Consider the following 56310-nt stretch of genomic DNA (forward strand, 5'->3'; position numbering starts at 1 on the left):
AAGGATTCGAGCCGCTGGATCGTCCTGGGCATCCTCGCCGCGGGCATCGCGGGCGGCATGCTGTGGGCCGCGATCACCGCGTTCCTGCGCGACAAGTTCAGCGCGAACGAAATCCTCGTGAGCCTCATGCTCGTCTACGTGGCGGTGCAGGTATTGAACTACATGGTATTCGGCCCGTGGAAGGACCCGCAGGGCTACAACTTTCCGCAGACCAAGACGTTCGAGGCCGTCACGCAGATTCCGCGTCTCATGCAGGGCTCGCGCGTGAGCATCGGGCTCGTGCTGGCGCTCGCGGGCGTGGCGGGGCTGTGGGTGTTTCTCTTTCGCACGCGCGCCGGCTTCGCGCAGCAGGTGGGCGGGCTCGCGCCGCACGCCGCGCGCTACGCGGGCTTCTCGGCGCGGCGGGCGCTCTGGACCGCGATGCTGATTTCCGGTGGCGCGGCCGGTCTTGCGGGTGCGCTCGAAGTCGCGGGCCCGATCGGCCAGCTCACGCCGTACGTGCCCGCGGGCTATGGCTTCGCGGCCATCATCGTGGCCTTCGTGGGGCGGCTGCATCCGGTGGGAATGGTCTTCTCCGCGATTCTCATGAGCATGTTCTACATCGGCGGCGAGCTCGCCCAGTCGCGCCTGGGCCTGCCGAAGTCGCTCACGGGCGTGTTCCAGGGGCTGCTGCTTTTCACGCTGCTGGCTTGCGACACGTTGATCGCGTATCGCCTGCGGGTCATGCCGCTCGCGGCGAAGGCGGTGTGAGTCGTGAAACCCCTGTTCACCGCAGAGGCGCAGAGGTCGCGGAGGGCCGTAGAGAAATTTCAGAATGGTCTCTGCGGCCCTCTGCGTTTCTCTGCGCCTCTGCGGTGAACCCCCCAAACGCAATCGACCGACACATGGAATCCTACGCACTCCTCCTCGCCGCCACCCTGAATGCCGGCACCGTACTCGCCATCGCGGCGCTCGGGCTCCTCATCAACGAGAAGTCCGGCATCGTCAACCTCGGCGCCGAGGGCATGATGCTCTGCGCGGCCATCGCGGGATTCTCCGCGGTGGTGCACACCGGCAGCGACTGGGCCGGCTTCGCGGCCGGCATGGGCGCGGGCGCGCTGCTCGCGGCGATCTTCGGCGTGCTCGTGATCTGGCTGAACACCAACCAGTACGCCACGGGCCTCGCGCTGAGTCTCTTCGGCACGGGGTTTTCGGCGTTCGCGGGCATCGGCTACGTGCAGGAGAAGCTGCCCGAGCGGCCGCACTTCTCGGTGCCGCTCCTGGGCGACGTCCCCGTGCTCGGCCCGGCACTCTTTCGCCAGCACCCGATGGTGTACCTCGCGATCGCGCTCGTGGCGTGGCTCATGTGGTTCCTCTACCGCTCGCGCACGGGGCTCGTGCTGCGCTCGGTCGGCGAATCGCCCGAATCGGCGCACGCGCTCGGCTATCCCGTGCGCGGCATCCGCCTCGCGGCCGTGGTCGCGGGCGGGGCGCTCTGCGGGCTCGCGGGCGCGTACATGTCGGTCATCTACACGCCGCTGTGGGTCGAGGGCATGGTCGCGGGCAAGGGCTGGATCGCGCTTGCGCTCACCACGTTCGCCACCTGGCGGCCCACGCGGGTGCTGCTGGGGGCCTATCTCTTCGGCGGCGTGACGATGATGCAGTACTCCATGCAGGGCGCCGGCGTCGAGGTGCCCAGCGAGTTCCTGAACATGCTGCCGTACCTCGCCACCATCGTGGTGCTGGCACTCATCTCGCGCAATCCCGCGTGGATCCGGATCAACATGCCGGCCTCGCTTGGAAAGCCCTTCTATCCGGGCACATAATCCGCCACTTGGCAATCACCCGCACTCCTCGACCAGACGAAGGAAAGAAGATGACCGACCTCAAGAAACGCTCGATGCTGAAGCTCTCCGCGCTCGCGGCACTCACCGCTTCCGCGGCATTGGTGGGTTGCAGCAAGGAAGAGGCGCCCGCGCCTGCTCCCGCGCCCGCGCCCACGGCTGCCGCGCCCGCCCCGGCGCCCAAGCCCGCGCCGCTGAAGATCGCCTTCGCCTACGTCGGCCCGGTGGGCGACGGCGGCTGGACCTTCGCGCACGACAACGGCCGCAAGGCGATCGAAAAGGAATTCGGCGACAAGGTGCAGACGAGCTTCGTCGAGAAGGTGCCCGAGTCGGCCGACGCCGAACGCGTGCTGCGCGACATGGTCGCCCAGGGCAACAAGCTCATCTTCGGCACGACGTTCGGCTACATGGAGCCGATGCTCAAGGTCGCGGCCGATTCGCCCGACGTGAAGTTCGAGCACGCGACCGGCTACAAGACCGCCCCCAACCTGCGCATCTACGACAGCCGCACCTACGAGGGCGCGTACATGGCGGGCGTGGTCGCAGGCAAGATGACCAAGACGAACCAGCTGGGCGTGGTCGGCTCGATCCCGATTCCCGAGGTGATCCGCAACATCGACAGCTTCACGATGGGCGCGCAGTCGGTCAATCCGAAGGTGAAGACCAAGGTCGTGTGGGTGGGCGACTGGTTCAATCCGCCGAAGGAAACGGAAGCCGCCACGGCCCTCATCAACGGCGGTGCCGACGTGCTGATGCAGAACACCGACTCGTCGGCGGTGCTGCAGACGGCTGAAAAGCTCGGCAAGCGCGCGTTCGGATGGGACAGCGACATGTCCAGCTACGGCCCGAAGGCGCATCTGGGTTCGGCCGTCATCAACTGGGCGCCGTACTACATCAAGACCACGAAGGACGTGCTGGACGGCACCTGGAAGAGCCAGCCGGACAAGATCTGGTGGGGCGTGAAGGAAGGCGCGATCGATTTCGTTTCGGTCGCGGCGGACGTTCCGGACGACGCGAAGCAGGCTCTGGACAAGGTGAAGGCCGGTCTCAAGGACGGCAGCCTCGTGATCTGGAAGGGCCCGATCCACGACAACGCGGGCAAGGAAGTACTCGCCAAGGACGCGGTGGCCGACGACAAGTTCCTGGTCGGCATCAGCTTCTACGTGAAGGGCGTGGAAGGCAAGGTGCCGGGAGGCGACAAGAAGTAGGGCGTCGCCGGCTTTCTATTCGCGCCCCGAGGGGCGCGAAGGTCCCTTCGGTGCCACGGCGGGGCTCTCGTAGCGCGCGACGAGCGCCTCGCCTTTCCACACATCCACGACGAAGCGCGTGCGCTGGCGCGCACCGACCAGGAGGAAGCTCACGATCGAGAGCCCGCCCTCCTCGCGCACCGACAGGTCGCGCACCACGCCACTTGCGCGTCGCAGCGAAGACCGCAGCCAATGCTCCCGATCCGTGGTCTGCGCCGACGCGGGCACCCGGAGCTCGAAATCGTTCGCGACGCGCTCGCGCACGGAGGCCGCGTCGCCCGATGCCATGGCCTGCTGCAAGCCGCGCTCCAGCACGAGAAAGCGGGACACATCGCGCGTCGCGGCCGCGGCCCCGCCAGACATGGCGCCAGGTCCCGCCCCGCGAGCCGGCTGCGCGCACGCGCTGTCCGCCGCGGCGAGCGAAAGGGCGGCAAGAGCGAGCAGCGCGCCGCTCAATGTCCGTCCAGGCATCCCTTTTGGCCGGAAAGGTTGGCGTAGCCCGTCTTGTTGTTGTAAGCCGCGTTCGACCATTCGCCCTGGATGCGCCACTTGCCGCCATCGGAGAAAGTCACGTAGGGCGTGTTGAAGGTCCATGCGCACTTGTCGCCGTTCTCGGCGCCTTGCGGGTCGTACCACGCGCCGGGATTCGCGGGGTCGCTGCGGGCTTCGGCGATTTCGTGACCGGTGACGTTGGCGAGCGCCGCGAGCCCCTGCGAGTGGCCCGTGATGGCGGGGTTGTCGCCGGGGTCGCAGCCGCTGTCGCCCTCGAGATCGAAGAAGAAGCCGAACTGCACCGGGATGCCGTGGCACGTGCCGTAGCTGTGCCACGCGCAATAGCCCGCGCGGCCGCGGCGCACGTCCGTGTACACGGGGTAGTAGCCGTTGCCCTGCGGGTCGGGCGTGGGGATCATCCTGCAGACCTCGCCCAGGATGGCGGACGTGATCGCGCCGTTGCTGGCCTTCGTCGTGTCGATCACGTGGCCCAGGTGCAGCAAGCCCGTGGAGCCGACTTTGCCGTTGCTGCCGGTGTATTCGTTCGACGCCGCGGCGTAGTTCGAGCCGCTGTGGTACGTGTACCAGTTGTCCAGGCCCGTGATCTTGTCCTTGGCAAAGGCCGGGTCTGCCCACTTGGGGCCCCAGAAGATCGCTTTCGACACCACGGTGGTCATGATCTTGCCGCCGTGGTAAGTCATGTTCGGGCTGGGCGGTGTCCTGGCCGGGCGCTTCGCATCGCGCCTCGCCTCGCGCTCAGCGTCCTCCAGGGTTTCGCGTTCACGGCGGTGTTCGAGGTCTTCGCGCCGGCGCTCGTGCTCTTCGCGCGTGAAGTGCGAGCCGAGCCGCGGCGGGTCGTCCGCCTGGTCCTGCGATTCGCGCATCGCGCGGGCGTCCGGCTTGTCCGATGCGTCGAAGGCGGCGGCGCCCGTGCAAGCCAGCACGCCGAGCGCGAGGAGGGCGGTGTTCTTCAAGTTGTGGTCTCCTGGATGAGCCTGACGATTCGCCAATGCTAGTGCACCCCCGGCCGGGGTCAACGGAAAAAGTGCCTGGAATCAGACCTTCTTACGTATCGTGAGGTGCGTGGCCCGTTCGCCGGCGACGGCTTGCGTGCATTCATAGCCGAGCGCGCGCAGGTCGAGCCCGTGCCAGAGCGCCTCTCCTTCGCCCAGGAACACCGGCCGCATCGCGATGTGGAGATCGTCGATGAGGCGAGCCTCGAGATACTGCCGCACCGTGGACACGCCGCCGCCGATTCGCACGTCCTTGCCGGACGCCGCGGCTTTCGCCTGCTCGAGCGCCGAATGGATGCCGTCGGTGACGAAGCGGAATTCGGTGCCGCCTTGCATGACGAGCGGCGCGCGCGGATGGTGCGTGAGGACGAACACGGGCACGCGGTAGGGGGGCTCCTCCCCCCACCAGCCCCGCCAGCTCTCGTCGGGCCAGGGTCCGCGCACCGGGCCGAACATGTTGCGCCCGAGAATCCACGCGCCGATGTTGTCGAAGCCGCGCTCGGCCATCGTGTTGTCGATGCCGGTCTCGCCCTCGCCTTGCCCATGCATGCGCTGGAACACGCGCGTCGGGAAGAACCATTCGAAGATCGCGGGCCCGCCGACTCCGAGCGGATGGGCAAGGTCCTGCCGCGGGCCCGCGCCGAATCCGTCCAGCGAAACGCCGAACGAGAGAACCCGGACCCTCATGGTGCGGGCCTCGTCATTCGAGGAACACGATCGTGGGCGGCGGCATGCCGCTCGCGCCGCCGTAGACCACCGATCCCAGGTACCTCACGCCGGATTGCAGCGTGCAGCCGTGGCCCGCCGGGTTGACCTTCTTCGCGGTCCGCGGGCACGCCTGCAGCGTGACGCCGGCCGTCGTCTCGACCGTCGCCGTGGACGTGGCGGCGACTTTCAGGTTGCCCGCATCGGCCGAGCCGAGCAGCCAGCTGGAGAGCGTGAACTTCGCCGTCTTGCCGCGCGTGTCGTAGCCGATCACGCGCACCACGTAGGTTCCCGGCGTCGGATCGCGCAGGCTCACCCGTTCGGTCGCGGTGGCCGTGCCGCTCAGGCCGACCAGCGCGCCGTTCCTGTAGACCTCGAGGTCCAGGTCGGCATTCTTCACCGACACGTCGGCGTCGAAGAGCGCGAAGCGCGCATAGGTCGTCCCCGCGGGCACGGTGATCGGGATGTCGACGTGCTTGTCGGTTGCGACCGACCCCTTGGACGGCGCGGCCGCGACGAGTCCACGCGGCGTGACGGTGAACGAACCCGAGTAGCCGAACTTGACGCTGTAGGAGCCCGTCACCTCCACGGGCGCCTTCAGCGCGACGGGCCGGGCGACCATCGGCAGGCGCACGGTGTGCGTGCCGTCGCTCCAGGTGAGCTGGCCGCCCGCGTAGGCGTTGAGCGTGGCGCCGTTGCGCGTGAGGGTGACGGTGAACGATTTCGTCTGGCCGGCCGCGAGGTAGAGCGAGGGCGGCTGCACGTCCACCGTGAAGCCGCTCATGCCGTCCACGTGCGGCGTGTAAGTGCCCGAGGCGCCCACGTTCGTCACGTAGCGCGTGAGCGACTGGGAGCCCGCGATGCTGGCGGCAGCGAGCGACGCCACGTTCACGTCGACCGGCTGCACGATCGGGATGCCGTAGTAGTCGCAGTAGTCGGTGCCGAGGTCGGTCGCGCAGAGATAGCCCAGCCAGTCGAGGAAGCTGGAATCGAACACGAGCCCGGGGTCGAGCGCCTTCTTCGGCTGCACGTGGCCCGCGCCCTGGCCGAAGATGTACGTGGCGTCCGTGTTGGAGCCGCCCAGCACGTCGGACGCGGTGGTCATGAGCGCCGACTTGATCATCATGGGCGTCCACGAGGGCTTCGCCTGCTTGAAGAGCGCCGCGATGCCGGCGATGTGCGGGCTCGCCATCGAGGTGCCGCTGTAGATGTCGAAGCTGCGGCCCGAATTGCCGGGCGGCGCGACGGCGGCGAGCACGTCCACGCCGGGCGCCGTGATGTCGGGCTTCAGCAGGTTGCCGCCGGCCGCGAGCGTCGGCCCGCGCGAGGAGAAGTCGGCCTGGAAGGGCGCATCGACGTTGGTGAGCACGGTTGCGACCGGAATGGCGCCGGTCGGGCTGTCGGCCGTGTCCGCGTAATTCTTCACGGCCGTGTAGTCGGTCGCCTGCAGGTGCACCGTGGGCACCGAGTGGAAGTCGTTGTTGAGCGAATTGGTCGTGGGATTGATGAGGATCATGCCCACGCCGCCGGCTGCGAGCACCGCGGCGCTCTTGTTGACGCGCGCATTCGAGCCGCGGTCGCACACGACGATCTTGCCCGTGATCTTCGCCGGATCGAGCACCGGCCCGGTCGCGGTGGGCAGGCCGAGCGACGCATCGGCGTTGTCCGCGGCGGTGAAGCACAGGGCGACTTTCGTCGGGTTCGCCCCCGGCAGACCCGCGTTCTTCGCGTCGATGAGCGCCGTCGCGGGGACGTTGGTGAAGTTGAGCGAAGCGCCGGTGTACTGATTGCTGTTGCCAAGCGTCACGGTCGCCTGCGTCATGCGGTTGTGCGTGCCCGCGGCCACCGTCGTGAGCCAGGGGCTCGGGTGTTCGACCGTGCTGGGGGTGGGACCGTCGTTGCCGGCCGAGACCGCCACGAACACGCCGGCATCCGCGGCGTACATGAACGAGAGTTCCACCGGGTCGAGCGACGAGTCGTTGGAGCCGCCCACCGACATGTTGATCACGTCGACGCCGTCGGCCACGGCCTGGTCGATCGCCGCCATGGAGTCGCTTTCGAAGCAGGTGCCGCCGCTGCCGTCGTCCCAGCACGTCTTGTACATCGCGATGCGCGCGCGCGGGGCCATGCCGTTCACGCTGCCGAAGAGGGCCGCCGGACCCGTGATCGGAACGCTGCGGTTGCCCCCGGCGGTGCTCGACGTGTGCGTGCCGTGGCCGCCCCAGTCGCGCGGCGAGTTGTATTCGTGCGGCATCCTCGCGTCGATGCCCGCGTCGCCGCCCCAGGCCGCGTTGTAGTGGCGAGCGCCGATCAGCTTGCCGTTGCACATGCTCGGGCGGAACTCCTCGCCCTTTTCGCACAGGCCGTGCCAGCGCGCGAGCCGCGGGTAGGTGGAGCCGCTGCCGGGCGTATAGACGCCGTTGGCGTCCGCCTCGTCGCTGAAGCTCGGCGACTCGGGCCAGACGCCGCCGTCCACGAGGCCGATGATCACGCCGTCGCCCGTGGCGCCGGTCTGGTTCCAGAAGCCCGTATCGCCCGAGAGCCCGAGGAATGCGGGGGTCGAAGCGGTCGTCACGTGGCGGGCGCGGTCCTTGGTGACCGAGAGCACGCCCTTGGTCGCGCGAAGTTGCTGCGCCTGCTCGTCGGAGAGCTCCGCGCTGAAGCCGTTGAAGACGTGCGCATAGCTGTAGAGCTTGCGCCCGCCCACCGCGCGCACCAGCTTGTCGTGCCGCGACTGGAGATAGGACCGGTAGGCGCTCACCGCCGGATCGGCCGAATCGATCTTGTGGCCGCGGGCCGGTCGCGTCGCGGCCAGGCCGCGGATCGTGCCGCGGTAGCCTGCCACCGGCTCCTCGGCGAGCTGCACGATGTACACCTTGTTGGTGTAGCGGCTGTCCGCGCGCGAGGCCTTGCCGTCCGTTCGGACGCTCGAGACGCCATTGTCGATGTCGTGGGGCGCGGCTGCCGCGCGGGGCTGGGTCTGCGGGACGGCCGCAAGCGGCGCGGCGTCGCCGGCAGCCACGGGGTCCGAGCCGCCACCGCAGGCCGCGAGCAGGACGGCCGCGCACGACGACGCCAGGGTGAGACGGCAGAGTGGGCGCCAGAGGGCGCGCCAGGGATGATTCGAAGCGAACATGGTGCGGGGACTCCTCTTTCCAGTGTGCGTTCGGTGCGGGTCGCACCGCGCGTCCTTGCGCGCCGGTTGGGCGCGTGCCGGCCCATTCGGTCATAGCCGGACTGCACTCGTCAAGGGAGCAAACGCCACCTTGACGGGATATCCTCGGCATCCATGCAAGCACCGCACCCGGCCGAACGCTCCATCGAGCCCGCCCTCCTGCCCGCGCTCCTGAAGCGCATGCCCAAGGCCGAGCTCCACATCCACATCGAAGGCTCCCTGGAGCCCGAACTGATCTTCCGGCTCGCCGAGCGCAACGGCGTGACCCTCCCCTATTCGGGGGTGGAGTCGCTCAGGCGCGCCTACGCGTTCACGAACCTGCAGACCTTTCTGGACATCTACTACGCCGGCGCGAGCGTGCTGCTTCGCGAGGAGGACTTTCACGACATGGCGTGGGCGTACCTGCAGCGCGCGGCGGCGGACAACGTGGTGCATGCCGAGATCTTCTTCGACCCGCAGACGCACACCGCGCGCGGCGTGGCGATGGACGCCGTCATGAACGGCCTGCATCGCGCCTGCGAGGAAGCGCGCGCGCAGCTGGGCGTGGATGCCTCGCTCATCCTGTGCTTCCTGCGGCACCTGAGCGAGCAGGACGCTTTCGAGACGCTGGAGCAGGCGCTGCCGCATCGCGACCGGTTCATCGGCGTCGGCCTCGATTCGAGCGAGGTCGGCCATCCGCCGGAAAAATTCGCGCGCGTCTTCGCGCGCTGCGGCGAGCTCGGGCTGCACCGCGTCGCGCATGCGGGCGAGGAGGGGCCGCCGGAATACATCCGGTCCGCGCTCGACGTGCTGCACGTGGAGCGCATCGACCACGGCGTGCGGGCGAGCCGCGACGAGGCGCTCATGCGGCGCCTCGCGAAGGAACGCATTCCGCTCACGGTGTGCCCGCTTTCCAATCTGAAGCTGCGCGTGTTCCCGCGCCTGGAAGACCACAACCTGAAGCAACTGCTGGAAGGGGGCCTGTGCGTCACCGTCAATTCGGACGACCCCGCGTACTTCGGCGGCTACGTGAACGACAACTTCGAGCGCACCTTCGCCGCCACGGGCATGCGGGGGGACCACGCGTGGCGGCTCGCCCGAAACAGCTTCGAGGCGAGCTTCATCGACGAGTCCGCGCGCAAGCGCTACATTGACCGGCTCGAGGAGACATTCGCCGCCTTCGGCTGACCGACATGAGAACGATGAAGATCGCGCTGCGCGGGCTCGCCGCGCTGCTTGCCGCGCTCGGCCTGGCCGCCGCGGTCTACGTCTGGCGCGCGTTTCCCGCACTCGACGGCGAACTGAAGGCGCCCGGCCTCGCCGCTTCGGTGCAGGTGCGGCGCGATGCATCGGATGTCACGCACATCGAGGCGAAGAGCGTCGCCGACGCGTACTTCGCCCTCGGCTACGTGCACGCTCAGGAACGCGGCTGGCAGCTCGAATTCAATCGCCGGGTGATGCACGGCGAGCTGAGCGAAGTGTTCGGCCCCGCCACGCTCGAGACGGACCGCACGCTGCGCAAGCTCGGCGTGATGCGTGCCGCGCAGGCGCAGTACGAGCGCTTGCCGCTCGACGCGCAGGCGCTGCTGCAGGCTTACGCGCGCGGGATCGATGCCTTTCACGCCACGAGTTCGCAGGCACTTCCGCCCGAGTTCCACATCCTCGGCGTGAGGCCCGGCGCGTGGACACCGCAGGACAGCGTCGCCTGGGTGATCATGATGGGGCTCGATCTGAGCGGCAACTGGGGCACGGAATTCACGCGCCTTTCACTGCTGCAGCGGCTCGACACGGCGCAGCTGTGGGAGCTGATGCCGCCGTATCCCGGGGAAGCGCCCGCGACCGCGGTCGATCTTGCGAAGCTCTATCGCTCGCTCGGCGTGTATCGCGCGCATGGCGCCGACGGCAAGACGGCGCAGGCCGCGCCGCTGCCGGAAGCGGTCGCGGCGCTGCCGCAGCTCGATGCGTGGACGCGCGGGCTCGGCGACTTGCAAGGCGTCGGCTCCAACGACTGGGTGATCGCGGGTTCGCACACCGCCAGCGGCAAGCCCATCGTCGCGAACGATCCGCACCTCGGTCTGAGCGCGCCCGCGATCTGGTACTTCGCGCGGCTGAAGGCGCCCGCGGCCGACGGCCGGATGATGGACGTGATCGGCGCCACCTTTCCGGGGCTGCCTTCGGTGGTGCTGGGCCGCACCGCGGACGTGGCGTGGGGCTTCACGAACACCGGCCCGGACGTGCAGGACCTGTACCTCGAACAGATCAATCCGGACAACCCTCGCCAGTACCGCACCCCCACGGGCTGGGCCGATTTCGAGACGCGCGAAGAGATCATTCACGTGAAAGGGCACCCCGACGAGAAACTCGTGGTGCGCAGCACGCGCCACGGGCCCGTGATGAGCGACGCCAATGCGGCGTACGAAACGGTGGTCGACACGAAGAAGTTCGTTCTTGCGCTGCGCTGGACCGCGCTCGATGCCGACAACCAGACGGTGCTGGGCGGCCTGCGGGCGAACCTCGCGCGCAACGTCGACGAGCTGCTCGCGGGCTTCGCGCTCTATCACACGCCCACGCAGAACATGGTGGCCGCCGACACGCAGGGCCGCACCGTGTACCGGGCCATCGGCCGCATTCCGCTGCGCGCGGCCGGCAACGACATCCGCGGCATCGCGCCGGCGCCCGGATGGGAGGCGAAGTACGACTGGTCGGGCTGGGTGCCCGCGAGCGAAGTGCCGGGCGCGACGCATGCCGACATTGCCGCCAAGGGCTGGTATGCGACGGCCAATCAGCGCGTGGCCGCACCGGACTATCCTTACTTCATCGGGCAGGACTGGGTGACGCCGGAGCGGTTCGATCGCATCGAGGCCTTGCTCGCCGCGACGCCGAAGCACGATTTCGAGACGGTGCGCGCCATCCAGGCGGACACGCTGTCGCTCGCGACGATGCGGCTCTTGCCGGTGCTGCGGCAGACGGCGAGCAGTCACCCGCTCGCGGCGGCCGCGCAGGCCGAGCTGAAAACCTTCGACGGCAACATGCGCTCGGACAGCGCGGCGGCGGCGATCTTCGCGTACTGGGCGGATGAAATCACGCGCGGCCTCGTCATGCCGAAGATCGGCGAGGCGAGGTTCAATGCGATGTACGGCAAGCGGACCTTCCGCGCCGGCATCGAGCGGATGCTGCTCGATCCGAAAGTCGGCGCGTGGTGGTGCGGCCCCACCGGCTGCGCCGGACAGTCCTCGCGCGCGCTCGGCGCCGCGCTCGACCGGCTGTCGGCGCAGCAAGGCGGCGACGTTGCCGTGTGGCGCTGGGGCCGCTCGCATCCGGCGCTTTCGGCGCATCGGCCGTTCGACAACGTGGCAGCGCTCGCGCGCTTCTTCGACGTGAGCGTGCCTTCGGCCGGCGACCCGTGGACCGTGAACGTGGGCCAGTACTGGGCCGGCGAGGCGCGCCTGCCGTTCGCGACCCGTCATGGCCCGAGCCTGCGCGCGATCTACGACCTCGCGGACCCGGAGAAGTCGCGGTTCATCTACCAGACCGGGCAGAGCGGACTCGTGTTCAGTTCGCGGTACGACGACATGAGCGAGGAATGGGCGCAAGCGCGGTACCGGCCGCTGCGGATGAAGCCGCAGGCGTGGGTGCACGAGGCGACGCTGGTGCCTTGAGCGTGGCGCGCGATGGCCATCGTGTCTTCGACCAGGCAACCCGCCACCTCGCAGCCGATGGAACGCGGACGCTCGAGCTGCGAAGCTCGATGATCAACTCCCCTCGCGCAGCAGCTGGTCGAAGTAGTCGATGGTGCGCGCGAGGCCTTCGCGCAGTTGCACCCTGGGCTCCCACTGCAGCGTTTCGCGCGCGCGTGCGATGTCGGGCTGGCGCTGCATCGGGTCGTCCGAGGGCAGAGGGCGCTTCACGAGGGACGAGCGCGAGTTCGTGAGCTCGATCACGAGTTGCGCGAGCGAGGCGATCGTGAATTCGTTCGGGTTGCCGAGGTTGATCGGCCCCGGCACAGGGCCCTCCAGCCGCATGTAGCGCACGAAGCCGTCGATCAGGTCGTCCACGTAGCAGAAGCTGCGCGTCTGCTCGCCTTCGCCGTAGATCGTGATCGGCTCGCCGCGCAGCGCCTGCACGATGAAGTTGGACACGACGCGGCCGTCGTTGGGGTGCATGCGCGGACCGTACGTGTTGAAGATGCGCGCGACGCGGATGTCGAGCCCGTACTGGCGGTGGTAGTCGAAAAAGAGCGTCTCCGCGCAGCGCTTGCCTTCGTCGTAGCAGCTTCGCACGCCGATCGGGTTCACGCGGCCCCAGTAGCTTTCGGTCTGCGGATGCACGTCGGGGTCGCCGTAGACCTCGCTCGTGGACGCCTGGAAGATGCGCGCGCCCGTGCGCTTGGCAAGCCCCAGCATGTTGATCGCGCCGTGCACGCTCGTCTTCACCGTCTGCACGGGGTCGTGCTGGTAGTGCACGGGCGAGGCGGGGCAGGCGAGGTTGTAGATCTCGTCGACCTCCACGTACAGCGGAAAGGTCACGTCGTGGCGCATCAGCTCGAACCTCGGGTGGGCAAGCAGATGCTCGATGTTGCGCTTGCTGCCGGTGAAGAGGTTGTCGGCGCAGATGACATCGTGGCCTTCGCCGAGGAGACGGTCGCAGAGGTGGCTGCCGAGAAAGCCCGCGCCGCCGGTGACGAGAACCTGGCTGCGGCCGTTGTATTTGCGCATGGATCGAAGGGCCCTGGAGTCGAGATGTTGGATTGCGGGTTCCTTTATACGCAATCGGCGGGCCGGCGTGCGCGGGACCTTAGAATTCACGGTTTCGCCCATCCGCGCTCCGGCGGCCTCCGGAGCCATGTAGAGGAACACCATGTACAAAAACCTCGCTGCCGCGTTCGCGGCCGCCTGTCTGTTTTCGATTTCCCCCTCGTCGCTCGCCCAGGACAAGGAGCCCCTCAGGATCGGCTTCGTCTACGTCGCCCCCGTCACCGACGCCGGCTGGATTCATCAGCATGAGGAAGGACGCATCGCCGTGCAGGCCGCGCTCGGCCCCCGCGTGAAGACCGACTACGTGGAGAACGTGGCCGAAGGCGCCGATGCCGAACGCGTCATCCGCGACCTCGCGGCCACCGGGCACAAGCTCATCTTCACCCCCAGCTTCGGCTACATGGAGCCGACGATGAAGGTCGCGAAGGACTTTCCCGGCGTGAAGTTCGAATCCATCACCGGCTACAAGACCGCACCGAACGTGGCCGCGGCGAACGCGCGCTACTACGAAGGCCGCTATCTCGCGGGCATCGTCGCCGGCCGCATGACGAAGTCGAACGTCGCGGGCTACGTCGCGGGCTTTCCGATTCCCGAAGTCCTGCAGGGCATCAACGCCTTCACGCTCGGCATGCGCTCGGTGAACCCGAAGGCGCAGGTGAAGGTGATCTGGCTGAACGAATGGTTCGATCCGCCGAAGGAGCGCGACGCCGCGATGGCGCTCTTCGACACCGGCGCCGATGTGATCGCCTTCCACACCGGCTCCACCGCGGTGATGGCGGCGGCCGAGGAACGCGGGAAGATGGCCGTGGCCTATCACTCCGACATGCGCCGCGTGGCACCGGATGCGCAGATCGTCGCCGTCACGCACCATTGGGGCGACTACTACACGAAACGCGCGAAGGCCGTGCTCGACGGGACCTGGAAGAGCGGCAGCTTCTGGGGCGGCGTGAAGGACGGCATGGTCCGCGTGGAGGGCTTCGGCCCGAAGGTGCCCGCGGCCGTGCGCAACGAAGCGCTCGCGCGCCAGAAGGACATCGCGAGCGGGAAGCTGCACCCCTTCACCGGCCCCATCGTGGACAACGAAGGCCACGAGGTGCTCGCGCGCGGCCGGGTCATGACGGACTCGCAGATACTCGCTATGAACTTTCTCGTATCGGGCGTCGTGGGCAATGTCCCAAAATGACGGGGCCATGCGAGGTTACAGAGCTCACCTGCTGCGCTTCGGCGAAGGCCGAAGCGCGATCTACGAAGAAGACGGACTCCTGATCGTCGGCCCCGGCGCCGGCGGGCGCCCGGTCGTGCGCGCCGCGGGCGCGTATTCCACGCTCGCGCCGCGCTTCGAGGGCGTGGCCATCGAGCATCTGCCGGGCCGCATCCTCGCGCCGGGCTTCATCGACCTGCACGTCCACTTCCCGCAGACCGACGTGATCGGCTCGCCGGCGGAGGGGCTGCTGCCCTGGCTCGAGAACTACACGTTTCCGCACGAAGCGCGCTTTGCCGATCACTCGTACGCCGCAGCCGTCGCGAAGGTCTTCCTCGACGAGCTGCTGCGTCATGGCGTGACGACGGCGCTTGCATTCGCCACGTCGCATCCGCATTCGGTCGATGCGCTGATGGAGGAAGCGCGTACGCGCGGCATGCGCCTCATCGCGGGCAAGGTGCTGCAGGACCGTCATTCGCCCGAGGGCGTGCGCGACGACACCGAGCAGTCGCTCGTGGACACGGAGGCGCTCATTCGGCGCTGGCATGGGCGGGACCGGCTCGGCTATGCGATCACCCCGCGCTTCGCGCCGACTTGCAGCGAGGCGCAACTGCGCGGCGCGGGCGAACTCGCGGCGCAGTACCGCGACGTCTGGATCCAGTCGCACGTCGCGGAAAACCGCGACGAGGTGCGCTGGGTGCGCGAGCTCTTTCCACGGTCGCGCAGCTACCTGTCGGTGTATGGCGACTTCGGCTTGCTGCGCGAGCGCGCCGTGTACGCGCACTGCATCCACCTGGACGACGAGGACCGCGCTTTGATGCGCGACACCGGCGCGGCCGCGGCCGTGAGCCCCACCAGCAACCTCTTTCTCGGCAGCGGCTTCTTCGACTACGACGCCGCGGATCGCGCGGGCTTTCGCTACGGACTCGCGAGCGACGTGGGCGGCGGCACGAGCTTCAGTCCGTTCGCGACGATGATGGCGGCGTACTACGTCGGGCGCGAAGGCCAGACGAAGCGCGGCGTGAGTCTTTCGCCGCAGCACCTGTGGTGGCAGCACACGCAAGGCGCGGCCGAGGCGCTGGGGCTGGACGGCGCGATCGGCAACCTGCAGCCCGGCTGCGAAGCGGACTTCGTCGTGATCGATCCGAAGGCGACGCCGCTGCTGGCGCGCCGGACATCGCAGGCGAAGGATCTGGCGGAACTGCTCTTTTCGCTGATCGTGCTCGCGGACGACCGTGCGATCGAGCGGGTGGTGATCGATGGGGCGGATGCTGCTTCTTCTTCGGCCTGAGGCGTCGACGTTCGAGGGCGTGAACGGCCGGAGGTCCTAGAATCTCGCGAAGGAGAGAAAGCGAGATGACCATCAAGAGCGACAGGTGGATCCGGCGGATGGCCGAGGAGAGGGGTCTCATCGAGCCGTTCGAGCCCAATCAGGTTCGCCAGGCCGACGGCCACCGGGTGATCAGCTACGGGACCTCCAGCTACGGCTACGACATCCGCTGCGCGCCCGAGTTCAAGGTCTTCACCAACATCCACAGCACGGTGGTCGATCCGAAGAATTTCGACGAGAAGAGCTTCGTCGATTTCCACGACGATGTCTGCATCATTCCGCCCAACAGTTTCGCGCTGGCGCGGACTCTGGAATACTTCCGCATCCCGCGCAACGTGCTGACCATCTGCCTCGGAAAATCAACGTATGCGCGTTGCGGTGTCATCGTGAATGTAACGCCCTTCGAACCCGAGTGGGAGGGCTACGTCACCCTCGAATTCTCCAACACCACCCCGCTGCCCGCCAAGATCTACGCGGGCGAAGGCTGCGCGCAAGTGCTCTTCTTCGAGAGTGACGAGGAATGCGAAACCAGCTATAAGGATCGGGGCGGGAAGTACCAGGGACAGACCGGCGTCACCCTGCCGAAGGCATGACACCAGGCCATGAGAAGGAGCCGACACGAATGAGCCAGCAGCAATTCACTCGCATCGCAGCGTTCACGGCGGCCACGGCCGCCATCGTTCTCGCCGGGTGCGCCGCCCAGCCGATCGGCCTGGGCGCCGTCGCGCGGCCGGGCACCGTGGCGGCGCTCAATCCGCGCCTGAAGGCCGCCGTCACGCTGCGCGAAGTGACGGGCCCGGCAACGCCGGAGACATCCACCTGGTCGATGTTCCGCGGCGGCCCGGGCAACGCCGACGCATTCCGCCGTGCGCTGCTCGACAGCCTGGCAATGAACGGCTACTACACGAGCAACCCGGCGGCGGCACGCCTTGCCGTGTCGGCCAACATCGAGGAGCTCACCCAGCCCGCAGGCGGCGTGAGCATGCAGGTGCGAACGAACGTCACGTACACGGTCACGGGCCCGGGCGGGGCGCGCTCCTTCCCCATCGAAGCCTCTGGCACCGCCTACCCGAGCGACAGCCTCGACGCCGCGGAGCGCCTGCGCATCGCCAACGAACGCGCGTTCGCCGAGAACATCCGAAAGTTTCTGGCGCAGCTGTCGGCGTTGAGCTGAGGCGCGGCAAGTTCGCGCAAGTCGATCTGACTTCCTCGTCGATCAGAAGCTCCATCCGACAGCAGACGCCCGTCGTCGTCCTCTCCATTCGCCATTAGCGCGAATCCGGCTACCGCGCCGACTGAATCGCCACGCGAGCCGCCGCCGGATCCCACCCCGCCCAGCCGCAGCTCCAGGCTCGGCAGTGGCGATCCTGTCCTACAGCGGCTCGCGCGAAAGCTTGCTGCGACGGCTCGCGTGCGGCGATCACAATGATTTGCATGAAGCAAGGAGCGCACGCCATGTTGTCCGACCTGCTCGATCCCGCCGCCCACAACCCCCGCAGGACAATGTTCTGGTGGGTATTCGGCGCGGTGATCCTCGCGCAGCTCGCGGCCATCTGGTTGCTGTGCAGCCGGCAGGTGAGCCTCGCGCAGGCGCGCGACAGCGACCACCAGGTGCTGCAGGTCGCGCTCTCCGATTGCCTGCAGTCCACCCCCGGCGCGTCGATCGCCACCTGCGCGAGCCGGCTCATGCCCGCGGTGGCCGGGGCGCCTACTCTCCCTCCCCCCGCGAATTAGAGCTCCGCGCCTTCCAGGAGGAACCGCACGCGACGCGTTCCCTGCCACTCGTCCGCCTCCAGCCGGAACGCGATCTTCACGCGCGCGGGCAGGGGCTGCGTGTGGCCGAACCAGATGCCGTCCACCGGCTGCCCCTGGTGCTTCAGGCGCAGCGCGAGGTGCTTCTCGCCCACGAGACGCTGCGAGATCACCTCGACTTCCTCGCTGAACACCGGCGGCGCGAAGCCCTGGCCCCAGACGGCTTCCTGCAGCGTATCGACGAGGTCGGGGCGGCGGTACTCGGGCGCGAGCGGCCCGTCGGTGGGAAGACTCCTGAGCAGCGCTTCGGCATCGAGCCATTCCTGAGCCACCTGCGCGAGGGCCTGCTCGAAGACGTCGAAATGCTCCTCGCCGATCGAGCAGCCCGCGGCCATCGCGTGGCCGCCGAATCTGAGCAGCACGCCGGGGTGCCGCTTGGCGACGAGGTCCAGCGCGTCGCGCAGATGAAAGCCGGGAATCGAGCGCCCCGAGCCTTTCAGCTCGTGACCCTTGCCCGGCGCCGCGCTCGCCGCGAAGACGAAGGTCGGGCGATGCAGCTTGTCCTTGATGCGCGCAGCGACGATGCCGACCACGCCTTCGTGGAAATCGGGGTCGAAGACGCAGATCGCGCTCGGCGGCTCCGCGCCTTCCTCGAACATCGCTTCGGCTTCGGCGAGCGCCTGCTCGCGCATGCCGCCTTCGATCTCGCGCCGCTCGCGGTTGATCGTATCGAGCGTGCGCGCGAGTTCCTCGCCGCGCGCCGCGTCGTCGGTGAGGAGGCATTCGATGCCGAGCGTCATGTCGGCGAGGCGGCCCGCGGCGTTGATGCGCGGCCCGAGCGCGAAGGCGAGGTCGAACGTGCTCGCCGAGGCTTCCTCGCGCCCGGCGACACCGAAGAGACTCGCGAGCCCGCAGGGCAACGCGCCCGAGCGGATGCGCTTCATGCCCTGCGCCACGAGCCGCCGATTGTTCGCGTCGAGCTTCACGACGTCGGCGACGGTGCCGAGCGCCACGAGCGGCAGCAGCGAATCGAGCTTGGGCTGCGTGTCGCCGGTGAAGGTGCCGCGCGCGCGCAATTCCGCCCGCAGCGCGAGCAGCACGTAGAACATCACGCCGACGCCGGCCATCGATTTGCTCTCGAAGCCGCAGCCCGGCTGGTTCGGATTGACGATCACCGCCGCGTCGGGTAACCGCGCGCCCGGGAGGTGATGGTCGGTCACGAGCACTTTCAGGCCGAGGGCATTCGCCGCCGCGACGCCTTCGACGCTCGCGATGCCGTTGTCGACCGTGATGAGGATGTCCGCGCCTTGCGCCTTCACGCGCTCGGCGATCGCCGGCGTGAGGCCGTAGCCGTCCACCACGCGGTCGGGCACGAGGTAGCACACGTTTGCCGCACCGAGCAGTCGCAGGCCTCGCATCGCCACCGCGCACGCGGTCGCGCCGTCGCAGTCGTAGTCGGCGACGATGCACAGCTTCCGGTTCGCCGCGAGCGCATCGGCAAGCAGCACGGCGGCTTCCTGCGCGCCTTTGAGCGATGCGGGCGGCAGCAGCCGGGCGAGCCCGTCGTCGAGTTCGTCCTTCCCGAGGACGCCGCGCGCGGCATAGAGCCGCGCGAGGAGGGGATGCACGCCCGCCTGCTCGAGCGCCCAGGCGGCGCGCGGCGGCACGTCGCGGGTGAGGATCTTCATAGCGGCTCCAGCAGATCGGGTGCGCGTTCGCGGCGGACGAGGGACGCGAGCCGCCGCGCCCAGCCGGCGCCTTCAGAGGTCCAAGTTCGCGCGCGGCGTTCGCCGCAAAGCGTGATGGCGATGGGCCCGGCCTGGTCCACGAGGGAAGCAAGGCGTGGGACTTCGACAGTGTCCAGCTCGCGCCAGGCGGCGGACCACGCGGTCCAGTCCTCGTGCAAAGCGGGGGCGCGCAAGGCATTCGCGAGCTGTACGCGCACGGCGTGCGGCGCAAACGCGCCCGCGTTCCGCCGAGAGCGGTCGCCGAGCGAAGCGCGGGACACGCCGCCTCCTGCATCGATCGCTCCGGCCCCGCTCACCCAGAACGAATTCACCGGGGCCAGGCCGCGCTGCGTGCGCTCTTCGTTCAGCGGGTGCGTGTACAGGAGCATCTGCATTTCCTGCTGGAGTCTACGCAAGACCCGGGCTTCGTCCGCGCGCGGCATCCAGGTGTCGATCGCGCGGCCCGAGACGCGGTCCAGCGACGCCGTCGGGATCGCGCGAAACGGCTCGCCGCGCGCGAGCCAGCGCGCGGGTGCATCGAATTCGAGCACGATGCCGTCTTGCTCGAAGTAAGGCTGCATGGCCGCCAGCATCTGCCGCGACTCCTCGGCCGAGAGCCCCAGGTCTTCGGGAACGTCCATGGTCACATGATCCACGTGCACGTCCCAATGGCAGGGCGTGAGCCAGGCCCATGCGTCGCTGCCCGGCTCGCGGCCCGACCGCGCGAGCTGCCATGCGGCCCAGGGAATGCGGCCATCCAGCGGATCGACGCCGTGCGCGCGCGCCAGCACGCGTTCGTGCGGCATCGAGAAGGTGTGCTCGTCACCCGAGTCGATCCCGGCGGGCGCCATGCGCGCCAGGAGCTTTTCCAGGTGGGGGAGGCAAAGCGTCTTCGCCGCGGCCTGCGCGGCTTGCGTGAGCCCGGCGGCAAAAGGCACGAGCCAATGGACTCCGTCTGACATGGCGCCTATTGTCGGGGATGCCACAATGCGCGCCTGATGCGAATTCCGTATGAACTGGTGCTCGGCTGGCGCTACACGCGAGCGGGCCGCGCCACGCGCCGCAACGGCTTCATCTCGTTCATCTCCGCGGTGTCGATGCTCGGCATCGCGCTCGGCGTCGCGGCCCTCATCATCGTGCTGTCGGTCATGAACGGCTTTCAGAAGGAAGTGCGCGACCGCATGCTCGGCATCGTGTCGCACATCGAGATCTACGGGCCCGGGGGCGGTCCGCTCGCGGATATCGACCGCACGATGGCCGAAGCGAAGCGCAATCCCGAGGTGATCGGCGCGGCGCCCTTCGTCGCGGCGCAGTCGCTCGTCGCGCGCGGCGACGACATGCGCGGTGCGATCGTGCGCGGCGTGGACCCGGCGCTCGAGCCGCAGGTGACGGACGTCGCGGCGGGGTTTCGCGAAACGCTCGCGAAGCTGAAGCCCGGCGAATTCGGCATCGTGCCGGGCATCGAACTCGCACGCAACCTTGGCGTGCAGCCGGGCGATCCGCTCACGCTCATCGCGCCGGGCGGACAGGTCACCCCCGCGGGCGTCGTGCCGCGCCTGAAGCAGATGACGGTGGTCGGCACTTTCGATTCGGGCCATTACGAATACGATTCGGGGCTCGTGATGGTGCATATCCAGGATGCGCAGCGCATCTTCCGGCTGGAAGGCCCGACGGGCGTGCGCCTGAAGCTGAAGGACCTGAATCGCGCGCGCGAGGTGGCGGCCGAACTGCAGCACACCCTCTCGGGCGAGTTCCTGATCCGCGACTGGACGCAGCAGAACCGTACGTGGTTTTCCGCCGTGCAGCTCGAAAAACGCATGATGTTCATCATCCTCACGCTGATCGTCGCGGTGGCCGCGTTCAACCTCGTGAGCACGCTCGTGATGACGGTGACCGACAAGCGCGCCGACATCGCGATCCTGCGCACGCTCGGCGCTTCGCCGCGCAGCATCATGGGCATCTTCGTCGTGCAGGGTGCGGCGGTGGGCGTGATCGGCACGCTCGCGGGGCTTTTCCTCGGCCTCGTCGTCGCGTTCAACATCGACGTGATCGTGCCCTTCATCGAACATGTGCTGCACGCGAGCTTCCTGCCGCGCGACATCTACCTCATCAACCGGATGCCGAGCGATCCGCAAAGCGCGGACATCATGCCGATCGCGCTCATCTCGCTCGTGCTCGCGTTTGTCGCGACGCTTTATCCGAGCTGGCGCGCGAGCCGCGTGAATCCGGCGGAGGCGCTGCGGTATGAGTGAAGTGGCGAGCGATGCGGTCCTCGCCTGCCAGGGCCTCACCAAGCGCTTCCAGGAGGGCGATCTCGACGTGGAGGTGCTGCACGGCGTCGAGCTGCGCGTGAACGCCGGCGAGACGCTCGCGATCGTGGGGGCGTCCGGCTCGGGCAAGAGCACGCTCCTGCACCTGCTCGGCGGGCTCGACGCGCCCACGAGCGGGTCGGTGCAGCTGATGGGGCGGCAGCTGGCGGCGCTGTCGCCCTCCGCGCAGGGGGACTTGCGCAACAAGTACCTCGGCTTCGTCTATCAGTTCCATCATCTGCTGCCCGAATTCAGCGCGCTCGACAACGTGGCGATGCCGCTGCGCATCCGGCGCATGCCGCTCGAGGCGTGTCATGCACAGGCCGCGGAGATGCTCGCCGCGGTCGGGCTCGGCGAGCGGGTGAAGCATCGCCCCGCGGAGCTTTCGGGGGGCGAGCGCCAGCGCGTGGCGATCGCGCGGGCGCTGGTCACGCATCCGGCCTGCGTGCTCGCCGACGAGCCGACGGGCAATCTCGACCGCGTGACGGCGGACGTCGTCTTCCAGCTGATGCTCAAGCTCGCGCAGGACCGTGGCACCGCGTTCGTCGTGGTGACGCACGACGATCAGCTGGCCGAGCGGTGCGGGCATCGGCGGCGGCTCACTTCGGGGCGGCTGGACTCCGTTGGCTGAATGCCGCCGAGCGCGCAGTGGACGTCATTGCAAATGCAGTGCACGCGCCGGTGGGGCGCTGTCGACGCCCGCTCAGAGTATCCGGTTGAACCACGCAAGCGAGAGCCCCGCCGACAGCACCACCAGCGCTGCTGCCGCCATCGCGAAGAGCGCCGAGATCTCGGTCTCCTTCTTCTCCACCGTCAGCTTGGACGAGAGCGACTCGTACACCTTGCGCAGATCGTGGGCCGTGCCGGCGTAGAAGTATTCCGCACTCGTCTTCTGCGCAATCTGCTTGAGCGTTTCCTCATCGAGCCGCACGCGCATCGACCAGCCTTCGAAGCCGATCGTCTCGCCGTCCACCGTGCCGATGCCTACCGTGTACACGCGAATGCCGCGGTCCGCGGCGAGCTTCGCCGCATCGAGCGGGTCCACGCCCGTCGTGCGCTGGCCGTCGGTGAGCATGATGATCGCCGCCGACGTGAAGGAGCCCGGCGCGACCGGCTGGCGTTCCTTCTTCGGCTTGCGGTCGTCGTCGATGGCGAAACCCTGCTGCCGGTCCCGCCCGGTCTGCAGCGACTGCAGGTCGATGCCGTCGTCGGGGAACAGCGCCGCCAGCGAGATCACGATCGCGTTGCCCGTGGCCGTCGCCCGCTGCAGCTGGAAGCGGTCGATCGCGGTCACGAGGTCTTCGCGATTCGTGGTCGGCAGTTGCGCCACCTGCGCCGAGCCCGCGAAGGCGACGATGCCCACTTTCACGTGGCGCGGCAGCTCGCCGATGAATGCCTTGGCCGCGTTCTGCGCGGCGACGAGGCGGTTGGGCTGCACGTCCGTCGCGCGCATGCTGCCCGAAACGTCGATCGCGAGAATGATGGTCTGCTGGTTCGAAGGCAGCGTGACGACGGCGACGGGCCGCGAAGCGGCGACGAGCATGCACGCGAGCGCAAGGAGAAAGAGCGCGGGCGGTACGTGCCGGCGCCACTGCGGCCCGCGCCCCATCGCTTCCTTCACGATCGAGAGCGACGCGTAGCGCACCGCGAGCTTCTTCTTGCGCCGCAGAAGCCACAGGTAAAGCAGCACGAGAAGCGGCAGGGCAAGGAGGGACCAGAGGTTCTGCGGCCAGAGGAAGTTCATCGGCATCTCCTAACGCCCCCCGAAAAATCTCGGCTCGCCTCCCCCGGGGCCGTGCGAGCCGGCACGCCGCAGGTGCGTCGGCAGGCCGCCGCCTGCCGCGAGCCGGATGCGGCGCTTGCGCATCTCGACGAAGCGCACCACCGCCTCGACGAGGTCGGAATCGGTGGCGAGTTCCAGCGCATCCACGCCCGCGGCGACCAGCGCCTGGCGCAGCTCGGCCTCGCGCTGCGCGGCGATGCTCGCGAAGCGCCGGCGAAACGCCTTGTCGTGTGTGTCGACCACGATCTGCTCGCCCGTCTCGGCGTCGCGCATCGTGAGAAGACCCAGGTCGGGCAGCTCGAGCTCGAGCGGATCGAGCACGCGAACCGCGATCACCTCATGGCGCTCGGCCAGGAGGGCGAGCGCGCGTTCCCAGCCGGGCTCGCTGATAAAGTCCGAGACGATGTAGACGGTCGAGCGCCGCCGGATCACGCTCGCGGCCGAGCGGATCAGCTCGGCGAGGTTCGTGCCGCCCGTTTCTTCGTGTTCACGGTGCGTCTGCATCGCATGCAGGAGGTGCAGTACGTGGCGGCGGCCGCTGCGCGTGGGGATCACCGATTCCACGCCCGCGCCGTAGAGCATCGCGCCGACCCGATTGCCCCGCCGTGTGAGCAGGCGCGCGAGCACCGCCACGAATTCGGCGGAGATGTTGCGCTTGCGGAATTCGCCCGAGCCGAAGTCGACGGACGGACTCAGGTCGAGCAGGAACCACGCCGACATCTCGCGGTCTTCGGTGTACACGCGCACGTGGGGAACGGTGGTGCGCGCCGTCACGTTCCAGTCGATGTGGCGCACGTCGTCGTGATGCTGGTATTCGCGCAGGTCGGTGAGGTCCAGCCCCGTGCCGCGCAGCAGCGTGCGGTAGTCGCCCTGCAGCAGGCCGTCGAGCCGCTTGATCACGGTCCATTCCAGCCGGCGCAGCACGCGCTCGGCATGGCCGTGGCGGCCGACGAGGCCGAAGGACACGGCGCCTGGCGCCGCGTCCGGCGCTTTCGTGCTGCTCTCAGGCGGCGAGCTTCTCATGTTCCAGCGGTTTCGGCGGCGCCGGGATGCGCGCCATGATCTTGCCGATCAGCGCATCGGACGTGAGTCCTTCGGAAAGCGCTTCGTACGAGAGCACGAGGCGATGGCGCAGGACGTCGGGCACCAGGTCGGTCATGTCTTCCGGCAGGGCGTAGCTGCGCCCGCGCAGCATGGCGAGCGCGCGCGCGCCTTCCGTGAGATTGATGGTGGCCCGAGGGCTCGCGCCGTAGGTGATGTAGCCGACGACGTCCTTCAGGCCGTGGCGCGCCGGCTCGCGCGTGGCCGAGACCAGCTTCACCGCGTACTGCACGAGCGAAGGGTCCACGTAAATGCGGCGGCATTCCTTCTGCAGCTCGGCGAGCTGCTCGGTCGTGGCGACCGGCACGACGTCCACCGAGGGGCCGGTCACGCGCTGCACGATCACGAATTCCTCTTCGTCGCTCGGATAGTCCACGAGCACTTTCATCATGAAGCGGTCGACCTGCGCTTCGGGCAGCGGGTACGTCCCCTCGGTCTCGATCGGGTTTTGCGTCGCCATCACGAGAAAGGGGTTGGGCACCTTGTGGGATTCGCCCGCGATCGTCACCTGCCGCTCCTGCATCACCTCCAGCAAGGCGCTTTGCACCTTGGCCGGCGCGCGGTTGATTTCGTCGGCCAGCAGCAGGTTGGCGAACACGGGCCCGAGCGAGGTCGTGAATTCGCTCGTCTTCTGGTTGTAGACGCGCGTGCCGACGAGGTCCGCGGGCACGAGGTCGGGCGTGAACTGGATGCGCTTGAAGACGCCGCGCATGGTGTTGGCGAGCGTTTTCACCGTGAGCGTCTTCGCAAGACCCGGCACGCCTTCCACGAGCAGGTGGCCCTGCGCGAGCATCGCGACCATCACGCGTTCGAGGAAGCGGTCCTGCCCCACCACCACGCGCTTGACTTCGTAGAGGATCTGCTCCATCAGCTGGGCGGTGGCGGCTTCGGATCGGTTCTGTTCCATGGAGAATGGCTTCGGGTGGGTGGGATGAAGGGAAGGGACCGCGCGTTTCGTCGGGCGTGGCCCCGTCAGAAGGGCGGCAGGCCGACTGCGGAGGCCGCGTTCTCGATCGGCACGGCAAAGCCGATGCCGAGGAACGTGCGCGCGGGCGTGGGGTTCAGGATGGCGGTCACGATGCCCACCACCTCGCCGTCCATCGTGACGAGCGGCCCGCCGGAATTGCCGGGATTGGCGGCCGCGTCGAACTGGATCAGGTTCTTCATTTCCTGCTTGCCCTCGGGCGAGCGGAAGACGCGGCCGAGCCCCGAGATGATCCCGCCCGAAGCGGAGGGGCCGATGCCGAAGGGGAAGCCGACCGCGAGCACCTTGTCGCCGGGCTGCAGGTCGTGGGTGGAGCGCAGCGTGGCGGGGATGAGGTCGTCCGGGAGCTTGGAGGCCTGCAGCACCGCGAGATCGTTCTCGGGCTGCACGCCCGTGATGGTCGCGGGCGACTCGAGTCCGTCGGAGAACACCACCTTGATGCGGTCGGAGCCCGCGATCACGTGCATGTTGGTGAGGATCACGCCCTTGTCCACGATCACGACGCCGGTGCCGACGCCGCTTTCCACTTCGTCGTCCGCCGCGTCCGAATCGGTCGTCGCGTCCATCATCCCGTGCGGGGGCTTCCCGGGCCGGGCGGGCTTCGCGCCTTTTGCGCCCTTGTCGGAGTGCTCACCCTTGCCGGCCTTCCCGATCTCTTCCTTCAGGTGACTCTTCTTCACGTAGCTCACCACGCGCACCACCGACGGCTTGATGTTCTCGTACGCCTTGGCCCATTCGGAGGGCATCACGTGCGTTTCCATCGTCTTCAGCACGGCGGCGTTGATGTCTTCCTGCGTGAGCCTGCGCGGGTGCGGCTGCAATGCGAGCGAGAGCGCGAGCGCCGCGCCCAGCAGCAAGATGGCGGTCCAGAGCAATCGGGGGCTCGCGAGCGAGATCGCGAAGCGGCGCCGCCGAAGCGCGCCGGGGGAGGGGGAGCCGGCGCCTTGCGCCGCGGCCGAATCATCCGGCATGTCGCCGGGCACGCCGGCCGCACCCGAGTGCCCCGTTTGCGATTCGCCGGTTTGCGCCGATCCGCTCGGCCGGTGGGGCCGACTGGAGCTATAGAGGGCGGGCCTGCGCATCCATGCACCTGCGTTCTTGCGCTCACACGGTATCACGGTTTGCAGGGCTCTGCACGCCTTGCGGCATGATCGGGCGGTGAGTTCGTGGATTGATACGCACTGCCATCTGGACGCGGCGGAATTCGAGCCCGACCGCGATGCCGTGCGCGCGCGCGCCGCCGCGGCCGGGGTTGCGCTGTGCGTCCTGCCGGCCGTCCTGCCGCGCGCCTTCGACGGCGTGCGCGAACTCGCGATGCGCCATGGCGATGCCTATGCGCTTGGCATCCATCCGCTTTACATCGCGGATACGAACGACACGGATCTGGCCGCGCTCGAGCGGTCGCTCGCGCGCTGGCGGGACGATCCCCGGCTCGTCGCGGTGGGCGAGATCGGGCTCGACTTCTTCGTGCCGGGGCTGGATGCCGCGAAGCAGGAAAGCTTCTATCGCGCGCAGCTTGGCCTGGCCGAGCGCTTCGACCTGCCGGTGATCCTGCACGTGCGCCGTTCGGCCGACCGCCTGCTGAAGTACCTGCGCGAAGCGAAGGTGCGAGGCGGCATCGCGCATGCGTTCAATGGCAGCGTGCAGCAGGCGCGGGAATTCGTGCGCCTGGGCTTCAAGCTCGGCTTCGGCGGGGCGGTGACGTTCGAGCGCGCGCTGCAGTTGCGGCGGCTCGCCCGCGAACTGCCGCAAGACGCGATCGTGCTCGAAACCGATGCGCCGGACATTCCGCCGCACTGGCTCTACCGGACGGCCGCCGAGCGCGCGGCGGGCGAGCCGCGGGCGCGCAACGAACCTGCCGAACTGCCGGGGATCGCCGCCGTCGTAGCGGCCTTGCGAGGTGTCTCGGTCGATGAGCTCGCGCGGTCGACCGGCCGCAACGCGGTTGCCGCGCTGCCGAAGCTCGCGGCGTTCCAACATAATCCCCGCCAGTGAAATCCGCCGCGCGCCCACTGCCCGAAGTCACATTCAGCGACCAGGGCGACATCCGCTTCCTGCATTTCGGCACGCCCTGGGTGCAGGGCTCGATGCGCATGGACGAGCCGTTCGGCATCCACCTCGAATACGTGCAGCGCATGATGGCGTGGCTGCTCTTCGTGCCGCCCGTGAGCGTGGCGAAGCGTCATGCGATGCAGCTCGGGCTGGGCGCGGCCGCGCTCACGAAGTTCAGCCACCGCAAGCTGCGCATGCGCACCACCGCCATCGAGCTCAATGCGCAGGTGATCGCGGCGTGCCGCCTGTGGTTCAAGCTGCCGGCCGACGACCAGCGCCTCACGGTGGTGCTGGGCGACGCCGCCGAAGTCGCGCGCCACGAGCACTGGCGCGCGAGCGTCGATGCGCTGCAGGTGGACCTCTACGACGAGGAGGCGGCCGCGCCCGTGCTGGACAGCGAATCGTTCTACCGCGACTGCAGGCGGCTCCTCACCGAAGATGGGTGCATGATGGTCAACCTCTTCGGCCGCGATGCGAGCTACGAGCGCAGCCTCGCGCGCATCGTGGCCGCGTTCGGCGAGGAAGCCGTGTGGGCGTTCCGTCCGACGCGAGAGGGCAACACGGTCGTCGCGGCCCTGCGCTCGCCGTGCGAGCCCACGCGCGCGCAGCTTGCCGAGCGCGCGGAAACCATCGAAACTCGCTGGGGGCTGCCCGCGCGCAAGTGGCTGCGCGTGTTCAGGCCCTTGGCCCGAGCGACCCCGACCCGATGAGCGCCGTTCCCAAACACAAGACGCATGCCCAGCACGCGCCGCCCCGCGCGGCGACCGGTGCGGGGCCGGTGCACTGGCGCCAGGTCGTGGAGTGGCTGAGCGAGGACGGCGTGATCACGCAGGAGCAGGCGCGCCGCACCATCGCGCGCTGTTCGCAGGCCGAAAGCGCGCAGCACCCGCTCGTGCGGCTGGCCGCCGTGTCGATGGAACGCGCGAGCGACGGCAAGCCGCTCGACATCGAGGCGCTCACGCAGTACCTCGCGACCAAGGCGCGGCTCGACTACCTGCGCATCGATCCGCTGAAGGTCGACGTGGGCAAGGTCGCGGACACCATGAGCGCGGGCTACGCCGAACGCCACAAGGTGTTGCCGGTGCAGGTGACCCCCACCGAAGTCGTCGTCGCCACCGCGGAGCCTTTCGTGACAGGCTGGATCGACGAAGTGGAGCGGCAGGCGCGCAGGCGCGTGCGGCGCGTGATCGCCAATCCGCTGGACATTCACCGCTACACGGCCGAATTCTTCGCGCTCGCGAAGTCGGTGCGCCAGGCGCAGAAGACGGGCGGCAGCTCCGGCGCCGCGAGCTTCGAGCAGCTCGTCGAGCTCGGCAAAACCAACAAGCAGCTGGACGCCAACGACCAGGGCGTCGTGCAGGTGGTGGACTGGCTCTGGACCTATGCGTTCGACCAGCGCGCGAGCGACATCCACCTGGAGCCGAGGCGCGAGCAGGGCGTGATCCGCTTTCGCATCGACGGCGTGCTGCACCCCGTCTACCAGATGCCGATGGGCGTGCTGAACGCGATGATCGCGCGCATCAAGCTGCTGGGCCGCATGGATGTGGTGGAGAAGCGCCGGCCGCAGGACGGCCGCATCAAGACGCGCAATCCGCGGGGCGAGGAAGTGGAAATGCGCCTGTCGACCCTTCCCACCGCGTTCGGCGAGAAGATGGTGATGCGCATCTTCGACCCCGACACGGCGGTGAAGGACCTCGACGCGCTCGGCTTCACGCCGCACGATGCGCAGCGCTGGGAGGCACTGGTGCGCCGGCCGCACGGGATCATCCTCGTCACCGGCCCGACCGGCTCGGGCAAGACGACGACGCTTTATTCGACGCTGAAGCGCGTGGCCACCGAGGAAGTGAACGTGAGCACGGTGGAGGACCCGATCGAGATGATCGAGCCCGCGTTCAACCAGACGCAGGTGCAGACGCAGCTCGATTTCGGTTTCGCCGAAGGCCTGCGCGCCCTGATGCGGCAGGACCCGGACATCATCATGGTGGGCGAAATTCGCGACCTGACCACCGCGGAGATGGCGGTGCAGGCCGCGCTCACGGGTCATCTCGTCTTCTCCACGCTGCACACCAACGACGCGCCCTCGGCCGTCACGCGGCTCATGGAGCTGGGCGTGCCGCCCTACCTCATCAACGCCACCGTGCTGGGCGTGCTCGCGCAGCGCCTCGTGCGCACGCTGTGCCGCCAGTGCCGCGAGAAGGACGACGAGGCGACGCCCGAGGCGCTCGGCGAGATCATCCGGCCCTGGAAGATCACGAGCGGGTGGAACCCGTACCGGCCGGTAGGCTGCGTGGATTGCCGCATGACGGGCTTTCTGGGGCGCATGGGGCTGTACGAGCTCCTGACCGTGACGGAAGTCTTCAAGGAGAAGGTGATGAAGGTCCCGACCATCGATGCGCTGCGGCGACAGGGCATCGCCGATGGAATGCGGCCCTTGCGACTCGCCGGGGCGCTGCGCGTGGCGGAGGGGCTCACGACGCTCGAGGAAGTGCTCACGGCGACGCCGCCGCTGGAGACTTGACCGTCTCGACGTAAAACGTACGCGGTCATTCCCGCGCAGGCGGCAATCCGGGGCGTTCGATCCGTGGAGAGCCGGTAGCCGCCACTAGGTACTTGCCGCATCAGTTTGCGGTCAGATTCATCGCACAATCCGCCGGTTCGGGAACTGGAGACGTCGGATGAAGATAAAAAGCCAGAAGGACTTCTGGGCGGGGCTGTTGTTCATCGCCATGGGCATCGCCTTCGCATGGGGCGCGACGAACTACACGATCGGCGAAGGCGCCCGCATGGGCCCGGGGTATTTTCCGCTCATGCTCGGCATCCTGCTGGCCGGGCTCGGAGCCTTCGTGCTGTTCGAGTCGCTCGTGGTCGAGACGGAAGACGGCGAGAAGATCGGGACATGGGCCTGGCGGCCGCTTGCTTTCATCCTCGCGGCGAACTTCGTCTTCGGCATCCTGCTCGGGGGGCTTCCCGGCTTCCACGTCCCCGCGATGGGCATGATCCTCGCGATCATCGCCCTCACCTTCATCTCCGCCTTCGCGGGTGACGAGTTCAACCTGAAGGAAATCGCGATCCTCTCGGTGGTGCTCGCCGCGGGCAGCTACGCCGCCTTCGTCTGGCTGCTGAGGCTGCAGTTCCAGGTCTGGCCCACCTTCATCGCCGGCTGAGAAAAGTCGAGGACACACGCATGGACCTGTTCGCCAACCTCGCCCTCGGCTTCGGCGTGGCATTCACGCCGATCAACCTGCTCTACGCGTTCATCGGCTGCGTGCTGGGGACGCTGATCGGCGTGCTGCCCGGCATCGGCCCGGTCGCGACGATCGCGATGCTGCTGCCGGCCACCTACGCGCTGCCGCCGGTCTCGGCGCTCATCATGCTGGCCGGCATCTACTACGGCGCGCAGTACGGCGGCTCGACGACCGCCATCCTCGTGAACCTGCCGGGCGAGTCGTCCTCGGTCGTGACCGTGATCGACGGCTACCAGATGGCGCGCCAGGGCCGCGCGGGCCCGGCGCTCGCCGCCGCGGGCCTCGGCTCGTTCTTCGCGGGCTGCGTGGGCACGCTCATCCTCGCGGCATTCGCCGCGCCGCTCACCGAAGTCGCGTTCAAGTTCGGTCCCGCCGAATACTTCTCGCTCATGATCCTCGGCCTGATCGGCGCCGTCGTGCTGGCTTCGGGGTCGCTCATCAAGGCGATCGCGATGATCGTGCTCGGCCTGCTGCTCGGGCTCGTGGGAACGGACGTGAATTCCGGCGTGGCGCGCTTCTCGTTCGACATCCCGGAGCTCACCGACGGCATCGGCTTCATCACCATCGCGATGGGCGTGTTCGGCTACGGCGAGATCATCCAGAACCTCTCCATGCCGTCGGACAACCGCGAAGTGTTCACCGGAAAGGTGAAGCACCTCTATCCGTCCAAGGAAGATTTCAAGCGCATGGTGCCCGCCGTGCTGCGCGGAACGGCGCTCGGCTCGGCGCTCGGCATCCTCCCGGGCGGCGGCGCGCTGCTGTCCGCGTTCGCGGCCTACACGCTGGAGAAAAAGACCAAGCTGAAGCCCGGCGAGGTCCCCTTCGGCAAGGGCAACATCCGCGGCGTCGCCGCGCCGGAATCGGCCAACAACGCGGGCGCGCAGACGTCGTTCATCCCGCTTCTCACGCTGGGCATCCCGCCCAACGCGGTGATGGCGCTGATGGTGGGTGCGATGACCATCCACAACATCCAGCCCGGCCCGCAGGTGATGACGAGCAACCCGCAACTCTTCTGGGGCCTGATCGCCTCGATGTGGATCGGCAACCTGATGCTCGTCATCCTCAACCTGCCGCTGATCGGCATGTGGATCAAGCTGCTCACCGTGCCCTACCGGTGGCTCTTTCCGGCCATCGTGCTCTTCTGCGCGATCGGCGTGTACTCCACCAACAACAACACCTTCGACGTCTGGATGGTCGGCATCTTCGGCTTCGTCGGCTACATCTTCATCAAGCTCGGGTGCGAACCCGCGCCGCTGCTGCTCGGGTTCATTCTCGGCCCGATGATGGAAGAGAACCTGCGGCGAGCGCTGCTGCTGTCGCGCGGCGACTGGAGCGTGCTCGTCACGCGGCCGCTCTCCGCGAGTCTCCTCGCGGGCGCTCTCGCGCTCGTGGTGATCGTGGCGCTGCCCTCGATCAAGGCGAAGCGCGCGGAAGCCTTCGTGGAAGACTGAGGCCCGCATCGTGCAACACGACGACGGCGCCCGAGGGCGCCGTCGTCACTTTTGGCCGACAATCCGTCTCGCGATGATCACCACTCCCGTCCATCCCCAGAGGGTGGCGCTGCACAACGAACTCCATGCCCGCCCGCCCGATGCGATGGCCGCGCCGCTCGCCATCTCGCAGATCGTGATGCAGGCGAACCGCGAGGAGCGCGAGGCGAGCCGCGCGCACGTGGCCGCGCTGCTGCGCAACCACCATCTGCCGCAGCCCGACGCGGCGACGACCCACATCCGCATGGACGTCGGTGGGTTTCGCATCCGCTGGGAACTGCACACGGAGTTCGTGACCTGGAGTTTCGCCCGGCCCTTCGATGCCGCGAACTTCGGCGAGCGCGACCCTCTCACGGCACTGGAAGCGGTGCCGAAGGACTGGCTCGCGGCCCTTCCCGGGCAATGCCTCGCGGCGAGCCACCTCTGGGTGCTTTCCACGCAGCAGTTCGCAAGCGGCACGCTCGTGAAGCACGTGCTGAACGAGGACATGCTGATCGGCGCCACCGTCGCCGATGGCCTGGGCGAGGTGTACACCGACTTCGCGCTGCATGCCGACGGCTTCTCGCGCATGGTGCTGCTCGCGGGCAGCGTCACGCCGCGCCGGCTCGGCCGTCTCGTGCAGCAGCTGCTGGAGATCGACACCTACCGCATGGCGGCGCTGCTCGGCCTGCCCGTCGCGCGGGAAGCGGCGAGCGTGCTCGCCTATGCCGAACGCGAGCTCGCCGCGCTCGCCGAATCGATCCGCGCCGCCGGCCGCGACGAAGAGCCGCAACTGCTGGACCGCCTCACCCGCCTCGCGGGCCAGGTCGAAAGCGAATATGCCGCCACGCACTCGCGGTTTTCGGCGAGCGCGGCCTACTTCGAGCTCGTGGACCGCCGCATCGCGGACATCGGCGAATCGCGCCTGGCGGGATTGCAGACGATCGGCGAGTTCATCACCCGGCGTCTGTCGCCCGCGCGCGCCACCTGTGCCTGGGCGGTGCGCCGGCAGGATGCGCTTTCCGAACGCGTCTCGCGCATCAGCAACCTGCTGCGCACGCGCGTGGAGATCGAACAGCAGCAAAGCAGCCAGGCCCTGCTCGCGGCCATGAACCGCCGCCAGGGGCTGCAGCTGAAACTGCAGGCGACCGTCGAAGGTCTCTCGGTCGCTGCGATCACCTACTACATCGTGGGCCTCGTCAGCTATCTCGCCAAGGGAGCGCATGCGATCGGGTGGCCGTTCAGCGCGGAGGCGAGCGCGGCGTGCGCGATTCCCGTCGTCGCGTTCGGGGTGTGGTGGTCGCTGCGGGGACTGCATGCCAGGGTGATGCGCGCTTGACGGCAGCCTCCGCGCAGGAAAGGAGCCGCGCCGGCGGCCTGGCTTTCGCGATCTGCGGCGCCATCGCGTTTTCCGGCAAGGCGATCATCGTGAAGCTGGCCTACCGGTACGGCACGGACGCGGTCACGCTCATCATGCTGCGGATGCTCTTTGCGCTGCCGCTCTTCGCGGCGATGGCGTGGTGGGCGAGCCGCGGCCAGGCACGGCTTGCCATGCGCGACTGGGCGGGCGCCATCGGCCTGGGCGTGATCGGCTACTACCTGTCGAGCTTTCTCGATTTTCTCGGGCTGCGCTACGTCACGGCTTCGCTCGAACGGCTGATCATGTACGTGACGCCCACGCTCGTGCTGCTGCTCGGCTGGCTCTTGCACGGCAAGCGCTGGCAGCGCCGTCACGTCATCGGCATCGCGATCAGCTACACGGGCGTGGTGCTCGTCTTCGGGCAGGAACTCCACGTCGAAGGCAGCAACGTCGCGCTCGGCACGTTCTTCGTGTTCGCAAGCACGATCACCTACGCCCTCTATCTGGTCTACAGCGCCCAGGTCGTGCAGCGCCTCGGCTCGATGCGGCTCGTCGGCCTGGCGACTTCGGTCGCCTGCGTGTGCGCGATCGCGCAGTATTTCGCGCTTCGAACGCCAGCCGCGCTGCTCGCCGTGCCGATGCCGGTGGTGTGGCTTTCCGTGCTGAACGCGGTGCTCTGCACAGCGGTGCCCGTGCTGCTCGTGATGATGGCGGTGGAGCGCGTCGGGCCGGCCGTTACTTCGCAAAGCGGCATGATCGGTCCGGTCTCGACGATTCTCATGGGCGTCGTGCTGCTCGGCGAGCCGTTCACCGGATGGATCGCGGCCGGGACTGCCTTCGTGATCGCCGGCATCTTCGTGTTCACGTCGTCTTCGCGGACGCGGGCGTGAACTTCCAGCCCGCCGGCGCGCCGCCTTCGAGCTTCGAGCGCATCTGCGCGTTGGCGCAGCCGGCGTCGTAGGTCACCGTCACCTCGGTGGCCGTCGCGCCGCCGAGCCCGAAGCATGCGCGGCCCATCTTCGAATTGAGCGGGCCGAGCACGGCGTCCTGCACGATGTCGGCCGCGTTGCCCGGGGGCAGCTGCAGCGCGAAACGGGCGCCTTGCGCCTGCGCGTCGAGCACTGTGCGCAGCGCGCGCAATTCGCGCAGGACCAGCGGCGCCATGCCCTCCGGCAGGCCCGTCACGGCGAGGCTCGTGCGCTGCGGCCGGTAGTTGTAGAACGAGAGGAAGAAGTTCTTCGAGAACTCGTCGCCCACGAGCCGGCCGATGGCCGCGAGCGCCTGGTCCTCGCTTGCCCAGCTCTGGCCCGCGGGCATCTTCGTATTCAGGTACACCTCTTCGCCGGTGCCGGTGTCGATCGCCTTCAGCGTCCACGACGTGATGGCCGACTTGCCGATGGTGAGCCCCGAGGCGGCGAGCTTCATCGACATCGTCTTCAGCTTGACATCGCCTTTGATCGCGAAGTCCGCCTGCTGCGCGTTGGCGGCGTTCGGATTGTCGCCATCACCCGACCACACGCGAAAGCCGAACGACTTGATGCGTTCCTTCACGACGTTCTCGGCAAGCTGCGAGCGCTCGCGCCCGATCGCCGGGCCCTCGGCGTTGCCGATGTCGATGCGAATCGAGATGCGCGGGTCGCCCTGGCGGCGGATGAAGTCGATGCGTTCTTCGCGCGAAAGCTCGTTGAGCGAGCGCTGCACGTCGCGCACGCTCACCACCGCGCGCGTGGGCATCTCGACGAAGTTGCCGTTGGTGTCCGCGGCGCCTTCCTGCACGACGCTGCGGATGAAGTGGCCCGGATCGGAGAGCAGCTTCGCTTCGATCACCTTGCGGTTCGCTTCGAGCGAATCGCCCTCGACGTACAGGGCAAGCGCCTTCTCCACGAGCTGGCGCTTCGCGGCATTGCGCGCCTCGGCCTGCGCCGCGGCGGCGTCGCCCTTGAAGCGCGCGTCCTGCGCATCGACCACGCCGAGCGCGGAAAGGATCATGGTGCCGGGTTCGGTGGGCGGCGGTGCCGCAGGGGCAGGCGCCTGCGCGACCAAGGCAGCCGCGGGCGCCGATGCGAGCGCCGTTGAAGGCGCCGTTGAAGGCGCGGCTGAAGGCGCCGGTGCAGATGCCTGCGCCTGTGAAGGCGGCGCGGTCGACGTCCTGCCGCCGAACAAAGCGTACATCCCGGCGGCCACGCCGATCACGGCGACGGCCGCGACGGCCCACACCGCCTGCATCGACTTGCGGCCGGCCGCGGCCGCGGCCACGGGCGCCGAGCCCGCCTGCGGCGCGGGGACGGGAGGCATCGGTGTCATCGCGGCTGCGGTTGCCGCCACCGGCGCGCCGGATGCCGACGGCCGCGCCTGCGCGTCGACCGCCGCGCGCAGCGCCTGCGCGAATTCCTTGCCGCTGTGGAAGCGCTGGTTCACGTTCTTCGCGAGCGCCTTGTGCACGACCGCGTCGATCTCGGGCGCGAGCGACAGGTTGATGTGCGAAGGCGGCACCGGGTCCTCGCGCATCACCTTGTACATGACGGTGGTGGTCGACTCGCCCGTGAAGGGCCGCTCGCCCGTGAGGAGCTGGTAGAGGATCACGCCGCAGGAAAAGAGGTCGCTCCTGCCGTCCACGGGGTGGCCCATGAACTGCTCGGGCGACATGTAGGCCGGCGTGCCGAGCAGCGTGCCCGTGCGCGTGAGCTGCGACTCCTCTACGTGCGCGATGCCGAAGTCGGCGATCTTGACATGCCCGAGCCTGGCACCCGCACGCTCGTCACTGCCTGTGCCGCGCTGCCCCCCGAGGGAGCCCCCGTCCGCCTGGGGCGGCCCGGCGCCGATGGGATCCAGCACAATCAGGTTGGCGGGCTTCATGTCGCGATGGACCACGCCTTGCGCGTGCGCATGATCCAGAGCGTCGAGGATCTCGCCCATGATGCGCGCGATGTCCTCGAGCCGGAAGCGCTCGCTCTTGTCGAAGAAGTCCTTCAGCTCGCGGCCCTTGATGAATTCCATCGCGATGTACGCGATGCGATCCGCGGGCTTGCCGCCGAGCGGCGGCGACAGGAGGGTGGCTTCTTCCTCGCTCAGCTCTTCGGGCGCTTCGATGCCGTAGTCGTAGATGGCGACGATGCCCTGGTGGTTCAGGCGGCCGGCGGCTTGCGCCTCGCGCTTGAAGCGCGCCATCACCGCGCCGTACTGCGCGCCTTCCAGCTGCGAGGGCAGGATGGTCTTGATGGCGACGACCCGTTCGATTTCGGGATCGAATCCTTCGTAGACGATCCCCATCGCGCCCTTGCCGAGCGTGCGGCGGATGATGTACTTGCCCAGCTTGTTCATGCGCCGCGCGCCTCCTGCCTGCGGTGCAGGCTCAGTCGTGACGTGTCACTTGTAGTTCTTGTCGATGTCCCAGACGGCGGTCTGCACGAGGCGCTGCACCATGGTGTCCAGGCCCACGCCGCCCTTGTTTTGCTGCGACACGCCGAGCACCGTCGTCGCGTTGGAGCCGACTTCCATCTTCAGTTCCTTGTAGCCCTGCGCGACTTGCTCGGTGGTGGAGGCGTCCATGATCTTGTAGCGCATGCCGATCAGCCACACGCCGGTCGACTCCTGCGTCTGCACCGAGCTCACGGCCTGCCCGGCCGCCCAGTTGTTGCGGCCGAATCCGCCGAAGCCGCCCAGGCCGGAGATGATGCTGCCCACCGCCTGGCCGTTGAAGCCCTGCTTGTTCTCGGCGATCTGCTCGGCCTTCAGGATGTCGAACTTCACGACCCATTTGGTCGTCTTCAGCTTGCCCACGCCCATCGCCTTGCGAGCCTTGTCGACGTCGCCCAGGTTGTAGGCGAGCGAGATCTCGTTGAGCAGCGGCCCGAGGTCCGAGCGCTCCAGCACCTGGAAGTTGGCCTGCGAGAGTTCGAGCTCGCCGAAGTCGGCGATGTTGTTCGGCGCGATCTTCTGCAGGAAGCTCGCGTTGCTGCTCTTGATCTCGCCGGGGATCACGACGAGCGCGGGCCCGCGCGTGGCCTTGTTCGTGTACGCGAGCTCCTGGTAGGCGGCCTGGTCCGCGGCGGCGTTGGCCTGCTGCGAGGTCGTGCTGCCCGCATTGGGCGACGGGTTGCCGAATGTCGGCTGCGCGAGCGCGGCGCCGCAGACGCCGGCGGCGAGCGCCGCGAAGGCGGCGGCGCGGACGTTGCTCCGAAGTGTGCTCCGAAGGGTGCCCCGATGTGTACCCCGAAGTGTGCTCTTCTCCATGCTGATCTCCTTGTGATTCACCTGAAAGCGGCCAGCCCGCGGCTATTTCGCGTTGCGGCAGTAGTCGCTGTACAACTGCGCGACGACTTCGTCGGCGCGCTCCTCGATGAGTTTGAGCGCCATGCCCGACACGTCGGCGCCGGCGTAGCTCGCGTGGGTCGCGCGCGCGCTCGACACTGTACGGCCCGCGGCGTCGGTGAGCGTGAAGTCGAGCGCGACGTTCACCTGGTTCACGTTGACCGTCGTGTTGCGAAACGCCTGCGTCGCGATCACGCCCTTCAGCACGTATTGCGCGGCCATGCGCTTGGAAGCCGAGAGCGCGCGATCGGGATCGTTCTTGAAGTAGGCGTCGATCTCTTCCTGCGCGATCTGGCGGCGGATCTGCTCGGCGGAATAAGTCTTCAGGCCGAGCGAGCGCAAGCGCGAATTGATCGCATCGACGTGGCGGCCGAAATTCGATTGCGGCGCCTGGATGACGCCGTTGGTCTCCTCGCCGATCAGCACGACGATCTTGCGGTCCCTGATGCGCTCGCGGCAGGGTGTGGAAAGCTGCCGGTCGATGCGGGCGTCCTTCCTCTGCTGCTCGACGGCCTGGCGTTCGTCGTCTTCGGAAGGATTCGAAAACCTGAATCCTTGCGCGTATGCACAAACCCCGAGGCAGAAACTGGCAAGGACAATGGCCGATGATCTGCGCATCGCGGAAAACGCTCGACAGTTGAGAGGAGTCATTCTCATGGATATGGGTATCGCAGGCAAGTGGGCGCTCTCGAGCTGGGCGCTCTCGAGCTCGGTCGAGGCGCCGATCGACGTGCTCGGGCTTTCCAACGGCGCGCGCGAGCTACATCACGGGGCAGAACATCCCGATCGACGGCGGCGCGTATCCGGGGACGTACTGATGGCCCCTGCGAATCGCGCAGATCTCACCCCGTGTTCCTCAACCCCGCCGCGATCCCGTTGATCGCGAGGTGAATCCCCGTGCGCGCCCGCTCGTCGGCCTTGCCTTCGCGCCAGCGGCGCACGAGCTCCACCTGCAGGTGGTGCAGCGGATCGATGTACGGAAACCGGTGCCGGATCGAACGCGCGAGCGACGGGTTGCCCTGCAGCCGCTGCTTTTCTCCGGTGATCCGTGCCAGCGCGTCCGCCGTGCGGTGCCACTCCTCCTCGATCGCGCCGAAGATGCGCTTGCGCAAGCGCGCATCGGGCAGGAGTTCGGCATAACGCGACGCGAGCGCGAGATCGCTCTTGGCAATCACCATGTCCATGTTGGACAGCAGCGTGCGGAAGAACGGCCACTGCCGGTACATCCGCTGCAGGAGCGCCAGCGCCTCGCCCTTGCCGTGGCGCTCGTCGCCCATGAACTGCTGCACGGCCGAGCCGAACCCGTACCAGCCCGGCAGCGTCACGCGGCACTGCCCCCAGCTGAAGCCCCAGGGGATCGCGCGCAGGTCCTCGATGCGCTGCGTGGACTTGCGTGACGCGGGACGCGAGCCGATGTTGAGTTCCGCGATCTCGCGAATCGGCGTGGCGGCGAAGAAGTAGTCCGTGAATCCCGGCGTGTCGTACACGAGCGCGCGGTAGGCGGCCATGCTCGAACGCGAGAGCGCCTCGGCCGCCGCCAGGAACTGTTTCGGCGCGGTCTTCGTCGGCTGCAGCAGCGTGGCTTCGAGCGTCGCCGCGACGAGCGTCTCGAGGTTGCGCCGCCCGATTTCAGGGTTGGCGTATTTCGATGCGATCACCTCGCCTTGCTCGGTGAGCCGGATCTGACCGCGCACCGTGCCGGGCGGCTGCGCGAGGATCGCCTGGTAGCTCGGTCCGCCGCCGCGGCCCACCGTGCCGCCGCGGCCGTGGAAGAGGCGCAGCTGGATGTCGTTGGAGTTCGCGAGCCGCTCGAACAGATCCGCGAGCGCGATCTCCGCGCGGTAGAGCTCCCAATTGCTCGTGAAGATGCCGCCGTCCTTGTTGCTGTCGCTGTAGCCGAGCATGATGTCCTGCTCGCCGCCGGAGCGCTGCACGAGCTTCGCGATGCCGGCAAGCGCATAGAACTCGCGCATGATCGGCGCGGCGTTGCGCAGGTCCTCGATCGTCTCGAACAGCGGCACGACGATGAGCTCGGTCGTGGCCGCATCGTCCAGCGTGCCGTGCACGAGGCCCACTTCCTTCAGCAGCAGCAGCACTTCGAGCAAGTCGCTCACGGTCTCCGTGTGGCTGATGATGTAGTGCCGGATCGACCGCGTGCCGAAGCGCTGCCGCAGCGTGAGCGCGGTCTCGAAGATCGCGAGCTCCTTGCGCGCGAGCTCGCTGTAGTCCGCGCCGATCACGCGCAGCGGCCGCGCATCGTTCAGCAGCTTCACGATGAGATCGCGGCGCGCGGCTTCGTCGAGCTTGCGGTAGTCGCGTTCGATGCGCGCTGCGGCGAGCAGCTCCGCGAGCACCGCCTCGTGCTGGTCGGAACTCTGGCGCAGGTCGACGGTGGCCAGATGAAAGCCGAACACTTCCACCGCGCGGATGAGCGGCTGCAGGCGCTGCTGCACGAGCGCTTCGCCGTGATGGGCTCGCAGCGACTCGCGAACGACCAGCAGGTCGGCCAGCAATTCCTCGGCACGCCCATACGGATTGCGCGGCGGCACCGCATGGCGCGCCGCCTCTCCGCCGGTGAGCGACTTGAGCGTGGCCGCGAGGCGCGAGTACATCCCCGTGAGCGCGCGCCGGTAGGGCTCGTCCATGCGATGTTCGCTCACGTCCGGCGACGCATCCGCGAGCGCGCGCATCTCGGGCGTCACGCCCACGAGCCGCGCCGACAGCGACAGTTCGCTGCCGAGCCAGTAAAGCTCGGTGAGGTAGTAGCGCAGTGCCACCTCGCACTGGCGGCGCAGCGCGTATTCGAGCGTGCCCGCATTCACGTTCGGGTTGCCGTCGCGGTCGCCGCCGATCCACTGGCCCATGCGCAGGAAGCTTGCCACGTGCTGGTTGCCGAGCTCGCGCTCGATCTGGCCGTAGAGCTTGGGAATCTGGCGCAGGAACGTCGCCTCGTAGTAGGAGAGCGCGGTCTCGATCTCGTCGGCGACCGTGAGCTTCGTGAACCGCAGGAGCCGCGTGTGCCACAGCTGCAGCACGCGGGCGCGAACGAGCGACTCGTTGGCCGCCAGCTCGCGCGGCGCGAGCGCGTCCTTCGGCAGTGCGCGCGACCGGATCTCGTCGCGCTCCGTGAGGAGGCGCGCGATGTCGCGTTCGGCGTCGAGGATGCTTTTTCTCTGCACTTCGGTCGGGTGCGCGGTGAGCACCGGCGAGAGATAGCTGTGCTCGAGCGTCTGCACGACCGTCTTCGCGCCGATGCCGGCCCAGCGCAGCCGCGCGAGCGCCACTTCGACGCTGCCTTCCTGCGTGTCGCCCGCGCGTTCGTGCACTTCGCGGCGTCGGATGTGATGGCGGTCCTCGGCGAGGTTCGCGAGGTGCGAGAAATACGTGAACGCGCGGATCACGCTCACCGCCTGGTCGCCCGAGAGCGATTTCAGCAGCTGCTTCAGCGCCCGGTCGGCTTCGTGGTCGGCGTCGCGCCGGAACGCCACGGAGAGCTTTCTGATGCGCTCCACCAGCTCGAACGCGTCCACGCCCTCCTGCTCGCGGATCACGTCGCCCAGGATGCGCCCGAGGAGGCGGATGTCTTCGACGAGCGGACGTTCGTTGTCCCTGGCGCGGCGCGCGGGAGGCGGCATCGGTTCGATCTCCTTCGGGGATGCGTCATGCTAGCATCGCGCCACCTCGAGGATTACATGCCGGTTACGAACCTGGAGCCGCTCGTCATCGCCACCCGCGAAAGCCGCCTCGCGCTCTGGCAGGCGGAGCATGTGAAGGCGCTGCTCGAATCGCGCGGGCACGCGGTGCGGCTCCTCGGCATGACCACGAAGGGCGACCAGATCCTCGACCGCACGCTCAGCAAGGTGGGCGGCAAGGGCCTGTTCGTGAAGGAACTCGAAGTGGCGCTCGAAGAAGGCCGCGCCGACCTCGCCGTGCATTCGCTGAAGGATGTGCCGATGGACTTGCCCGAGGGCTTCGCGCTCGCCTGCGTGATGGAGCGCGAGGACCCGCGCGACGCCTTCGTCTCCAACCGGTTCGCGGCGCTGGCCGAGCTGCCGCAGGGCGCGATCGTCGGCACGTCGAGCCTGCGGCGCCTGGTGCTGCTGCGGTCGCTGCGCCCGGATCTCAGGATCGAGCCGCTGCGCGGCAATCTCGATACGCGTCTTCGCAAGCTCGACGACGGGCAGTACGACGCCATCGTGCTCGCGGCCGCGGGCCTGCTGCGCCTTGGCCTCGCGCCGCGCATTCGCGCGATGTTCGAGCCCGAAGAGATGCTCCCCGCGGCGGGGCAGGGCGCGCTCGGCATCGAAGTGCGCGGGAACCGTCGGGACCTGCTGCAGGCGCTCGACCCGCTCGCGCATCGAACCACGTGGATGTGCGTCGCCGCCGAACGCGCCGTGAGCCGTGCGATGGGCGGCAGCTGCTCGATGCCGCTCGCAGCGCATGCCGTGTTCTCCGGCGAATACCTGCAGCTGCGCGCCGCGTGGGGCGAGCCGGAAGGCGACCCGCGACTCGTGCGCGCGCATGCGTCGGCGGCCGTCGCGGACCTCGAAGCGGCCGCCGCGCTCGGCGAGCAGGTCGCCGGGCAACTGCGCGCCGCAGGCGCTCACTGAAAAGGCGAGGGCGGCGCGTGCCGGTCATCGTCACGCGGCCGCAGGAAGAAGCGTTGCGCTGGGTGCAGCGCTTCGTGGAGCTCGGCGTCGATGCGATCGCGCTGCCGCTGATCTCGATCGCCCCGCCGCGCGATCCGCAGCCCTTGCGCGCCGCCTGGGCGAGGATGCAGGGCTTCAAGGCGGCGATGTTCGTGAGCGCCAATGCGGTGCGCCACTTCTTCGCGCAGGCGCCGTCCGGCGCGGGATTTCGCATCCGCGCGTGGGCCACGGGGCCGGGCACGTCGCACGCGTTGCGCGCGCGAGGTGTCGACGCGGCGCTGATCGACGAGCCGCGCGAAGACAGCGCGCAATTCGACTCCGAAGCGCTCTGGCGGGTCGTCGAGGGCGAGGTGCGGCGCGGCGACCGCGTGCTGGTGGTGCGCGGCGGCGACAGCGAAGGCGATCCGGCCGGCCGCGAGTGGCTGGCCGAGCGGCTCGAGGACCGGGGCTGCGAGGTGCACGTCGTGGTCGCGTATCGGCGCGTGATCTCCGAGTGGGACGAGACGAGGATCGCGCTCGCGCGCAGCGCCGCATCCGATGGGTCGCAGTGGCTTTTCAGCAGCTCCGAGGCGATCCGCCATCTGCTGCGGCTCGTGCCCGGCCAGGACTGGTCGGCCGCCCGCGCGGTCGCCACTCATCCGCGAATCGCCGAGGCGGCTCGCGGCGCGGGTTTCGGCACGGTACGCGAATGCCGGCCCGACTTCGACGAGGTGCTTCGTTCCCTACAATCGGACCGATGAGTGTCGAGCCCGGTCCGACTGGCGATGTCCGCGATTCCAGCGATTCCCGAGATGAAGCGAGATCGCTCGCCCCCGCGGCGGCCATCCCAGCGCGGCGCGATGTGACGCTCGCTCGCGGTTCGCTCATCGCGCTCATCGTGCTCGCCGGCGCCGCGCTGCTTGCGAGCACGATGCTCTGGCAGAAGCTCTCGGCGATCCAGGAGCAGCTCGCGCGGCAGAGCGCGGACGCGGGCGCGAGCGCGATCGAGGCGCGCGCGCTCGCGAAGCAGGCGCAGGAGCAGTCGCGCGACGTCGTGGCGCGCCAGGCCGTTCTCGAGACCCGCCTGAACGAAGTCGCGCTGCAGCGCAGCCAGCTCGAGGAGCTGATGCAGAGCCTGTCGCTCTCGCGCGACGAGAACCTCCTGGTCGACATCGAATCGTCGCTGCGCCTCGCGCAGCAGCAGACGCAGCTCATCGGCAGCCCCGAGCCGTTGCTGGCCGCGCTGCGCACGGCCGACCAGCGGCTTGCGCGCACGCCCCAGCCGCGGCTTGCGCGCGTGCGCGCCGCGATGGCGCGCGACATGGACCGCATCCGCGCCGCGGGCGTGACGGACGTGCCGGCCGTGCTCGCGCGGCTCGATCAGCTCGTGCGGGAGGTGGACGATCTGCCCGTGATGAACGCCGTGCCGCTGCGCCCCCCCGATGCGCCGCGCAAGCCCGTGGCCACGCCCTCGGCCGCGGCGGCGCCGACGCGCGAGCAGGTGTGGCAGCGCTGGCTCGAGACCGTGTTCGACGAGGCGCGCAGCCTCGTGCGTGTGAGCCGCATCGACCAGCCGGATGCGGCGCTGCTCGCGCCCGACCAGGCATTCTTCGTTCGCGAGAACCTGAAGCTGAAGCTCCTGAACGCGCGCCTGTCGCTGCTCGCGCGGCAGATCGAAGCGGCGAGAAGCGATGTCGCCGCGGCAAGCGGCGCGGTGCGCAAGTACTTCGACCCCGCCTCGCGGCACACGCAGGCCGCGACCTTGCAGCTGCAGCAGGTGCAGGCGCAATTGCGCGCCGCCGAGCTGCCGCGCATCGACGAGTCGCTCGCCGCGCTCGCGGCACTTTCGGGCGGAAGGTAGCGGCTCATGCGTGCGGTGCTGTGGCTGCTCGCGCTTTTCGGCATTGCGTCGGCGATCGCGCTTTTCGCCGGCAACAACCAGGGCACGGTGACCGTGTTCTGGCCGCCGTACCGCATCGACGTCTCGCTGAACCTCGCGCTGCTGATCGCGGTGGCGCTGTTCGCCTTCATTCATGCGGTGCTCGGCGCGCTCGCCGCCTTGTTCGACCTGCCGCGCCAGGCGCAGCGCTGGCGCAACCAGCAGAAGGAACGTTCGACGTATGCCTTCCTGCTCGACGGCTTCGCGCATCTCACGGCCGGCCGGTTCATCCGCGCGCGCAAGTCGGCCGAGTCGGCGATCGCGCAGGAGCAGTCGCTGAAAGACGCCGGCGTGAAGCTCGCCGGCGCCGCGCAGCTTCGCACGATCGCGCATCTGCTGGCCGCCGAGAGCGCGCAGGCGCTGCAGGATCGCGCGGCGCGCGAGGAACACCTGCGGCTCGCGCTCGAAGACGCGTCGACGCGCGAGGCGCAGGAGACGCACGAGGGCGCATTGATGCGCGCGGCGCGCTGGTCGCTGCAGGACCGCGAGCCCGAGGCCGCCCTCAAGTGGCTGAAGGACATGCCGCAAGGCGCCGCGCGCCGCACGCTCGCGCTGCGCACTCGCCTGAAGGCGTCGCGCCTCGCGGGCCTGAGCGCCGAGGCGCTCGATACCGCGCGGCTGCTCGCCAAGCATCGCGCGTTCTCCCCCGAGGCCGCGCAGAGCATCGTGCGGGGCTTGGCCATCGACCTTCTGAACGGCGCGTACGACACGGCGCAGCTCATGCGCGCGTGGCAATCGCTCGAGCCCGCCGAACGGCAAATGCCCGAAGTCGCGATCCACGCCGCGCAGCGTCTGGCCGCGCTCGGTGGCGACGCGCAGCTCGCCCGCGAGTGGCTGCTGCCGGTGTGGGAGCGCTATGCGACGCTCGGCGACAGCCTGAAGACGCGGCTTGCGCAGGCGCTGGAGGAGAGCTTCGAGTCGCTCGACGGCGTGTGGCTCGCGCGCATCGAAGCCGCGCAGCGCGCCAATCCGCGCGACGGCACGCTGCAATATCTGGCGGGAATGGCGTGCATGCACCGGCAGCTCTGGGGCAAGGCGCAGCAGCTGCTCACGCAAGCCGCGCTCGGCCTGCAGGACGCCCGCATGCACCGCAAGGCGTGGCGCGCGCTCGCGCAGCTTGCCGAGCAGCGCGGCGAGGATGCGAAAGCCGGGGAAGCCTGGAAGCGCGCGGCGAGCGACTGAAAGGCCCGCGCGGGTGGAATGCCCTTCGGGCACTCCACCGTTGCACGCCAGCTGGTCTAGAACGGAAGCGCGAGGTTGCGCAGGTCCTTGCGAGTTTCCACCAGCACCAGCGGACCTTCATCGATCACGACCATCGGAGGCCGCTCGCGCGGGACGTGCACGGGTTTCGGCTCGGCCGCGATCGCCGCCTGCGCGGCCGCGATCTTCTGCGCATCCGAGTTCACCCATTGCAGGCCCGAAACCTCCGCCACCTGCATCAGATCGCCGACAGGCAGCTCGTACGGCTGAACCTTGGGTGGCATCGCGCGCGAGGGCGCATGCACGGCTGCCGGTGCGGCTTCGGCGACATAGTTGATGCGCTCGGCGCCGGCGCCTTCGCCCGATGACCGCGCGGCAGGTTCCGCGGCTGCCTCGCGTTCGCCGCGTTCACCGCGTTCACCGCGTTCGCCGCGTTCGCCGCGCTCCCTGCGGTCGCGGCCGTAGCGGTCGCGCGAGCGGCGGTCGCGGCGCTGGTCATCGAGCGGGGGCTCGACGCCAGCCGCGTCGCCCTCGGCCGCATCCACGACCTCGGGCATGCGCTCGTCGCCGGGCCGCGGTTCGTCCGCCAGCGCCTCGGGTGCGGGGGCGCCTTCGCGCGGTGGCCGATCGCGGCGATCGCCACGTTCTGCGCGGTCGCCGCGATCACGGCGGGCCTCGCCACGATCGCCGCGGTCGCCGCGGTCACCGCGGTCACCGCGATCCGAACGTTCCCCGCGTTCCGCGCCTTCGCGACGGCCTTCTCCGCGCGGCTGCTGCCGGTCGCGCTGCTGCTCGGTGCTCTCGACGACGCCCTGCGCTTCGACCTCCACACCTTCCTGCGGTGCGCGATCCTCGCGGCGGTCGCGATCGCGCTGGCGATTGTCGCGACTTTCGCCACGCTCCGCGCGCTCGCCACGCCGGTCGCCACGGTCGCCACGGTCGCCACGGTCGCCACGTTGATCCCCGCGCTCGCCCCGGTCGCCACGTTGTTCCCCGCGCTCGCCACGTTCACGTTGCTGCCCGCCTTCCCGGCGTTGCTGCGGGTCGCGCCGCTGTTCGTCGCGCCCGCGACCTTCGCCCCGCGGCTGCTGCGCGCCATCCGCGCCTTCGGCCGCGGCGCGTTCGCGGCGCGGCTGCTGATCGCCGCGGCGTCCGTCGCGGGCGCGGCCATCACCGCGCCCCTGGTCGCGTCGACCGTCGCGGCGTCCTTCTCCGCGTCCATCCCCGCGTCCGTCTCCACGACTTTCCCCGCGACCTTCCCCGCGGCCTTCCCGCCGTTCCTCCTTGCGCGCTTCTGCCGGCTGCGCGGGCGCGGCCCCCGCTGTCGCCGGCGTCATGCCGAAGAGGTTCTTCAGCCAGGCCATGAAGCCGCTTTCGGCCGGCACCGGCGCGCTCGTCGGCTGCGCGGGCGCCTTCGCCACCGCATCCAGCGCGGGTGCCGCCACCGGCGCGGATGCGGGTTCGGGCCTCGCGACCGGCAGCGGCGCCGGCGCATCGGGCAGCACGCCCTTGATCACCGGCTCCTGGCGGTTCGCGCGCTCGTGGGAGCGCCGCGTCACCGTCGTCTGCTCCTCGAAGTCCTCGGCCATGTGGTAGCTCGCCTTCAGATTGTCCAGGCGCGGGTCGTCGTGCTTCAGGCGCTCGAGCCGGTAGTTCGGCGTCTCGAGCGTCTTGTTGGGCACCATGATCACGCTGATGCGCTGCTTCAGCTCGATCTTCGCGATTTCGGTGCGCTTCTCGTTCAGCAGGAACGAGGCGACTTCCACCGGCACCTGCACGTGCACCGCGGCCGTGCTGTCCTTCATCGACTCCTCCTGGATGATCCGCAGGATCTGCAGCGCCGAGCTTTCGGTGTCGCGGATGTGGCCATGGCCGCCGCAGCGCGGGCAGGGGATCGACGCGCCTTCGGACAGCGCGGGGCGCAGCCGCTGGCGGCTCATTTCCATCAGGCCGAACTTCGAGATCGAGCCGAATTGCACGCGCGCGCGGTCCTGCCGCAGCGCATCGCGCAGCCGGTTCTCGACTTCCCGGCGGTTCTTCGACTCCTCCATGTCGATGAAGTCGATCACGATGAGGCCGCCCAGGTCGCGCAGGCGCATCTGGCGCGCGACTTCGTCGGCGGCTTCGAGGTTCGTGCGCGTCGCGGTTTCCTCGATGTCGCCGCCCTTGATCGCGCGCGCCGAGTTCACGTCGATGGAGACCAGCGCTTCGGTGTGGTCGATCACCACGACGCCGCCCGAGGGCAGCTTCACTTCGCGCGCGTAAGCCGATTCGATCTGATGCTCGATCTGGAAGCGCGAAAAGAGCGCCGCGTCGTCGCGGTAGCGCTTCACCCTCTGCGCGTGCTCCGGCATCACGTGCGACATGAACTGCTGCGCCTGCTCGTAGATGTCGTCCGTGTCGATCAGGATGTCGCCGATGTCGCTGTTGAAGTAGTCGCGGATCGCGCGGATCACGAGCGACGACTCCTGGTAGATGAGGAACGCGCCCTTGCCCGCCTTGGCCGCGCCGTCGATCGCGTTCCAGAGTTTCAGGAGGTAGTTCAGGTCCCACTGCAGTTCGGGGGCGCTCCTGCCGATGCCGGCCGTGCGCGCGATGATGGACATGCCGCTCGGGTACTCGAGCTGGTCCATCGCTTCTTTCAGCTCGGCGCGGTCGTCGCCTTCGATGCGGCGCGAGACACCGCCGCCGCGCGGGTTGTTGGGCATGAGCACGACGTAGCGCCCGGCGAGCGAAATGAACGTCGTGAGCGCCGCGCCCTTGTTGCCGCGCTCTTCCTTTTCGACCTGCACGAGCAGTTCCTGGCCTTCGCGGATCACGTCGTTGATCCTCGCTTGCGACGGCGACATGTTGCCCTGGAAGAACTGGCGGGAGATCTCCTTGAACGGCAGGAACCCGTGGCGGTCCTCGCCGTAGTCGACGAAGCACGCTTCGAGCGACGGCTCGACGCGCGTCACGACGGCTTTGTAGATGTTGCCCTTGCGCTGTTCGCGCCCTTCGATCTCGATTTCGTAGTCGAGGAGCTTCTGCCCGTCGACGATGGCCAGCCGGCGCTCTTCGGCCTGCGTGGCGTTGATCAGCATGCGCTTCATCGCGTCACCTTCTTAAAACGACTTCCCGCCCCATGACGGGGCAACGATGCCGGCCGGACGCTTCGAAACGACGGGAATTGCCGTGGGCGCGGCGCGAGCGGCTAGCTCGTGCGGCGACGCCAGGGCACGTGGATGGTGGCGAGAAGGACAAGGCGCGGCCGCGCCGCGGGTAGCGCGGCGAGGGCAGGGCGCGTCGGGGGAAGGGCCGATGGCGCGGCGAAAGCCCGCGGGAGGCTTGCGAGCCAGTCCCAGCAGAGCATGAAAAGCGCCATCAGCACATTGTTCTCGCTTCGATCCGCTTTCCAGCGTTCGGGGCTGGAGAGCATGCAATTCCGTATCGGTGTTCCAAAGTGCCGTTCGACCCGCGCTTGACTGCGCGCGTGCACATGGCGTGCACGAGACGCGCGCGGGGGCATCGACCAACCGGCGCGGGCTTCCGTGGTGGGCCTCGACTAAACTCCGAGGCAAATCAACCACTTAGGCCGTAACGCCAGTGAAACAGATTATAGGGGGCGCGAGGCCCCCTGCAAGTCCGCGGGCCGCGCAGGTGACGGTCGGCGAGCAATCCGATGGGCAGCGGCTCGACAACTTTCTGATTCGCGAGCTGAAGGGCGTGCCCAAGACGCACGTCTACCGGATCATCCGCTCGGGCGAAGTGCGCCTGAACAAGGGCCGGGCGGCGGCCGATACCCGGGTCGCGGCCGGCGATGTCGTGCGTCTGCCGCCCGTGCGCGTTGCCGAAAGAGCCTCGCAAACGCCCGGGATGGTTGCGCCGGCACGTGAATTCCCGGTGCTGTTCGAGGACGAGCATCTCCTTGCCATCGACAAGCCGGCCGGCGTGGCCGTGCACGGCGGCAGCGGGGTGAGCTTCGGCGTCATCGAGCAGTTGCGGCGTGCGAGGCCGCAGGCGAAGTTCCTGGAACTCGTGCACCGGCTGGACCGCGAGACGTCGGGCATCCTGCTCGTGGCGAAGCGCCGCTCGGCTTTGACGAAGCTGCAGGATCAGTTCCGCGAGCGGGACATGGGCAAGACCTATCTCGCGCTGGTCCAGGGTGTGTGGCCCGCCCAGCGCAAGGTCATCGACCAGCCGTTGCACAAGTACCTCCTGGCCGACGGCGAGCGGCGGGTGAAAGTGGTCGCGAAGGACGACCCCGACGGGATGCGTGCCGTGACGCTCGTGCGTCCTTGCGCCGTCATTCCCGCGCAAGCGGCAATCCAGGGGCTTTCCGGCGGCTGCTCGCTGCTCGAAGTGACGATCAAGACCGGCCGCACCCACCAGATCCGGGTGCACGTCGCATCGCAAGGCCACCCGATCCTCGGAGACGACAAGTACGGCGACTTCGAGCTCAACCGGCTCCTTGCGAGAAATGGCCTGAAGCGCATGTTCCTTCACGCGTGGCGGTTACAGTTCAGTCATCCGGCGAGCCTCGAACGCATCGAACTCACGAGCCCCCTGCCGGCCGAATTGCAGAAATTCCTGGACCATGTCCGACCGCCCGCGTAGACGCTTCGACCTGATCGCGTTCGATTGGGACGGCACGCTCTTCGATTCCACGAAGATCATCGTGCGCTGCATCCAGAGTGCCGTGGCGGACGTGGGCGGGACGGTGCCTTCGGACAAGGACGCCGCCTACGTGATCGGCATGGGCCTCATGGAAGCCCTCGCGCATGCCGCGCCGGATGTGCCGCGCGAGCGCTATTCGCAATTGGCAGAACGCTACCGCTTCCACTATCTCGCGCACCGGGACGACCTGAGCCTCTTCGAGGGCGTGCTGCCGCTGCTCGAAGACCTGCGCGCGCGCGACCACCGGCTCGCGGTGGCCACCGGCAAGTCGCGCCGAGGGCTCGACGACGCATTGCACATGGCGCAGCTGAAGGGCGTGTTCGACGGATCGCGCACGGCCGACGAGACGGCCGGCAAGCCCGACCCGAGGATGCTGCGCGAACTGATGCGCGAATTCGCAGCCGGGCCCGAACGCACGCTGATGATCGGCGACACGACGCACGATCTGCAAATGGCGCTCAACGCGGGCTGCGCGAGCGTGGGCGTGAGCTACGGCGCGCACGAACCGTCGGAATTCCACGCGCTCGAGCCGCGCTTCATCGCGCATTCGGTGCGCGAGCTGCACGACTGGCTGCTCGCCAATGCCTGAAGGCCATGCAAGATTCGACGCCCGTGCCTCTTTGCAATTCCGCCGACCTCGTGGACGGCGGCCTCGCGGTGCCGTTCGATGTGGTCCACGGCGGCTACACCTGCCGGGCGTTCGCCGTGCGCTGGCAAGGCCGCGTGCATGCCTACCTCAATCGCTGCGCGCACGTGGCGATGGAGCTGGACTGGCAGCCGAACCGCTTCTTCGACGATAGCGGCCAGTGGCTTCTTTGCGGCACTCACGGCGCGGTCTACCGGCCCGACACCGGCGCCTGCGCGGGCGGCCCGTGCCGGGGCGGGCTCGTGAAGATCGAGGTGTCGGAGCAAGACGGCGTCGTGCACTGGCATACTGCCTTCAACCTGAAGCCGCTCGAGTTCTGAAATGAATCCCCTCCCGAAGCGCCTTCGTCGCCTCCCCCCCGAGGGCGCGCACCCGGCGGCCCGGCAAAGCCGGTTGCGCGGGTGCATCCGAACCGACCGCGCCTTTCATGAGCCGCGGGTGCTCCGCAGCATGGACAACTGAGATGGACAACAACGAATCGCCCTATCCGCAGGAGGCGCCGAAAGAAACGCCACCTCCCGAACCGCCTCGTGCGGCGAGCCCCGCGCCCGTCGCGGCCGCAGCCGCGAGCGCATCGAAGGCCTCGCCCGAGGGCTGGGAACGCGCCGCGCTCGAGAAGCTCGTGTTCGCCACGCTCGACGAGCAGCGGCGCAACCGCCGCTGGCGCATGTTCCGCAGCATGGCGTGGCTCGTGTTCTTCCTGATCCTTTTGTGGGCGATCGCCCTGCGCGGCTCGGGCACGCCGGACAAGACGTCGCCGCACACCGCCGTGATCGACGTGAAGGGCGAGATCGATTCCGAGGGCGAGGCCAGCGCGGAATTCGTCGTGGCCGCCATGCGCTCGGCCTTCGAGGACGACGGCGCGCGCGGCATCGTGCTCCTCATCAATTCGCCCGGCGGCAGCCCGGTGCAGGCGGGCATCATCAACGACGAGATCAAGCGCCTGCGCGCGAAGTACAACAAGCCGGTATACGCGGTGGTGGAGGAGTCCTGCGCGTCCGCGGCGTACTACATCGCCGCGGGCACCGACAAGATCTACGTCGACAAGGCGAGCATCGTGGGCAGCATCGGCGTCCTGCTGGACGGCTTCGGCTTCGTCGGACTCATGGACAAGCTGGGCGTCGAGCGGCGCCTCATGACGGCCGGGGAGAACAAGGGCTTCCTCGATCCGTTCAGCCCGCAGACCGAGAAGCATCGCGAGCACGCGCAGCAGATGCTCGACCAGGTCCACCAGCAGTTCATCAGCGTGGTGAAGGCCGGGCGGGGCAAGCGCCTGAAGGATTCGCCCGAACTCTTCAGCGGCCTCTTCTGGACGGGCCAGCAGGCGGTGGACATGGGTCTCGCCGACGGCCTGGGCAACCTCGACTACGTGGCGCGGGAAGTGGTGAAGGCCGAAGACGTGGTGGACTACACCCGGCACGCGAACGTGGCCGAGCGGCTGGCGAAGAAGTTCGGGACTTCGATCGGCGAAGGGGCGATCAAGGCATTGCATATGATGCCGAGCCTTCGATGAGAGCCTGGGCGCGGAGGGCCATGAAGCTCCCTCTCCCCCCGGGAGAGGGTCGGGGTGAGGGTCGGGGTGAGGGCAGGGCCCCCCACTAACGGCCGATCGCGAACACCGCGGGCGTGTCGTTGTCGACCGGCGGCCGCTCGCGCTTCCAGTTCTGCACGGTGTCGCACCGGCAGCGCGCCTCGGGCAGCGTGAGGCCGCTGCCGACGGCAAGGCGCGTGTTCGGATGCAGCGTCTGAATGAGCGAGTCCCACAGCGCGCCGTTGCGATAGGGCGTCTCGATGAAGAGCTGCGTCTGCGCGTGCTTCAGCGCGAGCGATTCCAGCTCGCGTACGCGGTGCGCGCGCGCCGCGTTGTCCTGCGGCAGGTAGCCGACGAAAGCGAAGCTCTGCCCGTTCAGGCCGCTGGCGGCGAGCGTGAGCAGCAGCGAAGACGGACCGACGAGCGGGATCACCGGCAGCTCGAGCGCATGCGCCGCGCGCACGACCGACGCGCCCGGATCGGCGATGGCCGGCATGCCCGCTTCGCTGAGCAGGCCGACGTCGTGACCCTCGAGCGCGGCTTGCAGGAGCGGCCTCGCGTCGTAGTCCACGACATGATCTCCCTTCTTGTGCACCGCGCGGGGCAGTTCGGCGATCGACTGCTGCTGCAGCGGTACCGCAAGCGTCCGCTCTTCGCCGATGCGCTTCAGGAACGCGCGGGCGGTCTTCGCGTTCTCGCAGATCCAGTGCGTGATGGCCGCGGCCTGCGCGATCGTCGTCGCGGGCAGCGCATCCGCAAGCGGTGCCTGCTGCCTCATCCCGAAATCGAGCGGCGCGGGCACGAGCACGAGCCGCCCGGGCTGCGTCATCAGAGCACCTTCACGCCGGCGGCGCGGATCATGCGGCAGGTGCGGATGAGCGGCAGGCCCACGAGCGCGGTCGGGTCGTCGTTGTCGATCGCATCGAGCAAGGCGATGCCGAGCCCTTCGCTCTTCGCGCTGCCCGCGCAGTCGTACGGCTGCTCGGCGCGCAGATAGGCTTCGATCTCGGCATCGGTGAGCGATCGGAAGCTCACGCGCACCGCGGCGAGGTCGAGCGCTTCGTACTGCGTCTCGCGGCACACCACCGCGAGCGCCGTCTGAAAGACGACCGTGCGGCCACTCATGAGCCTGAGCTGCTGCGTCGCACGCTCGTGCGTGCCTGGCTTGCCGATCGGTTCTCCTTCGAGGTCGGCGACCTGGTCGGAGCCGATCACGACCGCATGCGGAAAACGCTGCGCGACCGCATGAGCCTTCGCGAGCGCGAGGCGCCGCGCGATCTGCGCGGGCGCCTCACCCGGCAACGCAGTCTCGTCGACCCCGGGCGCCGCGACTTCGAAGGGGATGCCCAGGCGTTCCAGCAATTCGCGCCGGTAGCGCGAGGTGGAGCCGAGAACGAGCGGGCGGGCGGACATGGGGTGGCGGGCTGGGAACAGCATCGATTCTCTTACACTGATCGTATGAAGAACGAGTTCGATGCCCGCAGGCTGGACATTCGGCGGTTCGCCGAGGAGCGCGGTGTCATCGAAGCGACGCAGCCGCTCTCGGCTTTCCGCCGCCTGCTGGACGAAGCCGAGGGCCGGGGCACGGATGAGCCGGTGCGCTGGTCGGCGCGCGGCGAACTGCTCGATCCCGGTCATGTGCAGCCCGACGTCTGGCTGCACCTGGAGGCCTCCACCCGGCTCACGCTCACTTGCCAGCGCTGCCTGCAGCCGGTGCGGGTGCCGCTCGAGGTGCGGCGGTCGTTTCGCTTCGTGCGCGACGAATCCACGGCCGCGAGCGAGGACGAGGCGAGCGAGGAAGACGTGCTCGCCGAAAGCCGCAGCTTCGACCTGCTCGAGCTGGCCGAAGACGAGCTGCTGATGGAGCTGCCGCTCGCGCCGCGGCACGAACGGTGCCCCGTCGAGCTGCCGATGACCGCGGGCGAGGCCGAGTTCGAGGCTACCGGGGGCGAGAAGGCGAGGCCCTTCGAGGCGCTCGGGAAGCTGAAGAGCACGAGACACTGAGAGGCGGCCGCGAGGCGTGTCGCTTCTCGGCTATAATCAAAAGCTTCGCGCGGAAAGCCCCGGCTCGTCCCCGCATCCCACCCACCGAACTTACGGTGTTGCAGCTTTTTTTCGAAGCGGCAACCCTCCCACAGGAGCCCCTCATGGCCGTTCAGCAAAACAAGAAGTCGCCCTCCAAGCGCGGCATGCACCGCTCGCACAACGCCCTGAACGTCCCGGGCATCGCGGTGGAGCCCACCACGGGCGAAACGCACCTGCGCCATCACATCAGCCCGACCGGCTTCTATCGCGGCCGCAAGGTGGTGAAGACCAAGAACGAAGCCTGAGCGCCGCTGCGATTCACGCGCTGAGGCCGCACGGGGCCTGACGCGATTTCGCGTCGCGCCCCCACCTGTCCCGGGCCCGGTTGCCGAAACGCAGCCGGGCCTTTTGCTTGGGGCCGCTCGGGCGGCGCAAAAGCCTCTACATTTCAGGCCATGACGACTCTGGCTGTCGATTGCATGGGCGGCGACCACGGTCCGCCCGTCACGCTCGCTGCCTGCCGCCGCTTCCTCGAGAACCACGGCGAGGCGCGCTTGCTGCTCGTCGGACAGCCCGAGGCACTCGCCACGTTCCAGCACCCTCGTGCGCAGACGGTGGCCGCATCCGAAGTGGTGGAGATGCACGACGCGGTGGAGATCGCGCTTCGCAGGAAGAAGGATTCCTCGATGCGCGTCGCCCTGCAGCAGGTGAAGCAGGGCGCGGCGCAGGCGGCCGTCTCGGCCGGCAACACCGGCGCGCTCATGGCGCTCGCCCGCTATCTTTTGAAGACGGTGGAGGGCATCGACCGCCCCGCCATCGCGTATCCCCTGCCCAATGCGAAGGGCGGTGCGACGACCGTGCTCGACCTCGGCGCCAACGTCGACTGCACGGAGCAGCACCTGCTGCAGTTCGCGGTGCTCGGCTCGGCCCTGGTGGCGGCGCTCAGCGGCAACAATTCGCCGACCGTGGGGCTGCTGAACATCGGCGAGGAGATCATCAAGGGCAGCGAAGTGATCAAGAAGGCCGGGGAGCTGCTGCGCTCGGCGGCCCATTCGGGCGACCTCAACTTCCACGGCAACGTCGAGGGCAACGACATCTTCAAGGGCACGACCGACATCGTGGTGTGCGACGGCTTCGTGGGCAACGTGGCGCTGAAGACGAGCGAGGGCCTCGCGTCCATGATCGGCGGCTTCCTGCGCGAGGAGTTCTCGCGCAACCTGCTGCGGCGCCTCGCGGCCGTGGCGGTGTATCCGGTGCTCTCCGCATTCAAGAAACGCGTGGACTATCGGCGCTACAACGGCGCGGCGCTGCTCGGCCTGAGGGGGCTCGTCTTCAAGAGCCACGGCTCGGCCGATGCCTTCGCTTTCGAGCAGGCCCTCAACCGCGCGTATGATGCGGCCACAAACAATCTGCTCGAGCGCGTCCAGGCCCGCATCGCTCATGCCCGACCCCTCCTGGTCGGCTCCGATGCGCCCGCGACCGAGGCCGCCGTTCCATGAACCGTTATTCGCGCATCGCCGGCACCGGCAGCTACCTTCCGCCGCGCCGCGTCACCAACGCAGAGCTCGCCGCCGAACTGGGCGGCCGCGGCATCGAGACATCGGACCAGTGGATCGTCGAGCGCACGGGCATCCGCGCGCGCCATTTCGCCGAGCCCGGCGTGACGACGAGCGACCTCGCCTTGCCGGCGTGCAGGCATGCGCTCGAGGCGGCGGGAGTGTCGAGTGCCGACATCGATCTCATCGTGGTGGCGACGTCCACGCCGGACATGGTGTTTCCCTCGTCGGCCGCCATCCTGCAGCACAAGCTCGGCATCGCGGGCTGTCCCGCGTTCGACCTGCAGGCCGTGTGCAGCGGTTTCGTCTATGCGCT

General features: G+C 68.6%; 49 protein-coding genes (2 of these 49 running past the window's edge). 31 read left to right on the forward strand and 18 right to left on the reverse strand.

Features of this window, described 5'->3' with window-relative positions:
• From VHA82_RS15795 to VHA82_RS15805, 3 genes are all read left to right on the forward strand, one after another.
• Positions 1–750, forward strand: partial view of an ABC transporter permease gene (locus VHA82_RS15795; protein WP_325545379.1) — the 3' portion only. Its footprint begins 324 nt before the window's first position; only the last 750 of its 1074 coding nucleotides appear in the window; the start codon falls outside the window, past its left edge; the stop codon is at positions 748–750.
• A gap of 134 nt (positions 751–884) precedes the next feature.
• Positions 885–1805 carry an ABC transporter permease gene (locus tag VHA82_RS15800; protein ID WP_325545381.1) on the forward strand — a complete coding sequence of 307 codons (921 nt, stop codon included), beginning with the start codon at positions 885–887 and terminating at the stop codon, positions 1803–1805.
• A 50-nt stretch (positions 1806–1855) separates the two neighbouring features.
• Positions 1856–3031 (forward strand): BMP family ABC transporter substrate-binding protein, encoded by a 1176-nt coding sequence (locus VHA82_RS15805; protein ID WP_325545383.1) that lies wholly within the window; start codon positions 1856–1858, stop codon positions 3029–3031.
• 15 nt (positions 3032–3046) lie between these two features.
• Here VHA82_RS15805 and VHA82_RS15810 read toward each other — a convergent pair whose 3' ends face one another.
• From VHA82_RS15810 to VHA82_RS15825, 4 genes are all read right to left on the reverse strand, one after another.
• Entirely contained in the window at positions 3047–3433 is a 387-nt protein-coding gene (locus tag VHA82_RS15810) for a hypothetical protein (protein WP_325545385.1), read from the reverse strand.
• A gap of 89 nt (positions 3434–3522) precedes the next feature.
• On the reverse strand, positions 3523–4536 hold the full coding sequence (locus VHA82_RS15815) for a hypothetical protein (RefSeq protein WP_325545387.1): 1014 nt from the start codon (positions 4534–4536) through the stop codon (positions 3523–3525).
• Between the two features lie 81 nt (positions 4537–4617).
• Positions 4618–5262 (reverse strand): dihydrofolate reductase family protein, encoded by a 645-nt coding sequence (locus VHA82_RS15820; protein ID WP_325545389.1) that lies wholly within the window; start codon positions 5260–5262, stop codon positions 4618–4620.
• 13 nt (positions 5263–5275) lie between these two features.
• Positions 5276–8416: a S8 family peptidase gene (locus tag VHA82_RS15825; RefSeq protein ID WP_325545391.1), complete on the reverse strand. Its 3141-nt coding sequence runs from the start codon at positions 8414–8416 to the stop codon at positions 5276–5278.
• A gap of 153 nt (positions 8417–8569) precedes the next feature.
• On the opposite strand from VHA82_RS15825, the gene VHA82_RS15830 reads away from it, so the two are divergent.
• A complete protein-coding gene (locus VHA82_RS15830) occupies positions 8570–9622 on the forward strand; it encodes an adenosine deaminase (RefSeq protein WP_325545393.1) in 1053 nt (350 codons plus the stop codon).
• A gap of 5 nt (positions 9623–9627) precedes the next feature.
• A complete protein-coding gene (locus VHA82_RS15835; protein ID WP_325545395.1) occupies positions 9628–12093 on the forward strand; it encodes a penicillin acylase family protein in 2466 nt (821 codons plus the stop codon).
• Between the two features lie 93 nt (positions 12094–12186).
• On the opposite strand, the gene VHA82_RS15840 is transcribed toward VHA82_RS15835, so the two are convergent.
• Positions 12187–13149, reverse strand: a complete 963-nt coding sequence (locus VHA82_RS15840; protein ID WP_325545397.1) for a UDP-glucuronic acid decarboxylase family protein — start codon at positions 13147–13149, stop codon at positions 12187–12189.
• 142 nt (positions 13150–13291) lie between these two features.
• On the opposite strand from VHA82_RS15840, the gene VHA82_RS15845 reads away from it, so the two are divergent.
• The 5 genes from VHA82_RS15845 (at position 13292) to VHA82_RS15865 (ending at position 17453) form a co-directional block, all read left to right on the forward strand.
• The gene (locus VHA82_RS15845; protein ID WP_325545399.1) at positions 13292–14371 is read left to right on the forward strand and encodes a BMP family ABC transporter substrate-binding protein; all 1080 of its coding nucleotides are present in this window, start codon (positions 13292–13294) and stop codon (positions 14369–14371) included.
• A 7-nt stretch (positions 14372–14378) separates the two neighbouring features.
• On the forward strand, positions 14379–15680 hold the full coding sequence (guaD, locus tag VHA82_RS15850; RefSeq protein WP_325545401.1) for a guanine deaminase: 1302 nt from the start codon (positions 14379–14381) through the stop codon (positions 15678–15680).
• A 65-nt stretch (positions 15681–15745) separates the two neighbouring features.
• Complete coding sequence (gene dcd / locus VHA82_RS15855; RefSeq protein ID WP_325545403.1) at positions 15746–16312, forward strand: dCTP deaminase; 567 nt, start codon at positions 15746–15748, stop codon at positions 16310–16312.
• A gap of 29 nt (positions 16313–16341) precedes the next feature.
• Positions 16342–16893, forward strand: a complete 552-nt coding sequence (locus tag VHA82_RS15860; protein ID WP_325545405.1) for a hypothetical protein — start codon at positions 16342–16344, stop codon at positions 16891–16893.
• A 281-nt stretch (positions 16894–17174) separates the two neighbouring features.
• Positions 17175–17453, forward strand: coding sequence for a hypothetical protein (locus tag VHA82_RS15865; protein WP_325545407.1), 279 nt, complete (start codon positions 17175–17177; stop codon positions 17451–17453).
• On the opposite strand, the gene recJ is transcribed toward VHA82_RS15865, so the two are convergent.
• Positions 17450–19159, reverse strand: coding sequence for a single-stranded-DNA-specific exonuclease RecJ (gene recJ / locus VHA82_RS15870; protein ID WP_325545409.1), 1710 nt, complete (start codon positions 19157–19159; stop codon positions 17450–17452). The genes VHA82_RS15865 and recJ overlap by 4 nt on opposite strands.
• Positions 19156–20160: a phosphoglycerate mutase gene (locus VHA82_RS15875; RefSeq protein ID WP_325545411.1), complete on the reverse strand. Its 1005-nt coding sequence runs from the start codon at positions 20158–20160 to the stop codon at positions 19156–19158. Before VHA82_RS15875 ends, recJ begins: the two co-directional genes overlap by 4 nt.
• 36 nt (positions 20161–20196) lie before the next feature.
• Between VHA82_RS15875 and VHA82_RS15880 the strand changes: the two genes are divergently transcribed.
• Both VHA82_RS15880 and lolD read left to right on the forward strand, forming a co-directional pair.
• Positions 20197–21450, forward strand: coding sequence for a lipoprotein-releasing ABC transporter permease subunit (locus VHA82_RS15880; RefSeq protein ID WP_325545413.1), 1254 nt, complete (start codon positions 20197–20199; stop codon positions 21448–21450).
• The gene (gene lolD, locus VHA82_RS15885) at positions 21443–22138 is read left to right on the forward strand and encodes a lipoprotein-releasing ABC transporter ATP-binding protein LolD (RefSeq protein ID WP_325545415.1); all 696 of its coding nucleotides are present in this window, start codon (positions 21443–21445) and stop codon (positions 22136–22138) included. The genes VHA82_RS15880 and lolD overlap by 8 nt, the downstream gene beginning before the upstream one ends.
• 72 nt (positions 22139–22210) lie before the next feature.
• Here lolD and VHA82_RS15890 read toward each other — a convergent pair whose 3' ends face one another.
• The 4 genes from VHA82_RS15890 to VHA82_RS15905 form a co-directional block, all read right to left on the reverse strand.
• Positions 22211–23251 (reverse strand): VWA domain-containing protein, encoded by a 1041-nt coding sequence (locus tag VHA82_RS15890; protein ID WP_325545417.1) that lies wholly within the window; start codon positions 23249–23251, stop codon positions 22211–22213.
• 9 nt (positions 23252–23260) lie between these two features.
• Positions 23261–24313: a DUF58 domain-containing protein gene (locus VHA82_RS15895; RefSeq protein WP_325545419.1), complete on the reverse strand. Its 1053-nt coding sequence runs from the start codon at positions 24311–24313 to the stop codon at positions 23261–23263.
• The gene (locus tag VHA82_RS15900) at positions 24294–25298 is read right to left on the reverse strand and encodes a MoxR family ATPase (RefSeq protein WP_325545421.1); all 1005 of its coding nucleotides are present in this window, start codon (positions 25296–25298) and stop codon (positions 24294–24296) included. Before VHA82_RS15900 ends, VHA82_RS15895 begins: the two co-directional genes overlap by 20 nt.
• 65 nt (positions 25299–25363) lie before the next feature.
• Entirely contained in the window at positions 25364–26347 is a 984-nt protein-coding gene (locus VHA82_RS15905; protein ID WP_325545423.1) for a S1C family serine protease, read from the reverse strand.
• Between the two features lie 187 nt (positions 26348–26534).
• On the opposite strand from VHA82_RS15905, the gene VHA82_RS15910 reads away from it, so the two are divergent.
• The 7 genes from VHA82_RS15910 to VHA82_RS15940 all read left to right on the forward strand — a co-directional run bounded on the left by VHA82_RS15910 (position 26535) and on the right by VHA82_RS15940 (position 34392).
• On the forward strand, positions 26535–27371 hold the full coding sequence (locus tag VHA82_RS15910; protein WP_325545425.1) for a TatD family hydrolase: 837 nt from the start codon (positions 26535–26537) through the stop codon (positions 27369–27371).
• Entirely contained in the window at positions 27368–28138 is a 771-nt protein-coding gene (locus VHA82_RS15915; RefSeq protein WP_325545427.1) for a spermidine synthase, read from the forward strand. Before VHA82_RS15910 ends, VHA82_RS15915 begins: the two co-directional genes overlap by 4 nt.
• The gene (locus VHA82_RS15920) at positions 28135–29946 is read left to right on the forward strand and encodes a GspE/PulE family protein (RefSeq protein WP_325545429.1); all 1812 of its coding nucleotides are present in this window, start codon (positions 28135–28137) and stop codon (positions 29944–29946) included. The genes VHA82_RS15915 and VHA82_RS15920 overlap by 4 nt, the downstream gene beginning before the upstream one ends.
• 157 nt (positions 29947–30103) lie before the next feature.
• Entirely contained in the window at positions 30104–30592 is a 489-nt protein-coding gene (locus VHA82_RS15925; protein ID WP_325545431.1) for a tripartite tricarboxylate transporter TctB family protein, read from the forward strand.
• 20 nt (positions 30593–30612) lie between these two features.
• Positions 30613–32124: a tripartite tricarboxylate transporter permease gene (locus VHA82_RS15930; RefSeq protein WP_325545433.1), complete on the forward strand. Its 1512-nt coding sequence runs from the start codon at positions 30613–30615 to the stop codon at positions 32122–32124.
• 73 nt (positions 32125–32197) lie between these two features.
• Positions 32198–33481: a DUF3422 domain-containing protein gene (locus VHA82_RS15935; protein ID WP_325545435.1), complete on the forward strand. Its 1284-nt coding sequence runs from the start codon at positions 32198–32200 to the stop codon at positions 33479–33481.
• Positions 33478–34392, forward strand: a complete 915-nt coding sequence (locus VHA82_RS15940; protein WP_325545437.1) for a DMT family transporter — start codon at positions 33478–33480, stop codon at positions 34390–34392. Before VHA82_RS15935 ends, VHA82_RS15940 begins: the two co-directional genes overlap by 4 nt.
• Here the strand turns inward: VHA82_RS15940 and VHA82_RS15945 are convergent.
• The 4 genes from VHA82_RS15945 to ppc all read right to left on the reverse strand — a co-directional run bounded on the left by VHA82_RS15945 (position 34364) and on the right by ppc (position 41448).
• Positions 34364–36823, reverse strand: coding sequence for a serine/threonine-protein kinase (locus tag VHA82_RS15945; RefSeq protein ID WP_325545439.1), 2460 nt, complete (start codon positions 36821–36823; stop codon positions 34364–34366). The two genes, VHA82_RS15940 and VHA82_RS15945, sit on opposite strands and share 29 nt — an antisense overlap.
• A 45-nt stretch (positions 36824–36868) precedes the next feature.
• Positions 36869–37735: a hypothetical protein gene (locus VHA82_RS15950; protein ID WP_325545441.1), complete on the reverse strand. Its 867-nt coding sequence runs from the start codon at positions 37733–37735 to the stop codon at positions 36869–36871.
• 42 nt (positions 37736–37777) lie between these two features.
• Positions 37778–38431 (reverse strand): hypothetical protein, encoded by a 654-nt coding sequence (locus VHA82_RS15955; protein ID WP_325545443.1) that lies wholly within the window; start codon positions 38429–38431, stop codon positions 37778–37780.
• A gap of 224 nt (positions 38432–38655) precedes the next feature.
• Positions 38656–41448: a phosphoenolpyruvate carboxylase gene (ppc, locus tag VHA82_RS15960; RefSeq protein WP_325545445.1), complete on the reverse strand. Its 2793-nt coding sequence runs from the start codon at positions 41446–41448 to the stop codon at positions 38656–38658.
• 57 nt (positions 41449–41505) lie between these two features.
• Between ppc and hemC the strand changes: the two genes are divergently transcribed.
• The 4 genes from hemC to VHA82_RS15980 are packed head-to-tail and all read left to right on the forward strand — an operon-like array spanning position 41506 to position 45562.
• A complete protein-coding gene (gene hemC / locus VHA82_RS15965) occupies positions 41506–42423 on the forward strand; it encodes a hydroxymethylbilane synthase (protein WP_325545447.1) in 918 nt (305 codons plus the stop codon).
• A 17-nt stretch (positions 42424–42440) separates the two neighbouring features.
• Positions 42441–43202 (forward strand): uroporphyrinogen-III synthase, encoded by a 762-nt coding sequence (locus VHA82_RS15970; protein ID WP_325545449.1) that lies wholly within the window; start codon positions 42441–42443, stop codon positions 43200–43202.
• Positions 43199–44302 carry a uroporphyrinogen-III C-methyltransferase gene (locus VHA82_RS15975; protein WP_414708659.1) on the forward strand — a complete coding sequence of 368 codons (1104 nt, stop codon included), beginning with the start codon at positions 43199–43201 and terminating at the stop codon, positions 44300–44302. The genes VHA82_RS15970 and VHA82_RS15975 overlap by 4 nt, the downstream gene beginning before the upstream one ends.
• A 6-nt stretch (positions 44303–44308) precedes the next feature.
• Positions 44309–45562, forward strand: coding sequence for a heme biosynthesis HemY N-terminal domain-containing protein (locus tag VHA82_RS15980; RefSeq protein ID WP_325545453.1), 1254 nt, complete (start codon positions 44309–44311; stop codon positions 45560–45562).
• A gap of 56 nt (positions 45563–45618) precedes the next feature.
• Here the strand turns inward: VHA82_RS15980 and VHA82_RS15985 are convergent, their stop codons facing one another.
• Positions 45619–48672, reverse strand: a complete 3054-nt coding sequence (locus VHA82_RS15985; RefSeq protein ID WP_325545454.1) for an Rne/Rng family ribonuclease — start codon at positions 48670–48672, stop codon at positions 45619–45621.
• A 493-nt stretch (positions 48673–49165) separates the two neighbouring features.
• Between VHA82_RS15985 and VHA82_RS15990 the strand changes: the two genes are divergently transcribed.
• The 4 genes from VHA82_RS15990 to VHA82_RS16005 all read left to right on the forward strand — a co-directional run bounded on the left by VHA82_RS15990 (position 49166) and on the right by VHA82_RS16005 (position 52395).
• Complete coding sequence (locus VHA82_RS15990; RefSeq protein ID WP_414708660.1) at positions 49166–50176, forward strand: RluA family pseudouridine synthase; 1011 nt, start codon at positions 49166–49168, stop codon at positions 50174–50176.
• Positions 50157–50825 carry an HAD-IA family hydrolase gene (locus tag VHA82_RS15995; RefSeq protein ID WP_325545456.1) on the forward strand — a complete coding sequence of 223 codons (669 nt, stop codon included), beginning with the start codon at positions 50157–50159 and terminating at the stop codon, positions 50823–50825. Before VHA82_RS15990 ends, VHA82_RS15995 begins: the two co-directional genes overlap by 20 nt.
• A 5-nt stretch (positions 50826–50830) precedes the next feature.
• Entirely contained in the window at positions 50831–51202 is a 372-nt protein-coding gene (locus VHA82_RS16000) for a Rieske (2Fe-2S) protein (protein WP_325545458.1), read from the forward strand.
• Between the two features lie 143 nt (positions 51203–51345).
• On the forward strand, positions 51346–52395 hold the full coding sequence (locus VHA82_RS16005) for a S49 family peptidase (RefSeq protein ID WP_325545460.1): 1050 nt from the start codon (positions 51346–51348) through the stop codon (positions 52393–52395).
• 85 nt (positions 52396–52480) lie between these two features.
• Here the strand turns inward: VHA82_RS16005 and VHA82_RS16010 are convergent, their stop codons facing one another.
• Both VHA82_RS16010 and VHA82_RS16015 read right to left on the reverse strand, forming a co-directional pair.
• Positions 52481–53242: an SAM-dependent methyltransferase gene (locus VHA82_RS16010; RefSeq protein WP_325545462.1), complete on the reverse strand. Its 762-nt coding sequence runs from the start codon at positions 53240–53242 to the stop codon at positions 52481–52483.
• Entirely contained in the window at positions 53242–53826 is a 585-nt protein-coding gene (locus VHA82_RS16015; protein WP_325545464.1) for a Maf family protein, read from the reverse strand. Before VHA82_RS16015 ends, VHA82_RS16010 begins: the two co-directional genes overlap by 1 nt.
• 45 nt (positions 53827–53871) lie before the next feature.
• Between VHA82_RS16015 and VHA82_RS16020 the strand changes: the two genes are divergently transcribed.
• The 4 genes from VHA82_RS16020 to VHA82_RS16035 all read left to right on the forward strand — a co-directional run.
• A complete protein-coding gene (locus tag VHA82_RS16020; RefSeq protein WP_325545466.1) occupies positions 53872–54417 on the forward strand; it encodes a DUF177 domain-containing protein in 546 nt (181 codons plus the stop codon).
• 143 nt (positions 54418–54560) lie between these two features.
• Positions 54561–54743, forward strand: coding sequence for a 50S ribosomal protein L32 (rpmF, locus tag VHA82_RS16025; protein ID WP_325545468.1), 183 nt, complete (start codon positions 54561–54563; stop codon positions 54741–54743).
• A gap of 150 nt (positions 54744–54893) precedes the next feature.
• On the forward strand, positions 54894–55937 hold the full coding sequence (gene plsX, locus VHA82_RS16030) for a phosphate acyltransferase PlsX (protein WP_325545470.1): 1044 nt from the start codon (positions 54894–54896) through the stop codon (positions 55935–55937).
• On the forward strand, positions 55934–56310 hold the 5' portion of the coding sequence (locus tag VHA82_RS16035; RefSeq protein ID WP_325545472.1) for a beta-ketoacyl-ACP synthase III. It continues 601 nt past the right edge of the window; the window shows 377 of its 978 coding nt (coding positions 1–377); the start codon lies at positions 55934–55936; its stop codon lies beyond the right edge, outside the window. The genes plsX and VHA82_RS16035 overlap by 4 nt, the downstream gene beginning before the upstream one ends.

It is taken from the genome of Ramlibacter sp. (assembly GCF_035548915.1).
GTDB lineage: Bacteria > Pseudomonadota > Gammaproteobacteria > Burkholderiales > Burkholderiaceae_C > Ramlibacter.

Excerpts from the sequence above, each read along its gene's own strand:
- VHA82_RS16010 (WP_325545462.1), bottom strand. The coding sequence starts at position 53,242 with ATGACGCAGCCCGGGCGGCTCGTGCTCGTGCCCGCGCCGCTCGATTTC.
- VHA82_RS15900 (WP_325545421.1), bottom strand. The coding sequence starts at position 25,298 with ATGGAACAGAACCGATCCGAAGCCGCCACCGCCCAGCTGATGGAGCAG.
- plsX (WP_325545470.1), top strand. The coding sequence starts at position 54,894 with ATGACGACTCTGGCTGTCGATTGCATGGGCGGCGACCACGGTCCGCCC.
- VHA82_RS15985 (WP_325545454.1), bottom strand. The coding sequence starts at position 48,672 with ATGAAGCGCATGCTGATCAACGCCACGCAGGCCGAAGAGCGCCGGCTG.
- VHA82_RS15805 (WP_325545383.1), top strand. The coding sequence starts at position 1,856 with ATGACCGACCTCAAGAAACGCTCGATGCTGAAGCTCTCCGCGCTCGCG.
- VHA82_RS15955 (WP_325545443.1), bottom strand. The coding sequence starts at position 38,431 with ATGCGCAGATCATCGGCCATTGTCCTTGCCAGTTTCTGCCTCGGGGTT.
- VHA82_RS15840 (WP_325545397.1), bottom strand. The coding sequence starts at position 13,149 with ATGCGCAAATACAACGGCCGCAGCCAGGTTCTCGTCACCGGCGGCGCG.
- VHA82_RS16005 (WP_325545460.1), top strand. The coding sequence starts at position 51,346 with ATGGACAACAACGAATCGCCCTATCCGCAGGAGGCGCCGAAAGAAACG.
- VHA82_RS15945 (WP_325545439.1), bottom strand. The coding sequence starts at position 36,823 with ATGAACAAGCTGGGCAAGTACATCATCCGCCGCACGCTCGGCAAGGGC.
- VHA82_RS15930 (WP_325545433.1), top strand. The coding sequence starts at position 30,613 with ATGGACCTGTTCGCCAACCTCGCCCTCGGCTTCGGCGTGGCATTCACG.
- VHA82_RS15810 (WP_325545385.1), bottom strand. The coding sequence starts at position 3,433 with ATGTCTGGCGGGGCCGCGGCCGCGACGCGCGATGTGTCCCGCTTTCTC.
- ppc (WP_325545445.1), bottom strand. The coding sequence starts at position 41,448 with ATGCCGCCTCCCGCGCGCCGCGCCAGGGACAACGAACGTCCGCTCGTC.
- VHA82_RS15975 (WP_414708659.1), top strand. The coding sequence starts at position 43,199 with ATGAGTGTCGAGCCCGGTCCGACTGGCGATGTCCGCGATTCCAGCGAT.
- VHA82_RS16000 (WP_325545458.1), top strand. The coding sequence starts at position 50,831 with ATGCAAGATTCGACGCCCGTGCCTCTTTGCAATTCCGCCGACCTCGTG.
- VHA82_RS15860 (WP_325545405.1), top strand. The coding sequence starts at position 16,342 with ATGAGCCAGCAGCAATTCACTCGCATCGCAGCGTTCACGGCGGCCACG.
- VHA82_RS15835 (WP_325545395.1), top strand. The coding sequence starts at position 9,628 with ATGAGAACGATGAAGATCGCGCTGCGCGGGCTCGCCGCGCTGCTTGCC.
- rpmF (WP_325545468.1), top strand. The coding sequence starts at position 54,561 with ATGGCCGTTCAGCAAAACAAGAAGTCGCCCTCCAAGCGCGGCATGCAC.
- dcd (WP_325545403.1), top strand. The coding sequence starts at position 15,746 with ATGACCATCAAGAGCGACAGGTGGATCCGGCGGATGGCCGAGGAGAGG.
- VHA82_RS15845 (WP_325545399.1), top strand. The coding sequence starts at position 13,292 with ATGTACAAAAACCTCGCTGCCGCGTTCGCGGCCGCCTGTCTGTTTTCG.
- VHA82_RS15825 (WP_325545391.1), bottom strand. The coding sequence starts at position 8,416 with ATGTTCGCTTCGAATCATCCCTGGCGCGCCCTCTGGCGCCCACTCTGC.
- VHA82_RS15880 (WP_325545413.1), top strand. The coding sequence starts at position 20,197 with ATGCGAATTCCGTATGAACTGGTGCTCGGCTGGCGCTACACGCGAGCG.
- VHA82_RS15895 (WP_325545419.1), bottom strand. The coding sequence starts at position 24,313 with ATGAGAAGCTCGCCGCCTGAGAGCAGCACGAAAGCGCCGGACGCGGCG.
- VHA82_RS15925 (WP_325545431.1), top strand. The coding sequence starts at position 30,104 with ATGAAGATAAAAAGCCAGAAGGACTTCTGGGCGGGGCTGTTGTTCATC.
- VHA82_RS15865 (WP_325545407.1), top strand. The coding sequence starts at position 17,175 with ATGTTGTCCGACCTGCTCGATCCCGCCGCCCACAACCCCCGCAGGACA.
- VHA82_RS15980 (WP_325545453.1), top strand. The coding sequence starts at position 44,309 with ATGCGTGCGGTGCTGTGGCTGCTCGCGCTTTTCGGCATTGCGTCGGCG.
- VHA82_RS15830 (WP_325545393.1), top strand. The coding sequence starts at position 8,570 with ATGCAAGCACCGCACCCGGCCGAACGCTCCATCGAGCCCGCCCTCCTG.
- VHA82_RS15800 (WP_325545381.1), top strand. The coding sequence starts at position 885 with ATGGAATCCTACGCACTCCTCCTCGCCGCCACCCTGAATGCCGGCACC.
- VHA82_RS15875 (WP_325545411.1), bottom strand. The coding sequence starts at position 20,160 with ATGTCAGACGGAGTCCATTGGCTCGTGCCTTTTGCCGCCGGGCTCACG.
- hemC (WP_325545447.1), top strand. The coding sequence starts at position 41,506 with ATGCCGGTTACGAACCTGGAGCCGCTCGTCATCGCCACCCGCGAAAGC.
- VHA82_RS15920 (WP_325545429.1), top strand. The coding sequence starts at position 28,135 with ATGAGCGCCGTTCCCAAACACAAGACGCATGCCCAGCACGCGCCGCCC.
- VHA82_RS15905 (WP_325545423.1), bottom strand. The coding sequence starts at position 26,347 with ATGCCGGATGATTCGGCCGCGGCGCAAGGCGCCGGCTCCCCCTCCCCC.
- guaD (WP_325545401.1), top strand. The coding sequence starts at position 14,379 with ATGCGAGGTTACAGAGCTCACCTGCTGCGCTTCGGCGAAGGCCGAAGC.
- VHA82_RS15890 (WP_325545417.1), bottom strand. The coding sequence starts at position 23,251 with ATGAACTTCCTCTGGCCGCAGAACCTCTGGTCCCTCCTTGCCCTGCCG.
- VHA82_RS15995 (WP_325545456.1), top strand. The coding sequence starts at position 50,157 with ATGTCCGACCGCCCGCGTAGACGCTTCGACCTGATCGCGTTCGATTGG.
- VHA82_RS16015 (WP_325545464.1), bottom strand. The coding sequence starts at position 53,826 with ATGTCCGCCCGCCCGCTCGTTCTCGGCTCCACCTCGCGCTACCGGCGC.
- VHA82_RS16020 (WP_325545466.1), top strand. The coding sequence starts at position 53,872 with ATGAAGAACGAGTTCGATGCCCGCAGGCTGGACATTCGGCGGTTCGCC.
- VHA82_RS15950 (WP_325545441.1), bottom strand. The coding sequence starts at position 37,735 with ATGGAGAAGAGCACACTTCGGGGTACACATCGGGGCACCCTTCGGAGC.
- recJ (WP_325545409.1), bottom strand. The coding sequence starts at position 19,159 with ATGAAGATCCTCACCCGCGACGTGCCGCCGCGCGCCGCCTGGGCGCTC.
- VHA82_RS15820 (WP_325545389.1), bottom strand. The coding sequence starts at position 5,262 with ATGAGGGTCCGGGTTCTCTCGTTCGGCGTTTCGCTGGACGGATTCGGC.
- VHA82_RS15935 (WP_325545435.1), top strand. The coding sequence starts at position 32,198 with ATGATCACCACTCCCGTCCATCCCCAGAGGGTGGCGCTGCACAACGAA.
- lolD (WP_325545415.1), top strand. The coding sequence starts at position 21,443 with ATGAGTGAAGTGGCGAGCGATGCGGTCCTCGCCTGCCAGGGCCTCACC.